Genomic DNA, 57671 nt, shown 5'->3' with positions numbered 1-57671 from the left:
TGAACTCTACTTCACCGACATATTCTGGCCAGATTTTGACGACGCCGCGCTTGATGCCGCACTCGCATCATATCGGGCGCGCGAACGTCGTTTTGGGCGCGCAAATGCGTGACAGAGGTGTGAAGTATTCAATCATGCTAGACGCCTACTTTATCGGGAGGAGATGGGTCACTCAGGCAATCTCGTGCTGTACGAAATGGCCGGTGCCATTCTGTCAGCCGCGCCGCGATCGCGGCACGCCACTGGCGTTCATTCGGCGATCATCGCAGACCGCGTCATTTACCGGGAAGGCATTGCGACCTTGTTAGCAGGGTTAAGGGGGGCAGCGACAATGTCGTTCCTGAAAGCAGCCGCCCAACAGAACGCCACTGCCGTCGACGACCCGCGCTCCTATGTTGGCTATCGATTTCCGCTTGACGTGATCAGCTACGCGGTGTGGTGGTATTACAGTTTCCCGCATCCGGTCCACCCCATTGGCCCCAGGCGACAGGTGGCACCTCGACGAAGTGGTGGCCACGATCAACGGAGAGAAGCACTGGCTTTCCCCCAAGGGGACTTCATTCGGGGCGTGGCGCGCGGTGGACCAGCATGGCGGGGTGCCCGACGTGCTGGTGCAAAGCCGACGACGCGACAGGCACGCAGCCAGGCCGCGCGGCGCGGCGCGTGTCAAGCGTGTAACGCTCACCGCTTCAAACGTCGATTCGCGCTACCGCCTGACGGTGTCTTCCGTCGCCGCGACGGGTGCGTCGTTGCCAGTGGCTCGTCGCATGTCCGCTGCGCTGTCTTCAGGACCGGCTGGCGGGAAGCGCAGATGCACCTTCAGCCCACGGCCGTTCGCGCTGCTGCCGAGCGAGAGGGTGGCGCTGTGCTGCTCCGCGATGCGCCTGACGATCGACAGACCCAGACCGCTGCCGGGCGCGGCGTGTCCATTGCCGCGATAGAAGCGTTCCCAGACGCGCTCGCGGTCTTCGTCGGGGATACCTGGGCCCGTATCGCACACGTCGAGCGTCCCACAACCGTCTTCAGTGCCGACATGAACGTCGACGCGCGCATGCACGCCCGCATAACGGATCGCGTTGTCGACCAGGTTGTTGAGCAGGATGCGCAGGCCGTCGGCGTTGCCACGTATTTTCACGATGGCGGGAGCGACGAGACCGAGGTCGATCCGGGCCGGTTCGGCGAAACGCGCACGCTCGCCGACGACCGCGCGCGCAAGCGAGGTCAGATCGACCTCGCTAAAGACCGGCGGGTTCGACTCGGGTCCGAGCCTCGCCAGCGTCAGCAACTGTTCCGCGAGATGGGCGAGGCGCGCGGTGCCTATGCCGATCTGCCGGATGATGGCATCGCGTTCGTCACGATTCGTCGCTCGTGGCAGCAGTTCGACCTGCAGGGCCAGTCCCATGATCGGTGTGCGAAGCTCGTGTGCGGCGTCGGCGACGAAGTCGCGCTGCGCGGTAAATGCGCGATCGAGCCGAAGCAGCAGATCGTTGAGCGCGTCGACGAGCGGCTTGACCTCGCCCGGCATCGCCGCGGTATCGATTTCCTGCATGTTGTGCGCATCACGCCGCTTCAGGTTCGCGGCGATATCGCGCAACGGCCTCAAGCCGTTGCCGATGCCGAACCACAGAAAGAGCGCCAGCACGGGCAGCAGCGACAGTACTGGCCAGAACAGCTGCATCGCGATCTCGGCCAACGCTTCCCAGCGCGCCCGCTTCACCTGCGCGACGCGCACGAGCATATCGCCGTTTCGCGAGACATACGTGTGCCACAACTGGCCGTCGACGGCCAGGTCGGCGACGCCCGCGCCCGTGGGGGGCGGCAACGGCGAATCGAGATCGCTGCTGAACACGCGTGTCGTACCGCGCCACACTTGCAGCAACACCGCGTGTGACTGTTCGCCCGATAGCCGGTCTTCGTTAGCGCCCTGCATGCCACGCAGCGATAGACGCCCGTCGGGCTCGACGACGACGTGTTGCGCGACGGCTTTCAGCTGATCGTCAAGCAGCTCGTCAAGCTCCGCGAGCGCGCCCCAATACGTTGCGGCGCTGGCGAGCAGACCCATCAGCAAGGTGGCCGGCAGCAGCCACATCAGCAGACGCCGGCGCAGCGATCTCACGCGATCTCTCCGATCTGGTATCCGACGCCGCGCACGGTGCGAATCGCGAGCACACCGAGCTTGCGGCGCAGGTTATGAACATGTACCTGGATCGCGTTGCTTTCGATCTCTTCGTTCCAGCCGTACAGCCGTTCCTCCAGCTGTTCGCGCGACACGATGATGGCCGGGTCGTGCATCAGTTCGAGCAGCAGTGCGAATTCGCGGCTGGTCACCGATATTTCGTTGTCGTGCAGCCATAGCCGGTGCTGCGCGGGATCGAGTCGCAACCTGCCGACCTGCAACGTCGACTTTGCACGGCCAGCCTGGCGGCGATGCACGACGCGCATGCGGGCGAGCAGCTCCTCGAGAGCGAACGGCTTGACGATGTAGTCGTCGGCACCGCCATCGAGTCCCGCGACGCGATCCGGAACGGCGTCGCGCGCGGTGATGATGATGACCGGCGTATCGACGTTGCGCGCGACGTTGCGCGCGCGCAGCTTAGCGAGCAACGCGAGGCCGTCCTGCTTCGGCAGTCCGAGGTCGAGCAGGACGAGCCCGTATGACGTGGTGTTCAGCGCGAGCGCGGCCGCGTCGCCGTCCGTGGCCCAGTCGACGGCAAAGCCTGCCCTTTGCAGGCCTTGCTGCAAGCCGTTACCGATCAGCGGATCGTCTTCCGCCAGCAATATGCGCATCCGATGGTCCCGCGAGGAGGGCGATCAGGGGTGATTGTAAAACTGTTGCATTCTGGCATTCGATGCATGGTTTCCATACTGCGACGAGCCCGCGGCCGGAGGGCCGTAGCCTGTTCCACCGTTTGCTGCACCATTTGCTGCTGCGGCATTCTGAACCCCGATGCGGGCTTCGGCCGCCTGAATGTCCGCGGGGTAGTGCAGCTTGCTGGGCTTGTAGCCGGCGTGTTCGAGTTGGACCAGTTGGGCCCTGACCTGCGCGCGCGACGTCGGATCGTTCGACGTTTGAGCGAACGATACCGCCGGTGCAGCAACGCAAACGATAAGGGCGATTGTCTTGAAGATCGTGTTCATGACGCTTACCTCTTTTTACTGCTGTGTCGAAGCCGTGTTCTGCGGGAACTGATGGCTGAACGCAACGGAAGCCGCGCATGCATGCCGTAGGTCACACATGCGCCGGAAACGCTCAGTGATGTTCATACAGTGTCGAAGTGGTGCTTCGCATGGCTCCATGTCCCCCCGACTCCGCAGTACTGCCAGTAGTCGTACCCATGCCCGATGTCGAATAGTCGTTGGCCGTGCCACGTGCAGCAACGCGTGCTTCAGCCTTCTGGATATCGGCTGGATAGCGGGCATCGTCGCGTTTTGCCGGGTTATATCCGGCGTTTTCCAGCTGGATCAGCTGTGCGTGAACTTCAGCGCGCGTTGGAGAGTGCGTCGGCTGAGCCAAACACAGAAGCGGTGCGAGGAGGATACCAACAGCGCCGATCGCGGAAAGAGTCGATTTCATGAACGCCTCCAGTTGGGGTGGTCAGTGCAATGAGAAGAACGTGAGAGAAGTCCAGGATGCAAAGCTTATCTGATGCTTAGCGAAGTCATCTTTGGGATGACTGACCAAACCAGAGCGATGCTTCGAGCCGTCGGATTTCTCATGTAATCAGCGTACTCCTGGGCAACTTAAGGCGAGGTTAACGATGCGCATATGCTCAGCAGGAATTGCGGTGTGCCACATCCTGTTGTCTGCTGTCGAGGGCGATGCGGCACGTTGGCCCCCTTGTTGATTATGGTGCCGCAACGCAAGAAAGCCATTTGTCTGGATGTCGCTGTGAGCATTGCGTTACACGAACAGCCGCTACCGTGACCTTGGTCCATGACAACGGCATCCGGCAGCACGTCGCATTTGGGGCTGACCAGCGCGCAAGCCGCGCGTCTGCAGAGCGAGCGCGGCAGGAACGAGCACAACGAGCATCGCGTCGGAGGGCCGACGCGTATCGCGGCACGGTTTTGGGCGCCCGTACTCTCGATGCTCGGGGCGGCGATCGCCCTTCAACTGATCAACGGCGAACGTGTCGAAGCGTGCATTGTCGGCGCGCTATCGGTGTTCAATGCTGCGCCCGGCCTCTTTCAGGAAGAGCAGGCAAATGGTGTCGTCGATGCATCGAGGCAGCGCAGAGTCGGCTCGGTGTCGATCCGGCTCGCGCGTTATCGTGATGATGTGGGCCGCCGGCCTTCAATGCTTCAGGCAAGTGTCGGCGTTCTTCCATGTGCAGACGTCGAGTCCGGTGTGAATGACCTTAGGTACCGACTTCCCTTCCGCGAGGTCACGCATGACCATCGCGGCGCGGTAGCCCATTTCCTCGGGCCGCTGGCCGACGAGCACATTCACCTTGTGCTCCTTGAGCGCTTGCAGTTCGGGCCCGAGCGTATCCGCCGAGACGATCACGAACTTGCCGTTCTTGATCTTGTCCATTATCGGCGCGACAACCTGCGAAAAGGCCTGCGGCGCAAAGAGAGGCCAGCCGCCCGCTAGCAGAAAGGCGTCGAGACCCGTGGGGTGAGCGGTCAGCGTGTCCTGCATCATCTGGTTCGCCTTGGCGGCGTCGTCGTTCACGTAGAGCGGACAGCCACTGATCTCATGCCAGCCGTTCTCGCCAGCGAGCTTCGTGATCCCTTTCTTCCCGGAGAGTACATCGCGCGCGCCCTGGGCCCGCTGGTTGATGTTCTCCGCTGCCGGATTGCCCATCACCAGGCAGACATTGCCGCCTTTCGGCATCAGCATCTTCAACTGCTCGCCAAGCTTGGCGCCCAGTTCGTAGTTGTCGGTGCCGACATAGCTCTTGCGCAGTGACGCATCCTTCGGCAGCAGATCGGCATCCGCGGTGATGACCGGGACCGATCCGCCGCGGCGGCGCAGCACCTCCGCCACAGCCGGCGCGTTCGCGGGCGAGATCGCCATGCTCGCGACGCCCTTGGTCAGCAGGTCGTCGATGATCTGCACTTGCGCGCTCTCGTCCGCAGCGGTCGCGGGACCGGTGTAGTAGCAGTTGTAGCCTTGCTTGTTGAGTTCCTTGTTCGCCCGTTCGCATCCTTGATGCATGAGGTCGAAGTACGGGTTGTCGAGACCCTTCACCACCAGCGCAAGGGTCTTATCGGCCGCGAAGCCAGAGGACGCCAGCATCGCGAGTCCTCCAGCCGCGGCAAGACACATCCACAGTTTCTTCATTGCTTCCTCCTGTTCGGCGCCGGCTCTACGGTGCCCATGTGGGCCTACACAGTCTTCATAACGATCCAACGTCAGGCCCGAAATCGGAACTCGGCCCTGGAGCGGATCCTCGCGGTCTTGTGAACCCATGCGTGCGGCAGTTCCGCGCCTGATCCGGCCGCACCCGCTTCCCGCGGCACCGGCCGGGAAGCGGCCGGCGCGTCCAACGACATTTCAATCTCCTTGCCGCTCGCCACCGAGCCTGTTAAAGAGCACCGCGACGACGATGAAGCTGCCGACGACCGTGCCCTGCCAGAACGCGTCGACGCCGAGCAGGATCAGGCTGTTGCGGATGACCTCGATGAGCGCCGCGCCGACGATCGTGCCGAAGGCGCTGCCGACCCCGCCGATCAGATTGGTCCCGCCGACCACGGTAGCAGCGATCACGCGCAGTTCGTCGCCCGTGCCGAGGCCTGTCGTCACCGCGCCTAGCCAGCCGACTTCGAGAATCGCCGCGACGCCCGCCATGAGGCCGCAGAGTACGTAGACGGAACAAACGATGCGGCGCACCGGTACGCCGGTGAGAGTCGCCGCATGACGGTTGCCGCCGATCGCGAACACGTAGCGGCCCCAGCGCGTCCAGCCGAACGCGAACCAGAACAACAGCCCAAGCAGGATCAGGAACCACACCGGATTGGCAACGCCGAGCGTCGAGCCGCCGCCGAGCGCGAGGAGCTTGCTCCCGTCGGGGCCGAAATCGAAAATGGTCCGGCTGCGGGAGATCACGAGTGCGAGGCTGCGGCCGACGCTCAGCATGGCGAGCGTCACGACGAAAGGCTGCATGCCGAGATACGCGATGAGCAAGCCGTTGACGAGGCCGACCAGCCCGGCGGTCAGTAGTCCCATGCCGATACCGGCCCAGATCGGGTAGCCCGCGTTCATGACGACCGAGAGCACGATACCGCTGATGCCGATCGTCGAGCCAACCGAAATGTCGATGCCGCCCGTGACGATCACCGCCATCATTCCCAGCGCCACGATGGCGACGAAGGCGAAGTTTCGCGTAACGTTGAAAAGATTCTCGGAGGTCGCGAAGGTCGAGGTCGCAAAAGACAGGGCGATACAGGCGACGATCGTTGCCAGCACGACCCAGAACACCTGGCTTGCGAACAATCCCGACCAGCGAGTGTGCGTCCTCGCGGACTGTGGATCATCGAGCAATGGCGGCACTGTAGGGGGCCTTCGCGGCGCGTCGTTCAATGTGGTGGCTCCGATGCGAGGCAGGTTCAGGCAGCGGCGATGGCGCCGGTGATCAGTCCGGTCACTTCTTCCGGGGAGGACTCTTCGGTCTTCTTGTCCGCGACCTTGCGCCCGCGCCGCATGACAACCACCCGGTGGGCGACGGCGAATACGTCAGGCATGCGGTGGCTGATGAGGATGACGGCGATACCGTGTTCGGACAGGCGTCTGATGAGATCGAGCACCTCGACGACCTGGCGCACACTGATCGAGGCGGTCGGCTCGTCCATGAGAACGAGCCTCGCTTCCGAGAGGCGCGTGCGGGCGATGGCTACCGCCTGCCGCTGCCCCCCCGACATTTGCCTGACGAGGTCGCGCGGGCGCGTCTCGGACTTCAGTGCATTGAACAGTTCACCCGCACGCCGATACATGGTCGCGTGATCGAGCACGCGGATAGGCCCGAACCCGACCCGCAGTTCGCGGCCAAGGAAAACGTTGGCGGCTGCCGTCAGGTTGTCGCAGAGCGCGAGATCCTGATAGACGACTTCGATGCCGCGCGCGCGCGCGTCGACCGGCTTGTTGAAATGCACGGGATTTCCATCGATGAGAATTTCGCCGTGCGAAGGTGGAAAGTTGCCGGCGACGACCTTCACCAAAGTCGATTTCCCGGCCCCGTTATCGCCCATGAGCCCCACGACCTGACCTGACTCCAGACTGAGCGTCACGTCGGTCAGGGCCTGAATGGCGCCGAAATGCCTGGAAACGCCTCTGAGCTCAAGAAGACTCATGGACAGTCGTGCTCGCTGGAGTGGGGGCGTCCATGGCATTGGCCGGACGGCCAGTAGACACGCGAAGGAAGTAAAATGTTTTTTAGCGCACGATAGGGTATTTAGCAAGGCACTTTGGCCACCTGCCGAACATGCCGCCGAATCGGAAGGCGCGTCCAGTGCGGCTCAGCACGAAGCGGCGAGCGGTGGCCGCTGAGGGGCGTCGAGCCACTCGCGTCCATCGGAAAATGTCATCCAGCGGGCTTCGCGCCACAGGCGCCGCTCCTGGCATGACCAGTACGATCGCCCCAATCAAGGCAGGCCTGAAAGCTTCTGGCGCGTCCGTGCGAGGGTAATCACCCATTGGTCCAAGCGGTCGTGGATGTCTTGAGAATGTGTCGTACGGACACGGGCTAAAGGGCTGGCACGCGCAGATCGTCGCTGGCGCGCCGGCCGTCGACGAATGCTCATCCCTGGCGCCGCTGCATGATCACCAATCTGGCGATTTGGCCGCTCCGCCAACCAGTGGTGTCTGTTGAACCTGAAACTGCCCCAGCGCCCAACCGAATGACTCGATTTCCCGCTTATGCAGCATCGCGAGCTTCAACAGGCACCGCTCGCCTTTTTCCGTCAGGTGGACCTGCACGAGTCGCCGGTCGGAAGCGTCGGGACGACGCTCGACGAGCCCGGCGGCTTCGCAGCGGGACACGAGCGCCGCGGTGCCGTTGGGCGCTGCCTGCAACCGTTCAGCCAGTTCGCCGATACTGGCCCAGGAGCGGTCGGGAAATCCCCTGACGTGAAGGAGCATCTGATATTGCAGAGGCGTGACTCCTTCCGCGTGAGTAATTTCTTCCGAATACCGCAGGAACCTGCGTAACTGATAACGAAATGCCGACATGGCTTCGAGATCGTGCTTGTTGGGCATGCCGACCCGGATGTGCGGTGATGTTTGCTTCACTTTGCTACCTGTCTCGTTCGGAACATGGACCAGGCGCCTGAAGCCGGATTCTCTGCAGCCTTGCTGAAATCCTGTTGCTCTATCGCAAAGCGCACCGGCAATGCGGCGTGACGGGGTGACAGCGCAAAATCGTATCAGATGGATTGCGTGCCCGCGCCGGATCTGGATGCGGTGAACGGTGGGTGTTCCGTATCGCCACGACCATCAAGGTTGGTGAACACGCGTTGATAGGACTATAGTGCATGGCACGGCATGACATGATTGCCGAGGCCTGTCTACCCGGTCGCACCGACCGATTCAGGCGGGCGGTGCGATGTTCGATCATCCCCCCAAGACCGCTCGGCTTCTTTCTGCGTGGACCTTGTATTGCGTGCATGGGACCGCTCGAGGCTCCCGCGCCGAACGATGACCCGGTGTTGTCATGCGAGGAGAGGCGGGATATGGCCCCCACGAAACTCGACGGCAAGGAAGGAGATTCGGCGCCTCCTGAAAACGCGCAAGAAGTCGCGAAGCCGCTCGACCTCTATCGCATGAGCATGCTGGGGTTCTGCCTCGGGATCGTGACCGGTTTTGGCGCGGTGGTGTTCAGGATGCTGATCGGCACTATCCATAATGCGGCGTTTCTCGGACGCCTTTCGCCGCTCTACGACGCGAGCCAGTTTACCCCGCCGTCGCCATGGGGCGCATGGGTGATTCTCGTGCCGGTAGCAGGCGGCTTCGTGGTCACGTGGCTGGTAAGCCGCTTCGCACCGGAAGCAAAAGGGCATGGCGTGCCAGAAGTGATGGACGCGATCTATTTCGGGGGCGGCGTGATCCGTCCGGTCGTGGCGGTCGTCAAGTCGCTCGCATCGGCCATCGCGATCGGCACCGGCGCGGCGGTGGGCCGGGAAGGTCCGATCATCCAGATCGGTTCGGCACTGGGCTCGACGCTGGGTCAGTGGCTGCGGATGCCCGCCAGTCAGCGGATCATTCTCGTTGCGAGCGGCGCGGGGGCCGGCATTGCCGCGACGTTCAATACGCCGATCGGCGGCGTACTGTTCGCGACCGAGCTGATGATGCCGGAAATCAGCGTGGGGACTTTTCTGCCCGTCGCACTGGCAACGGGCACCGCCACGTTCGTGGGACGGCTGTTCCTTGGCGGAGCAGCGGCTTTCCTGGTTCCCCCTCAACTCGGCGCGCTCGATAACCATCTCGCGAGCGGCTTCACGCTGCTGCTCTACGCGCTGCTCGGGGTCGTGGCCGGCGTGGCGGCCGCGTTGCTGATTCGCGGATTGCACTGGGCGGAGGACGCCTTCGATCGCGTTCCGGGGCGTTTTGCGCGCCACGCGCTCGGCATGCTGTTCGTCGGCGCAATGATGTATCTGCTGATGCGCTACGCAGGCCACTACTACGTGGAAGGCGTGGGCTACGCAACGATCCAGGCGACGCTCAATGAACAGTTGCAAGGTGGCCTGTTCCTGCTGCTGCTTGCGCTGTGCAAGATGGCCGCGACATCGGTTAGCCTCGGCTCCGGCTCGTCGGGCGGCGTGTTCTCGCCGTCGCTGTTCATCGGCGCGACGTTGGGCGCCGCGCTGGCGTCCCTGTTCCATCTGCTGGTGCCGGCCGCTCCGGTCAGCGTGCCTGCATTCGCGATGGTCGGCATGGGGGCGGTGGTCGCGGGCGGCACGGGTGCCGCAATGACGGCAGTGGCGATGATCTTCGAAATGACGCGCGATTACGACATCGTGCTGCCGATGATACTTGCGGTTGCGTTCAGCATCGGCACCCGCCGGCTCCTCTCGCGCGAGACGATCTACACGATGAAACTCGTCAGGCGCGGTCATGTCATTCCAGATGCGTTGCACGCCAATATGTTTCTCGTGCAGAACGCGGGGGCGATCATGGAGGCCGACATACTGGTGCTCGACGCGGACGTCCCGTTTCGCGATCTCCTCGATCGCATGGGCATCGCGCCGTTCCGGCACATCGTCGTCACGAAGGCAGGCATGCTGTACGGCGTGCTGCGCATCAACACCGGCCTGCGCCGCGCGGTCAGCCATGACAATCCGACGGTTACGATCGGGCAACTCGCGAATCGCAACTTCATCGTCGTGAAGCGGTCCGAAGCGGCGTTTGAAGTGATCAGCGAACTCCGGCAGCGCCGCGCGGTGATGGCGGTGGTCCTCGTCGATGCCGCTGTCGATGGCGCGTTCGACGTGTCCGGCGTGATTGCGAAGGAGCATATTGCGGACGCCGTCGCCCGCAGTATCGATATTTTCCAGCCCCGGGCTCGCGGAAGGACCGCCACGTCGACGCAATCCGTGCGCGTCAACGACGCTTCGTATGCCGTGCACGGCCGGAGTCTCAAGGTGAGCGACCGTGAAGCTGAAAACTGAGTGGCGGACGTTGCGCGAGCGGCTCAAGGCCGCGGCGCACCTTGCGGATTCCGGGAGCACACGGGAAGACCGTTCGCCCGACGCAATCCCCGACCCGCGCGAGTGGGTGATCGTCTATCGCACCGAGCGCGGGTTCTGCTGCATGTACCGGGGCGAGCCGGTCGAATTCGACGAGATGCTGGACGTGCAGATATGGTCGGAGGAAGAGGACGTGCGGCTCTGGTACTTCGGGCTTTGAACTGCTCCGCGCGTCGTGCGCCGCGCGATTAGCGGTACACCAGGTCGGCGCGGCGATTCTGCGACCACGACGCCTCGTCGTGCCCCAGCGCAACCGGTTTTTCTTTACCCAGGCTGACGGCTTCCAGTTGCGTCCCGGGCACGCCAAGCGTTTCCAGCTCACGCATGACGGCCTGCGAGCGCCGCTCGCCCAAGGCGAGATTGTATTCGGTGGTGCCGCGCTCGTCGGTGTTGCCTTGTATCAGCACATGCTGGGACGGATGCCGGCGCAGATAGTCTGCATGTGCCTGGAGTAGCGCCTGATAGTCATCCCTGACCGTATAGCTGTCGAAATCGAAATAGATGCTTCGCTTTGCAAGCGGACTGTTGGGATTGTTCAGTTCGTCGATCGTCGAGGGACCGGTACTGAGCGCCGACGCATTGGCAGCCTGGCCGTTCGATGTGACCGTTTGCGGCGTTTTCGTTTCATGACATCCGGCGAGCAGCGCGAGCATCACGAACGTGAGCCGGATCGTGCATTTTTTCATTCTGTCTCCCAGAAAAGTGACGACGTGGAGCAGGGCAGTACGTCGAGGGAAGCGACGTCTTGAAGTCTATGTGGCGTTTGCGTGGTGTGCCTCCGTATTTTCCCAGGCGATGCCGCCATCGGAGCAGCCGCCGTAATCTCGCGAAGGTCATCTGAATGAACTCCTGCCGCGTTCCCCTTCCTGGTTTTCCGAAAAAGGTGCAGGAATCGCTTGAATAAATGTCACAACGTGCTTATCCTAGGGGCTAGTGGTGTGGGGCCTGGCGTGCCGATATTGCATGTTATGGCGTATGGTCCGGCAGCAAGCCCACTCGTTTTCAGGCGACAGAAGGCGATTCCCCTCCGCCCAGCTTTACGGCTGGGCTTTTTTTCGTTGATCCATATCTGACGTTGAAACCGTCTGCCACTTTCTTCCGCATCCTGGACAGAAGAACGCTGCAACATGTTCGGCGGCTTTGGTTCCACGATGGAATCTTCTGGGTGGGCCCGTTGGTCACCGCTCTCGTCGCAGTGCTGGAAGCGCATCTGATTGACGCAGATTGTGACATATTGCGGCGTGCCGACGATCCACGTCGGCTATCGCTGATGATTAACCTGCGGCACTTCCATCCCGCGCGATTTCGGGACTATCCGCGGCGTCGATCTCGAGCACAGGCTCGCGTTCGCCGGCGCCCCCACAGGCCTGTCGGCGGCGTTCAATGCGCCGCTTGTGAACGCGGTCTTTGCCATCAAGGAATTGACCCGCAGCTTCGAGGCACGCATGAGCGGCGTGATCATTACGGCGCAATCGAAGTAGGCAATTACATGCCTGGTCTGCTCGCCGTCGCGGTGCTGCTGATCGGCGTCATCTCCGGGTTTGCAAGGCCTTCGTGATTGTCATCGCGATGATCAATAGGGAGCACCGGGTGCGGGATCCATCGGTGCGCTGCACTCGCAGATAGGGAGTAAACACAGATTTATTTGGCAGATGCCACCCGCTATCATGCAGCGACTGTGCCGTGAGGCGGCAAGTTCCGAACGTCTGAATTCTGAAGTGATACAGCGATCATTCATGAAGTCTGCGCCAGACTCATCAAAACTCCTTTGCAAGCTCACCAAGGCCGTGCTATTGGTCGCGACAGCCATTTGCGGTAGCGTGAACGCGATGACAGGTGATCGGATGCTGGACGAGTTAGTGCCGCTGGATTCCTCTGGTCCATGGGCCAGGACGAGGTCTTCGAGCAGAGGCTCGACCTCTGAGGCAGTATCCTCTCCAACGACACCAACGACACCATGGTATCCGGAGCGCGCCGATCCGTATTCCCGGTCTTCTTTGGCGGACATATCGCTGGCAGCGCACGGCGAAATCCTGGCGTTTGACGATGCATACACGCCGTCACGTAATGCGTTTGGCGCAGGAAGTTTCGCACTCAGCGCGTTGGGTTTCGGGGCTTCGAGCCTCGATTAATCATCTCAATCGCGGTAGCGAGGGCCGTGGCTGGTCTTGCCTGATTGTGGAGGGGAACTCACCCATTCGAAATCGGCCATCTCTGTAACGGACGCCGCGCACGAAACGCCGATGTGGTTCCACAATTACGCGTTCGCTTTGGCGCAATCTTTGACAACCGGATCCGTTGCGAGCGCGACCACTGCCGACGATGCTGCCAGATCTCCCAACACCCGGCGCGAGCATCGGAGTTGTTCCGGATGCCTCAATGGAGGAAGGGTTCTTCAGAGTGGAGGTTTTCCCGCGTCTCTTTCATGCGCGTCCCGGAACATTTACTGAAGCGCTTTACCCGCGCACCGCGCCGGTGCGCGTTGAATCACCGCGATAGACCGGCTGGCACTCAGACGTTTCGTTACATTCCATGGAATTATGTCATATCGTGCACTAACATTTGGTATGCGTTGGAAATCCGAAGCGTAGAAATCGGAACCAGCTTTCCCAGGAGGAGAGCGCGAGCATTGCTCGGACGTGTCCATTCTGTGGGAGACCGAAATGGGAAGACTATCGACCGCGGGCCGACGCCATCGCCGGCTCGTACTGAAGGCTGCTGCCGCAGCCGGAATTGCGCAGATCGGCGCACCCTTCATCATCAAGGCGCGCGGAGAGGTTCCAGTCAAATTCGGGCTCGACGACCCGTTGACAGGTACCTACGCTGCGCTCGGCAAGAACGAACAAATGGGTTGCGAATACGCGATCGATCAGATCAATGCGCGCGGGGGCATATTGGGTCGTCCGGTTCAGCTCATCGTGGAGGATTCCACCAGCGCGGATACTGGCGCTGCTGTACAGAAGGCGCGCAAGCTGATCGAACGTGACAAGGTGGACTTCCTGCTTGGCAATGTCAACTCGGCTATGGCGCTTGCGATCGGGCAGGTTTCAAACGAATTGAAAACACTGCATATCGTGACGGGTGGGCATACCGACGCCGTGACCGGTAAGGATTGTCACTGGAACGTCTTTCGGGTCTGCAATACGACGAGGATGGAAACCAACTCGGTATCGAAGGTCCTGTTCGACCGGTACGGAAAAAAATGGTTTTTCATCACCCCCGATTACGCATTTGGCCACACCTTGCAACTCGGCTTCGAGGCGAGCCTGAAGAAGTTCGGAGGGGTGGAGGCTGGAGCCGCGTTGGCGCCGCTTGGCACCACCGACTATTCGTCATATTTGATCAAGGCGCAGGCTGCCGATCCTGACGTCATCCTGTTTCTTACCGCAGGTCAGGATGCTGTCAATTCGCTTAAGCAGGCGGTGCAGTTCGGCCTTAACAAGCATTTCCACATCGCCGGGGCGCAGCAGGAACTGGAGGTGCTCGAGGGCTTGCCGCCGGATGCGCGAATCGGTACGTGGGTATTCGAATGGTACTGGGACCAGCCCAACGTACCCCACGTAGCGGAATACGTGGCCGGCATCCGTAAGAAGGCCGGGAGAGTGCCGACGGCCAGACACTGGTTCGGGCACGTCGCCGTCAATAGCGTTGCACTCGTCGCTAATCAGGAGAAGACGCTTGACGCGGTTAAACTGGCGCGGGCGCTCGAAGGCTTCAAGTTGCCGCCGGACGTAGGGCTGATGCCGGACACACCGTTCTATCGGGCCGGCAACCATCAGCTCATGCCGGATCTCTATGTGGGACATGCGGTAGCGCAGGGACCTAGACCTGATGATCTATTCCACGTCGATCAGTTGGTCAAGGGCATCGACGCCGCGCTGCCGGTCAGCGAAACCGGCTGCCGTCTCACATGGGCATGACCGGATCGGGGAGCCAGACAGGGGACTGAGTGCCTATTGACGTCGCGCTGCCGCAACTGCCGCGCGACCGATGAGCCGGGACATCGGTCTCGGACGTCGGCAGCACAGGTAACGGTATGACGCAACTGATCCTGTTCAACGTATTCAACGGTATCGTCATTGGCGCGTTTTACGCGCTAATGGCGCTTGGCCTGTCGCTGATCCTGAATCTGAGCGGTGTCATCAACTTCGCGCACGGCGGATTCCTGGCAATTGGCGCTTACCTCGCCTACACGATCATGCCGTATGTCGGCTTTTGGGCGGCGCTTGTTATTGCCCCCTTGCTGACGGCTGCTATCGGACTGCTGATCGAGCGGGTACTGATTCGCCCGCTGTATGGAAGAGATCCCCTATACAGTCTGCTGCTCACGTTCGGGCTCGCGTTTCTGCTGCAGGACGGTAGCCGCTATATCTGGGGGCCTCAGACATTGCCATACCAGATTCCGGACGCGCTGAACCAGCCATTGACGTCCTCGTTCTTCTTTCTAACGGGCTATCGTGTGTTCATGGTCGTTCTGGTTGTGATCGTCGTGGCGGCGCTCTTCATGTTCCTGAAGTTCACTCGATCCGGCATTCGTATCCGCGCTGGTGTCGGAGACCTCGAAACGGTCGCGACACTGGGCGTGAATGTACGGTGGCTTCGCAGCATGAATTTCGGCCTCGGCATCTTTCTCGCGGGGCTGGCTGGCGTCCTGGCAGCCGGCATGCTCGGACTGCAACCGACCATCGGTGATTCGCTCATCATGCCGAGTTTCGTTGCGATCATCGTCGGGGGACTGGGCAGCCTGCCGGGTACGCTGCTCGGCGGCATTCTCATCGGCGTCGCTTCTGGCCTGACTTCTGTCTTTTTCCCGTCCGCGACCGAAGCGGTGATTTACGTCCTGATGGGGCTAGTGCTGCTCGTACGTCCGCGCGGACTGCTGGGTGAGGAAGGGAGGGTCCAGTGAGATCGTCACTGCAACTCGCGGGGGATGCGGCGGTCTGGCTGGCGCTCGCAGCCATGCCGTACTGGATCACCTGGCTCGGCGGCTATACGGCACTTGGTACACGCGTAGTAGTAATGGCTTTGGCGGCGATGGCGCTCAATTTTCTACTCGGTTTTACAGGCGTGTTGTCGTTCGGTCACGCGGCGTATTTTGGTCTCGGCGCGTATGGCGTTGGTATGACGATCCGTTATCTGGTGCCGAATACGCCGCTTGGTATCGTCATTGGGGTCGCGGCCGGCACGCTGGCGGCGGCGCTCATCGGCGCGCTGATTGCTAGGCTTCGGGGCGTCTATTTCGCCATGGCGACGATCGCATTCGGCCAGGTGTTCTACTTCGTCGCCTTTCGCTGGAACGCCGTGACTGGCGGCGACGATGGGCTCTCCGGATGGCATCGCATGCCTCTCCACTTTGGCCAGCAGAGAATCGACATTCTTGGCAACAGCACCGTGTTTTACTATTTCGTTCTGCTTTGCTTTGCCGTGTCGGTTGGCGTCATGACTGCGCTGTTGCGCTCTCCGTTTGGCCGTACGCTTCTGGCGATACGCGAGAACGAAAAACGGGCGCGCTTCCTGGGTCTGCCGGTGGAGCAGCATATCTGGCTGTCGTTCGTGATCTCCTGCTTTTTCGTGAGTTTTGCCGGTACCCTGTACGCGCTGCTCAATAACTTCGCCGATCCGCATGATCTGCGGTGGGACCAGTCAGGCGATTTTGTGATCATGGCCGTGCTGGGGGGAATGCGCTCGTTGTGGGGACCGCTGATCGGCGCGGCCGTCTTCGTGCTGGTTCAGGATTACATCTCCACACGGACTGAGAACTGGATGTCGTTTATCGGCCTGCTGTTCATCCTCGTCGTTCTGTTCTTTCCCCGTGGCGTGCTGGGCATCCGGACGGGCGGGGTGCGTTCATGAGCCTGCTCGTAGTCGATCACGTATCTCACCGGTTCGGCAATCTTCGCGCGGTTAGCGATGTTTGCCTGACGGTGGAAGCCGGTGAGCTTCGCGCGGTAATTGGGCCTAACGGTGCAGGAAAGACGACGTTCTTCAACCTGATCAGTGGGTTCTTTCCGCCTACGTCGGGGCGTATCGTGTTCGACGGACGCGACGTGACCCGGCTTGCGCCTCATCGCCGCGTTGCCATGGGAATGGCGCGGACTTTCCAGATTACGGAAGTTTTTCCTGAGTTGTCCGTTCGCGATAATCTGCGGATTCCGGTCGAACTTCGAGCCGGGCACAGGCTCTCGCCGTGGCTATCGAGGGCGGCGCGCACGACCGTCAACCAGCGGCTGGAAGAATTGCTCGTGCTCGGCGGACTCGAGCAGCGTTCGCGCCGGTTGGTGGGTGAGCTGTCGCTTGGCGACCAGCGAGCCACGGAAATCATCATGTCGCTTGCACTCGAACCCAGGCTCCTGCTCCTCGACGAACCGACCGCGGGGATGGGAGATCAGGAAACCTACGACGTGACGCAACTGATACGACGCCTGCACCGCGATCGATCGCTGACGATGATTCTGATCGAGCACGACATGCGCGTCATCTTCCAACTGGCACAGCGCATCATGGTGCTCGCCGAAGGCAGGATTCTGGCAGAAGGAACGCCCGAAGAAATCACCGGCAATCAAGCCGTGCAAGCAGCCTATCTGGGAACAGCAAAATGAGTGCCCTGGTTGCCGAGGGACTGCAGACCTGGTACGGCAAGAGCCACATTCTGCATGGCGTATCGGTGGACGTTGACGACGGCCAGATTGTCGCCCTGGTAGGGCGCAACGGCGCCGGCAAGACGACAACCATGCGAAGCCTGATGGGATTGACCCGGCCACGCGCGGGAAGGGTGAACATTCTAGGCCGCGAAACGACCGGCTGGCCGCCAGACCGGGTCGCGGCGCTCGGTGTGGGATATGTGCCGGAGGGTAGGCGCATATTCGCGGGTCTCAGCGTGGAAGAAAATCTGCTTGTGCCCAACGGGCGCACCGGTCCCTGGACGATCGCACGGGTGTTTGAGCTTTTTCCCCGGTTACGCGAGCGTCGCAACAGCAAGGGCCGGCAACTCTCCGGAGGGGAGCAGGAAATGCTCGCGATCGCACGCGGCCTGCTGCTCAACCCACGCGTACTGCTTCTCGATGAGCCGTCTCAAGGTCTCGCACCGCTGATGGTGCAGGAAGTGTTTGACGTTATCGTCAGAATGCGCGCCGAAGGCATGTCGGTGCTTCTGGTTGAGCAGAACGTTCGAGCGGCTGTCGAGATTGCCGACGCGGCTTGCGTGCTGGACGATGGTCGGGTCGTTTTTTCCGGATCCGCGCGAGAACTTGCGCGCGACGAAGCTCGTGTGCGTACTCTGGCCGGGGCCAGTGCGAGCGATTGGCGCATGCTCGACGATGCTTGAATCGCATGAAGCCATGCCACGAATATGAAATGGCACAGTGTGAACTAACGCTCGTCGAAGCGCACAGGCATTTCCAAGCCCTTTAATTGTTGCTTCGGTTCACGGCGGGAATTTTATCGCCGTCTTTGCGGTCGAAGCGTTCAGGGTGAGCCGTTCATGTATGACGGTGCGCGGACGCGCACCGCCTCTTTCGCGCAACGCCGGTTCAAAAACCGAACTCCGGGGCAGGCGCAAGGAGACCAGAAATGAGCACGATTTCCGACCTGACGCTATCGGGCAAACTGCGTCGCGATGCTGGGATAGTGGGGTTGCTGTTCGCAAGCACCACTAGCATGATTGGTTCAGGGTGGCTGTTCGGCGCCTACCATGCATCGAGAATAGCCGGTCCGTTGAGCATAGGCAGTTGGGCGCTTGGCGCTGTCATCATCATGCTGATTGCGCTATGTTTCGCGGAGCTTGCCGCCGTTTTTCCTCGTAGTGGGGCGCTGGTTCATATGAGCCACGCGAGCCATGGCGACGGACTTGGAAGGTTGTGGTGCTGGCTGCTCTTCCTCGCCTATGTTCCGGTGCCTGCAGTCGAAGCCGAAGCAATCGTCACCTATGCAAGCAACTATCTGCCATGGCTGATCCGTCCTGGCTCCGCCGGGGTGCTGAGTTTTGCGGGCTTCTTCGTGTGCGCCGGTTTGCTCGGAATCACCGCGCTGCTGAATCTGATGGTGATCAGATGGCTGCTCAACGTCAATTCAACCATTACGTGGTGGAAAATTCTGGTGCCGATACTGACCATCGTTGGCTTGATGGCAGCGAGCACCCACTGGGATGTCGTGCGTGCGGCGCCTGACACCTACAAGCTCTCCGGCATGTTCACGGCACTTCCCGCAGCAGGTATCGTTTTCAGCTATTTGGGCTTCCGTACTGCGATCGACCTCGGCGGCGAAACGGCCAATCCACATCGCGACATTCCGCTAGCCGTGATTGGCTCGGTCGTGCTCGCTGCAGCGGTTTACATCATGTTGCAAGTGGCCTTTATCTGGGCGCTGTCGCCGGTCGATCTCGCGCACGGATGGGCACACCTCAGCTTCAAGGGGGAAATGGGACCGTTCGCTGGACTTGCCGCGACGCTCGGGCTCGGCTGGATGGCGACGCTTCTATATATCGACGCCTATATATCGCCTGGCGGCACGGGGCTGATGTATGTAACCGGCGGATCGCGCGTCCTCTTTGCTACGGGCGAAATGGAGGCCGGTCCCCGCATGCTGACAAAGCTGAACCGCAACAAGGTGCCATGGCTGGCGGTTCTCGTGATGTGGGTGGTTGGCACCATTTTCCTGCTGCCGTTTCCTGCATGGCAGAAGATGGTCGACTACATTACGTCGGTTACGGTGCTGACATATGGTCTTGGTCCGGTCGCGTTACTGGTGTTGCGCCGTAACCTTCCGGAACTGCATCGTCCATTTCGCATGTGGGCCGCGCCTGTGCTGGCGCCACTCGCATTTATCTGCAGCAACCTCGTAATATATTGGACTGGCTTTGCAACGAACACCTTTCTGTTTGCGCTGGTGGCGATCGGTTTCGTACTCTACGCGGCGTACTACCACATCGTCTTGCGCAAAGCTGCGAAAGACTTCGGCTGGAACAACATTGCGTGGCTGTTGCCATGGTTTGGGGGCATCTGGTTATTGTCTTGGCTCGGCGGCATCGGTGGCGGACTCGGTGTGATCGGATTCGGTTGGGACATTCTTCTAGTGGCGCTCTGGAGCGTGATCGTGATGAGGCTAGCAATGCGCTGCGCGTTGCGCGTCGAGCAGACGCGAGCAATGATGGAGCGAATGGACGCGACGAGTTGACTGGCAACGCCATCGTTCAGCGAGGCAGGAGTCAACGGAAGCTCTATCCGTTAGCGGGGCGCTTGAAGGGACTACCCGAGTACCCGCCTGAACTGCAAGCCAGACTTCCAACGGTGAGATCTGGTCAGGGAGTCGCGCTCATGTAATGAGCGGGGATCGAGCAAGACTTGTCTAACCGGAAAAAGCGTCAACTGTTCGAAGTTCAAGCCCTGTGAAAGTCTCGCATGCCATATGCGCCGCCGATGTGAGCGCGCAAGGCTGCATGCGACGTCTGGAACTGGACACTCGCTGAGGAGAATGAACCATGAAAAGGCATCAGGTTATCGCTGTCACGTGCGCGTTGCTCTCCGCCGCCTATTGTGGTGCGACCGTGCAGGCGGCCGAGTCCCCGCGGGGCGTCGCGTCGGACATGGGCAAAGTCTCGGGGAAAGGAAACGAGGCCTTCCAGCAGATCGAACTTGCGCGACTCGCAATCTTCAACGGTAACGGTTCGGAGGCCGCCACGCTTGTAAAAGCCGCCCAGAAATCACTGCAGGAAGCGCAGGCTGACAATACTGCTTTTACCAAGGCCGAAAAAGACTTGAAACTTCCACCCACGGCTTCCAGCGCGCCGCATGTCCAAGCGGACGTCGCTCGCGCTTCGCAGGAACTGACGTGGCTTCCAGTTGGCGCTGACGTAACTATCACCGACCATCTCGCCCAGTCTTCCGAGAAATCCAAAGCGGTGGCATCCGCGAATGAGCACATCAAGCAAGGTCAGCGGGATCAGGCGCTCAACGCCCTGAAGGTCGCGAATATCAACGTTGCCTACACCATGGAACTCGTTCCGCTAAAACTGGTGATCGCGGACGTCAATGACGCTGCGAGGCTGATCTCTCAGCACCAGTACTATCAAGCAAATGACGCCCTCCGGCAGGCGGTGGCGAGCGTACGGTATGACTGGGTCGACCTGGACGCCATTCCTCAGCACGCACAAACCGCACAAATGGCTTCGAAGCCTGCCGGGCATCCCGCCTCGTCCGCGAGCGCACGATGAATCTGTCCGCGATGCCAAAGCGTCCCTGGCGGTACAGAGGGACAATTTAGCGTTAGCTTATTCTGAAGGGTCATCACGCCCCCAAAGAGCAGTCGATCACGGCATTTATTGCCTCCGCTTATGCCACAACACAACGAACGTCGTGCGCAGCTAATGAGCGCTGCCCGCGAGTTAGATTCATGTCGACCTGCCAGCGCGCCGGTAAGGTATGGTCCGCGCATCTGATCTTTATATAGCACAATGTGATACATTGGCCTACACTTTGGATATCGAGGTTAGCGCAAGCCTCGTTGCTGGTTATAAGCGTCGATTGCATCAGGCGGCCGTCGCAACGGCGCAGTTGTCCTTCGCGGAGAGGTCTGTATGCTTGTTACGTTCAAGTGCCGTTCAACTCCGGACGTCGTCATGCTGCGGAACCTCGCGGAATATCTCCTCGCAGCCATTGGTAAGCAAGTCGCCACTCGTGGCGTGATCAGCCACGACGAACTGGGTACGGTGATAACGCGACTTGAACGCGCTATCGAAGATCAGGCACGCACTGAATTAGCCCTCAACGTCCTCCATCACGTGCCGAACGACCATAGTTCAAACAGTGCGGCCGCGACCGTCGAACATCGCGCCTGGCCATTGCTCGACATGATGCGCGAGGCCCATCGCCATGGCGACGATATTCTCTGGGGTATTTAGACCGTTGGAGCGCTGAGCTGCCGGCGCATGTCTTCGTTATCGCGAGACAGCGCCGCTGCCGTTGTCAGCGCAAGGGCGTTCCAGGGGATAGATGCGATAAGTCTGCAGATGCGACCTGACGTTCAAAGGATCATCGTCGCCACGCGCATCGAACCCGGCGCCGACGCATCATTTATTAGCGACCTGCCGCATCGGACCAATAATTCTCGACATGTCGCGAAGCTAAATGATTGCGATCCGACGTAATCTGCGCGAGCGGTAAATCGCGCGTGCCCTTCGTCGTGCGGCCGTAGGACGAGAGGTCTGGCCGCATCCGAACCGCTTCCGGGAGCGGGAGCCCTCGCGGCGCTCAGGGTTGCAATGACCGTCTGGGGATCGTTGAAGGCCGCATAAAAGAGCACGCCGGCCCAGATCACCAAGGTCTCAAGCAGCACGCCGGCGGGCTCACGGGCCGGGTTTTAAGTTTCGTTTAAGTTTTCGCGTCTAAATTCCCGGAAATGTCATGTCGTGCCATAATATTGCACCAGGCTTTCAGCGGGTGCGGCGCGCAATCGCGTGACTTCGACGTGTCCTCAGCTTGCCGGTCAAGCACGTCCGACTGCAGCATCGGCAGCTATCTTCACCCAGCGACTGCTGGGTTTTTTTTTACACGATATGAGCGCAACTTCCACATCGGCCACTTCCCGCTCGCGCATGAGTGCGCTCGAGCTGCGAGCGACGCTGTCGCTCGCAGCGATCTTTGCACTGCGCATGCTCGGTCTCTTCATGATCATGCCGGTGTTTTCGGTGTATGCGAAAACCATTCCCGGCGGCGACAATCTCCTGCTGGTCGGCATCGCGCTGGGGGCGTACGGCGTCACTCAATCGCTTTTCTATATCTTCTACGGCTGGGTTTCCGACAAGGTTGGCCGCAAGCCAGTTATCGCGACGGGTCTCGTGATATTTGCGATCGGCAGCTTCGTCGCCGCGGGGGCGCACGATATTGTGTGGATAATCGTCGGTCGCGTGATCCAGGGAATGGGCGCCGTTTCCTCCGCGGTGCTCGCTTTTATTGCCGACCTCACTGCCGAGCAGCACCGCACAAAAGCAATGGCGATGGTGGGGGCCTCGATCGGCATTTCTTTTGCGGTGGCGATCGTGGGTGCGCCTCTGGTGTTCCACTGGCTCGGGATGAGCGGCCTGTTCTCGCTGGTCGGCGCGCTCTCGATTCTCGCGGTGGGCGTGGTGATCTGGGTCGTGCCGGATTCGCCGAACCGGCCCGTCCACTTGCGGGCGCCATTTGCCGAAGTGCTCCACAACGTCGAGCTGCTGCGCCTGAACTTCGGCGTGCTCGTACTGCACGCCACGCAAACGGCGCTGTTCCTTGTGGTGCCTCGCCTGCTCGTCGACGCAGGGCTGCCGGTCTCGTTGCACTGGAAGGTCTATCTGCCGGTCATGGGCATTGCGTTCGTCATGATGGTGCCGGCCATCATTGCCGCGGAGAAGCGGGGGAAAATGAAGGCCGTGGTCGTCTCTGCAATCGGTCTGATCCTCATTGGCCTGCTATTGCTTGGCTCGCTCGAACATACACTCGTTATCGTGGCCGCCGTCCTGTTCGTGTATTTCCTCGGCTTTAACATCCTCGAAGCGTCGCAGCCCTCGCTCGTCTCGAAGCTCGCGCCGGGTGATCGGAAGGGTGCGGCCACGGGCGTATACAACACCACGCAGTCGATCGGCCTTGCCCTCGGCGGCGTGGTTGGCGGCTGGCTTCTAAAACACGATGGCGCGAACGCGGTGTTTTACGCGTGCTCCGGGCTCGTATTGTGCTGGCTCGCAATCGCGTTCAATATGAAGGTTCCGTCACCGCGGAAGGCCTGAATCGCGCTTCTGGCGCGAAATGCAGCCGGTGGGGGCGTCGCCGGAAAAAACCCAGAAGAAAAACAGGGGAACAGATCGTGCGCATTCTCGCGCTGATGGACCGTCGAAAGCTGCAGCGCATCAACCGGTTATGGCTCCACTATGGCGTATTCTGGCTGGGGGCGATCGCCGTAGGCCTGGTCGCGGTGCTTTACGCGAAGCTGATCGATTTCGGCTACGCTGTGTTCCTTCGCTATGCGGCTGACCGGTTCTGGCTGCCTCTGATTGTGGCGCCCGCAACAGGCGCCGTTACGGTGTGGCTTACACGGCGCTTCTTTGACGGTTCCGAGGGCAGCGGTATCCCCCAGGTGATCGCCATGCTGCACGGGCCGAACGAACTCGGGCCAAGGCTGCTTACGCTGCGTATTCTCGTTGGAAAGATTCTGGTCTCGTTCCTGGCCCTGCTCGGTGGCTTTACCATCGGCCGCGAAGGTCCGACCATTCATGTTGGCGCCGCCCTGATGTTCAGCCTGAGGCGCTTTTACCCGAGGCGTTTTCTGGCGATCCGGCCGGGCGTGCTGGAGCGCAGGCTCGCGCTCGCGGGTGCGGCCGCCGGTTTGTCGGCGGCATTCAATGCTCCGCTCGCAGGCGTGGTGTTCGCCATTGAGGAACTCATGCGCAGCTTCGAGGAGCGCGCGAGCGGCGTGCTGATCACGGCAATCATCTTCGCTGGCGTCGTTTCACTTGGGCTTCAGGGAAACTATGTGTATTTCGGCACGATCGATATCGGGTCGGGATTGCCCCGATGGATCAGCCTCGCCGTAGTGCTGATCGGTGTCCTTGCGGGCGCGCTAGGGGGATGCTTCTGCTGGCTGTTGCTCAACACGAAGCGCTGGATGCCCGAAGTTCTGCTCGAACTGCGCGTGAAGCGGCCTGTGCTGTTCGGCGCGCTATGCGGCCTGGTCATTGCGGTCGTCGGCGTGAGCGCAAATGGCCATACATTTGGCAGCGGCTATGCCGAAGCGCGGAGCATGCTGGAAGGCAGCGCGCATGTCAGCGCGGCATACCCGCTCTTGAAGATGGTCTCGATGGTGGGATCGTATCTGCCAGGCGCGCCCGGAGGCCTGTTCGCCCCGTCGCTTGCGATCGGGGCTGGCATCGGCAACACGGTTCACATGGCGTTCTCGCAGATCCAGCTTCCGATGCTCATCGCGCTCGGCATGGTCGGCTATCTGGCGGCGGTCACCCAGAGCCCAATCACGGCGTTCGTGATCGTCATCGAGATGATCAACGGGCACGCGCTCGTTATCTCGCTGATGGCCACGGCGCTCATCGCGAGTCGCGTCTCGCGCTTTTTTGCGCCACCGCTGTACGAGGCGCTCTCGGAGCGTTATCTGCGCAAGCCGTAAGGCAAAGGCGACGGTTAGGTCGAACAGACATCGACGGAGTTCATATGGGGATCGCAGACAGAGTCGAAAAGCGTCTATTGGGCATGGCGCGCGTGCTATGTCTCATCGCGCTAGTTGGCGCCATCCTGGCGATGATCGCATTAATGTTTGCGCTTGGCGTTCCGAGGACGGCAGCTGTTATCACAAATCCGCCCGTCAGCGCGAGCGAGGTACTCTCTTCGATAGCGAGTTCGGAGGCGGCCAATGACGGTCTGAAGATCGGCAGCGCGAACGGCAACGCCATGGCGGATGTCGCTGGCGCCGCGGGATTAATTATCCCCGCTCCGCTTAATGCCCTGTTGAACCAGAATAATGCAAGCCAACCGCTGCTCAAGGCGTGGCTCGAGCGTATTCCCCAAGCCGACCGACAGCAGTTCCTGGATGAGCTGTCCGACGTCGTTGCGGCTGCCGGGCAGCACGCTGCTACGTGGGAATGGGACAACCGCGAGCGGTATGTTGCAGCCGCCATGGATCAGTATGCCCGTGTCAAGATCGGGCGGATTGATGCGGCCCAAAGCGCCGTTCAGGCGGCAGAGGGCAAAAACGCTCAGTTCGGTTCGTCGCTGGGAATTCTTCTCGCGTTGACAGGTTTCCTGACTTTGCTGCTACTGCTCACAGCGATCGAGCGCAATACGCGTAACAGCGCGCTGAAAAGACAGGAATGAGTTGGCGCGACTCGAGATGGGATGCCGATGTAAGGTGTTTTCTGTTGCACCAGCTGTTCTGAACCGGCGCGACCTCTCGTCACTCGCACAGCGCGGGCCGGAGACGCACGCCGGATTAAAGTCGAGACAGGTGGCGCAGTCGCTCCTCTGACGGCAGAGTCGATCGCTCGACCTGCTGGTTTGATCTGTCGGAGCGTTTCGGAGGCCGCGCCAACGCGAGGCCAAACTCACTTCTTTCGATTCTGACCGATGACCCGGGCAACGTGACGAGCGGGAGACCACCGCGAACAGGAGCCTATCGACAGAGCAGTCCCTGGGTAGATAACGGTCCAGGTCCGCATCGCGAAGCTCGCACAACTTACAGCTTTGCAGCCGTTAGCTTCGGGCGGCGACGCTGGCATGTGCGTCGCAGCACCGCAAATGGGCACGTCGTGCGACGCAGGGTTCAGAGAAGGTCGGTTTCACAGAAACGATTGTGGAAAAACCCGATGGGCAATTGCGGAGGCTATCTGATTGACGTTACGTGGTCAGAGCGCTGTCATCGTCGCTATTCTCCGATCGTCTTTTTCGCGCCCCGGCGAAATATTGTCCAAGCTGCTTAGGATCGGCGCGTTTTCCATGCGTTAAGCCTACATCGGTCGACGTTACAAGTGTTCACGACAAACGGTCCACGACAAACGACGTGCTTAAGGATGCATCGCGACCGTTCGGTTGACGTGCAATCTCGCCTGGTCATCAGGAGACCCGTAACCCGGCGTCTGCCCGAATCGAGCCGTTGTTCATCAGCCAATCTTGCAGAGCCGGAACGGCAGTTGCTCTTCTGTGCGCTATCAGTGCAAAGCCTTTCAAGACCAACGATGACTTACGGTACTTTTCCAGCCTGGCTCCATAGTCTGTCAATCGCCTGGATTGTGTTAGGCGTGGTGTGTGCCGTCATCATTGTGACTGACGAGGTAAGACATCCGCAGAAGATGTGGATCATGAGCCTGGTTTGGCCGCTGACCACGCTATTCGGCACAGTTCTCTGGCTTGCTGCCTATTATGCATGGGGACGCAACGTGCTCGCCGCCGAGGCTGGCGATAAAACGCAACCGTTCACAGTGATCGTGATGAAAGGCACTAGTCATTGCGGCGCTGGTTGCACACTCGGCGACATTGTTGTCGAATGGTCAGCGTTTGCGTTTCCAGGGTTGGCGGTGTGGTTCGGATGGCACAGCGTATTCAACGAGAAAACTTTTGCCGTCTGGATCCCAGACTTCATGATCGCCTTTCTGCTAGGAATCGGTTTTCAGTACTTCACCATCAAGCCGATGCGCGACCTGTCAATTGGACAGGGCGTGATCGCTGCAGTCAAAGCGGATATTGCGTCGATAACCGCGTGGCAGATTGGCATGTATGGAGCAATGGCGATCATTCAGTTCCTATGGTTCAAGCCGGTTTTTGGCGGCATCGCGAACGTTACCAGTTCGGAGTTCTGGTTCGCCATGCAGATCGCCATGCTCGCGGGCTTCGTAACGAGCTACCCTGTGAACTGGTGGCTGATTCGTTCCGGTGTGAAGGAGAAGATGTAGACCAAACCCTCAGCGAAAAGGGCACCGATAGCGAGAAGCAAAATCGCAACTGACGTGAAGGCGGTCCCACAGCCTCACCCCCGTTCCGCGTCCAGAAAATACCCATTGACCGCATGAAATCCGCCGCGCTTGGGAGCGGGTTGATCGCCACTGCTCTGTTCGCTGCGCGTGCAGGTCCGCCGGCGCGAACCGAAGCTTGCCGGCGGAATGTCACAGCAGACCGATCGTAGCTAGCGCGGCTACGTAGCGGCGCTGCATTAAGACCTCAGCTCGTGGTTGTACCTTAAAAGTCGTCGTTGTGGTCAGAGAAGCTCGAACCCTGGTTCAGGGTTGATCGCGTTGAAAAAGGCCGTGACCCGACTGTATCGCTGACGGTATCAACCTCTCAGTGGTCCGGCGTAAGCGTTGGCGTAGGTTTGTACGAGAAGGCTCGCCCGCGTCACCATTTCGACGAGAACGAGTAGACCGGCTCGATAAGCGGGTTGGCGGCGGCTTGCGGTGCTTGCCACCAGGCCAGCACCTTCAGCGCCGCTTGAGCCGCCCGCGGCTCATGACTGAGAACCTAGAACACGCCGAAATCGTCATTGCTGTCGGGAATCGCGGCGAGCAGGTTGGCAAGCGCGCGCCAGCCCGTGAAGCTCGATAGCCTTATCGCCATGCGCAGCCAGCGCGCGGCGCGTGAGCTCGGGTGCGTTGACGGTGTTGACGCTACGCACTGCATCCGTCGCATTGCGTTCTTCGTTGATCTGGCGTCGATCGATGCGCGAAGCAACGGGCAGGTCTGCATGCTGTCTTTCCAGTGTTGAACGCCTTCGACGCTGTTCGCACCGCGCCACGCCGTCCGCTTGCCCTACATCCACGCGGATCACCGCGCCTGCGCTGCGGTACCGGCCGCGCCCGATAGCAGCGCCCTCAACACCTGTCGCAACGTGGTGGCGCCGAAGCGTCGCTCGCTGATATTCGCCTCGACGTCGATGCGTCCAGCGTTGTGCGCGTCGTACAGATCGACGATCAGTTGGGCGTGCCGCTCGCCGAGCCCGGCGCCGCGCAGCACGGCACTCCATTCGTCGCGGGGCACCCGGTGGGCGATAACCGGCCGCCCGGACAGTTCCGCCAAGCTACGCGCGACGTCGAGCGCGCTTACCCGCTCTTTCCCTTCGATACTGACCACCCGTGGCGTCGCGCGCGAAGGCCCTTCATCGAGCAGCAACTGCGCGGCAAGCTCGCCGACGTCCTGCGCCGCGACTGTCGGAAACAGCTTGTCGAGCGGATCATGCAGACTCGGCAGCGCGCCCCGGCCGAGCGCGACCGGCAGCATGCGTGCCCAGTTCTGCATGTGCTCGGCGGCGCGCAACAAGATCAGCGACGACGCGACGGTGCGCAACTGCGTTTCGAGGTAGTGGAACAGCGTCGTGATGCCGGTGCCATCCGCGTGCTCGGCGCCGTAGTCGGACAGCGCGAGGAGCCGCGGTGGCGCGCTCATGCGCAACGCCGCGACGCCCGCGTCGATGATGCGCCGCATCGCGGCCGCGGGATCGTCATGCGCTCCCGGCACCGGACAGAGCCATTGCACTGCCTGCGCGCCGTCGATCGCGCGCGCGACCAGCCGTGGGTCGTTCAGGTCGGCGATCGCGATCTCGCAGCCGATTGCCGCGAGCGCTTCGGCTTGCGTGGCGTCGCGTACCACCGCGCGTACCTGGTGGCCCGCGCGACGCAATGCGGTTGCGCTCGCGTGTCCCACGTGACCGGTCGCTCCGAAAATGACGAACACGTTGTGCTCCTTTTGAGGATCGCTATGACGTGATGGTAGGGACGCGGTGCTCGCGAGGCGCTCAGATCTGGATGACTTTGCGCAGATCCGGATGATTTTTACGCCGATGCCGCGCAGGTCGCGTGAATCGCGTTGGCTGATCGCGAGCTACGAAATTCCGTCACGCCGGCGAACCTGCCAAAAACGCCGCACAATGCAGGCATCTCGCCGTCATTCAGCTCACTCAGGAGACAAGCGATGAACGCCGTCACCCCGATTCCCGCGCCTGCGCCGCACAGCGGCTCGCGCATCGCCGTGCGCACGAGCAGGGCGCTTGGCTGGCAAGGCTTCGGTGCGGAACTGGTCAACGTGTCGGCCGGTTTGCATCGGATGCCCGCGTTTCGCCATCATCGCGTGGGCGTGCACGTTGGTGCGCCGGTGACTGCGCGCTGTCTGTGCGATGCGCGCCGCCACACGCGGATTCAGGCGCACGGCGACGCCGACGTGATCCCCGCGGGGCTCGAAGGTCAGTGGAACGATGACGCCGCCTGCACGATTTTCAGCGTCTGGTTTGCCGAGGACTTCGCGCGGCGGACCGTCGAGCAGCTCGCGTTGAACTCGGCCGACTCGCAGCTGCGCCCGCGCTTCCAGATGCGCGATCCGCGCTTTCAGCATCTCGCCTGGGCGCTGCGCGCGGAGCTCGAAGCGGACGATGCGTCCGCTCCGCTCTACGCCGAAAGTCTGTGTACGGCGATGCTGGTGCGTCTGATCGGCGTCGAACCCATGCCGGGCAACCGGCGGCGTACGCTCGCGCCGCGCACGGCCGCACGTGTGATCGAGTTTATCGACGCGCATCTCGATCAGCGTCTGACGCTCGACGAGCTCGCCGCGCAGGCGCAACTGAGCGTGCCGCATTTCAAGGCGCTGTTTCGCGACACGCTCGGTGTGCCCGTGCATCAGTACGTGGTACAGCGCAGGGTCGAGCGCGCGCGAACGCTGCTGCTGCAAGGACGCCTCAGCGCAAGCCAGATCGCGCTCGAAACGGGCTTTGCGCATCAGAGCCATATGGCGCACTGGGTGTCGCGTTTGCTCGGTGCAACGCCGCGTGAACTGCGCGGCGCCGCGCGCGATGACGCGGCCATGTCGGGGCAGGAGAACCCACGACGTTGATGCGCGAACCGCGCGGCGCGGAACCCATCCGCTTCAACCGGGCGCGGCCCCCGTCAACTGCGCATAGACATCATGCGCTAGCTGCAGCAGCTCCTTGCGATCGATCCCACCCGACACCGCATAGCCAAAATCGCCGTCGACCCAATAGAACACGTTGACGGGCCCCGCCTGATACAGCTTGAACGCGGTCGTATTCGCGTTCTCGCGACGACGCGAGATGCACAGCGTGACGCGCTCGCCGTTCGGTCCGCGATACATGAACTGCGCGGTCGGACCGTCGTCGCCGGGCAGCAGGCGGCCGCCCGACAGCATGAATCCGCTCTTCGACAGCATTGGCGGATGGACCTCGGTGCCGAGCCGGTTCGCGAGCCATTGCACGAAGTCCTGCTCGCGATCGGCGCTCATGTCGCCCGGCCGGTCGATCGCCGGCATGTAGACGACGTGCGCGAGCGCCGCCTGGCGCGCGAAGCCCTCGGCGCTGTCCGCGCTGACCGGACGATTTCCGGCTTGCGTTTCGGCCCCTGGGTCGGTTCGATCGATCGCAACCGGTGCAATCAGATCGTTCCTGTGCATGCCGATGCCCACGCCGAGCACGAGCGCCGCGGCCATGCCCGCGAACTGCGCGGCAAAACGCGGCCAGTTCGCGGCTGCTCGCGCGCGGCGCGGCGCACCGGTCTGCAGGTGCTTCGGCACGGGCTCGCTGAGCACGCGGTCGTAGCGCTCGTGAAGCAGACCATTGAGCGAAAAGTAATCGCTGACGCGCGCGGCCAGCTCCGGATTCTGTTCGAGCGCGCGCTCCACCTCATCGCGCCGCTCGCCGGACAGCGTGCCGTCCACGTACGCGTGCAAGTCTTCTTCGCCGATCGGCATTTGCGGCTCGCTCATCGCACCACCTGTAATTTCGCACCGGGCTGGGCGCCCGCCATCAAAGCCCGCAGCCGTTCGCGTCCGCGCGAGAGCCGCGACATCACCGTGCCGATCGGAACGTTCAGCGCGAGCGCGACATCGGCGTAGCTCATCTCCTCGAGACCGACCAGCAGCACCACCTCGCGCTGTTCGACCGGCAGCCGCTGCAACGCGTAGTCGAGGTCGCGCATTTCGAGCGAACGCGTCTGGCCCGACGGCACCGCGAGCTCGCTTTCGGCGATGCTGTCGTCGTCGACCGCGACGTGGACCGCGCGCGCCGACGCCTTGCGCGCCTGATTCGCGAAGACGTTGTGCATGATCGTGAACAGCCACGCGCGCAGATCGGTGCCCGGCTGGAACAGACGGGTGCGGCCGAGCGCGCGCTCGAGCGTGTCCTGCACGAGGTCGTCGGCGAGCTCACGATTGTTGATCAGCGCCCGCGCATAGCGCCGCAGACGCGGCACGTGCTCGATCAGTTCGTCACGGACATCCATGGTTGATCCCGGTCAAGCGGCGTGGGGGTGGCATCGGCTTCATTCGCGTCGGTATCGATACGCGCCGGGCCGGTCGCGGAGGCTTCCGTCGCACGATGCGTTCGAACTGCAAACACCTGTCAGCGCATTTTATTCCGCGAGGGCCGCGCGCACCGGCGTCAGCGCGCGCTCATCACGTCGGCGGCGCGCATCAGGCCGTGGGTGCGCGCATTGCCCGCGATGACGAAACGCTGCCGCTGCGCGGTCCACGTCAACAGCCGCAGCTCGCCGATGCGGCGCGCGGCCCACTGCGGCTCTTCCCGCGCAAACGGCGCCGCGGCCGACAGCACGACCACCGGTTGCTGATCGCCGTTCAGATAGACGAGTTCGTCCGCGCGCTGCAATGGCCCGAGCCGCAGCACGCGTTGCTCGACGAGGCGCAGGCCGATCGCGCCGAGATCCGGCGCGGCTGGATCGACGCGCGTCGGCGATGCGGAGGAAAAGGGCCGTGCGGTGGCTTCGGCGAGCGCCATCACGGCGGCATTATCGAGCGCTCGTGCCGACACTTGAGTCGCCATGAGCCAACCGCTGATGGCGCTCAGCATCAGCGCGAGCGCGACGAGCGCGACAAGCGTTCGGCGTGCGCGACCACCCGGTTGCGGGCGCATGCGCAGCGGGCGCGATCCGCCGAGGCGCCCGGGCGCGGGCTCCCCGGCGGTCTGAAACGTGGCCTGGATCTGTGCGTTCAAGCGGTCGTAAAAGGCGACACGCCGTGCTTCCGCCGGATGCTTGCCGAGATAGTCGCGCAGCGACGCGGCGCGCTCGGGCGTCAGCGTGCCGTCCGCATAGGCCTGGATGTCGTCTTCGGAGGGCGGAGCGCCGGAGGGGCGGTAAGTCGAGGTCATGATGATGCGCGGTCTTGATTGCTGCTATCGGACGGCAAACACGGCGGCGGGGACATTTATTCCCCGCGCCGGCGATGTTTTTTTCACGCCGCGAATACAGGAATAAACGCTGCCCACCCGTGGTTCTCCCTGGTGCGAACCCGCACAACTCTCCAAGGAGTCGATCATGAAAAAGCTTTCGTTCGTTGCTTTGTCGCTCGTCGTTCTCGCCGCTTCGTCGAGCGCTTTTGCGCAGGGCAAGACACGTGCTCAGGTGTACCAGGAACTGATCGAGGCGCAGCAGAATGGTCTCGACTACATCACCGACGCGTCGTATCCCGATGTCAGTCCCGTGTTCGCACGTCAGGTCGAGCAGCGCAAGCAGGCGCTCGCCGCGCAAGCGGCGCTCGCCGCGAGCCACGTCGCGAACTCGGGAGCGCCGGCTGTTGGCACCCATTGAAGCAGCATCGGCCACTGGCGCGCGAGTGGGTTTGAATGTGCGCGCCAGGGCCGGATGGAATAGGCCGTAGCGAGGCGTGTTCGCCCGTACGTTGGTCGATGAGTCGATCGACCCATCGATCGAATCATCGATCCATCCGGCAAGGAGTTTCCGTGACACCACCCTTCGCACCCAAACCCAACCCCGCCGGCTCCGACCCGCGGCCGATCTGCGTGCCATGCCGGCTCGCCGCGATCGGCGCGGTCGCGCTCGCGGGCGGCTTCGCCTACACCGCGGGGTGGCTGACGCCCGCGCGTCTGACCGCCCCGCGCATCATCGATACGTTCGAGGCGGTCGCGGGCCCGCATCCCGGCTATCGACGCAATCACGCCAAGGGCCTGTGCGTCGACGGCTATTTCGACAGCAACGGCAATGGCGCGGCGCTGTCGCACGCGGTAGTGTTCGCGCCGGGCCGCACGCTGGTGTCGGGTCGCTTCGCGGTGCCCGGCGGCAATCCGTCCGCGCCCGATACGAGCTCGCCGGTGCGCAGTCTCGCGCTGCAGTTCCGGCTTCGCGATGGCGAACAGTGGCGTACCGGCATGAACTCGACGCCGGTGTTCGCGGTGCATACGCCAGCGCAGTTCTATCAGCAATTGCTGGCCACGAAGCCCGACCCTGCGACCGGCAAACCGGACCCCGCGAAGCTGAAAGCGTTCTACGCGGCCAATCCCGAGACGCAGCCGTTCCAGCGCTGGGTCAAGTCGCACGCGCCGTCGTCGAGCCTCGCGAACGCCGCATACTACGGCATCGACGCGTTTCTGTTTAGCGATGCCCACGGCACGACGCGCGCCGTGCGCTGGGCCGTCGTGCCCGACACGCCTTACGCGGCGATCACCGCGGCGCAGCAGGCCGAAAAGAACTTCCTCGCCGCCGACCTCGGCGAGCGTCTGCAACACGGACCGTTGCGCTGGCATCTGCTGTTGACCGTCGCGCAACCGGGCGACCCGACCGGCGACGCGACGCTGCAGTGGCCCGACGACCGCCAGCGCGTCGACGCGGGGACGCTCGTGATCGAACGCACCACGTCGCAAGAAGACGGCGCCTGCCGCGACATCAACTTCGATCCGACGATCGTGCCCGCCGGCATCGCGCCATCGGACGATCCGCTGCTCGCCGCGCGCTCTGCGGCCTACGCACAGTCGTTCCAACGCCGCACGCGCGAGGAGGCGCTGCATCCCGAGATCCATCGAACCCAGCCAAACGGATAGCCTTCATGACGCGCACCCGCACTCACTTCAGTCCGCTCGCGCGGCTGCTGCACTGGACGATGGCGCCGCTGATCGTCGCGATGCTGTTTATCGGCGTGGGCATGGTGGCGACGGTATCGCGCGCCCATGATGCGCTGGTCGCGCTGCATCGGCCGCTCGGCATCGCGTTGCTGCTGCTCGTGCTGGTGCGGCTCGCGGTGCGCGTGATGCGCGGCAGTCCGCCATTGCCCGCGCGCATGTCGAAGCCGCAACGAATCGCGGCGCATGCGTCGCACCTCGTGCTGTACGGGTTGATGCTCGCGATGCCGCTGATCGGCTGGGCCATGCTATCGGCGGCCGGCTATCCGGTCACGCTGTTCGGTCCGCTGCATCTGCCGCCGATCGCACCGCACGACGTCGCGCTGTTCGCGCTGCTGCGCGCGCTGCATACGTGGCTCGCGTTCGCGTTGTTCGCGACGGTGCTGCTGCATCTGGCGGCGGCGTTGTTGCATGGGCTGATCCTGCGCGACGGGGTGTGGGGCAGCATGGCCCGCGGCCAACGCTAATATGGGTCGAACCGCGGCTTGACCGGGTTGCTCCCGAACTGTCCAGATCGCCCGCCCTGGCGATTTTCGTCCAACGCGTAAAATGGCCGGTTATCACTGGCAAATCGCAACTGGACAGAATCGGCCGGGCGTCGCGCGGCGCCCCGTCATGGTCCACGCGCGCTTGCCTTCGCCGGTTTGAACAGGAAGGCACGCGGATGTCATCAGTTTTCTTCGATCGGGAAAGGATTGCGGAATGGCTCGGTGAGCGCACCGTCGCCAAGGCGCGCTCGGTGGGCGCGGTCAGCAACGTCAAATGGCAGGGGGACACGCTGTCGGGCGACGTGCAGGGCTCGCAGCCGGGGCCGTACCTGACGCGGGTTCGCTTTCGCACCGATGGCGGGTCGCCGTCGGCCGAAGGCAAATGCACGTGCCCGGTCGGCCGCAATTGCAAGCACGTCGCGGCGCTGCTGCTCGCGGAACTCGACTACCACGACGAGATGGATCACATCACGCAGGTCGAGGACGATAGTGACCCGGCGACGTCGGCGGTGTTCATCGCGCGACGGATTACGGTGCCGGGCGCGCCGCCGGCGCCATCACCGTCTCCATCTCCATCTTCATCTCAAGGTGTGCGACCCGAACTGGTCAGCTGGCTCGAGCGTTTTCGCGCGCGCGCCCGCGCGGCCGACGCCGCCGGAAAAGACGCCGCCCGGAAGCTCGACGCCACGCGCAAAGAAACGCTCGCCTATCGGCTCAACTGGTCGCGTTTTCATATGCGCCACGAAGTCGTGCTGCATCGCGCGCGTTGCGACGCGGACGGCATGATCGTCGAAGTCGGCGACAGTTGGGGCGACGTCGAAGGCGCGCTGCTCAGGCAGCCGCGCTTCGTGTCCGACGAAGACCTGTCGATCCTCCGCGGCCTATGGCTCGGTCGCTCGCGCGAGGACCTGGGCCAGTTCGTGCTGCGTGGCACGAGTGGCGCGGAAACGCTGCAGAAGCTGATCGCGACCGGGCGCCTGTTCTTCGACTTCGGGATCGCGCCGGGCCAGGCCGGACCGACGCCGCTCGCGCGCGCCGCCGACCGCCTCGGGCGCATCGAATGGGAGCCGCTCGCCGACGAGCGCCTGCGTCCGGTACTGCGCACCGAACCGCGCGCGAGCATGGTGCTCCCGACCGAGCCGGTCTGGTACGTGGACGGCGTCGCCAACGAGGCGGGCGTCGTGCCACTGTCGCTGCCGTTCCAGCAACTGCCCGACTACCTCGCGATGCCGCCGATCTCGCTCGCCGAGGCGCCGCTCGTCGCGTCGGTGCTGCGCGAGATCGCGCCCGAGCTGCCGCTGCCGCCGACCCACGACGCGCCCGCGATCCGGGTGATCGACGTCGAACCGGTGCCGGTGCTGACGCTGAACAGCCATGCGCTGCCCGGCGCGGGGAAGGGCATCAAAACGGCGAAAACCGCGAAGGCCGCGAAGGCCGCGGAGCGCAAGTCCGCCGCGGTAGAACTGGCGGCCGCGAGCTTCGACTACGACGGTGTCAGCATCAACGCCGACAGCAGCGTGACGCTGGTGCCGCTGCCGCGCGGCGACGTGATTCACATCCGCCGGCGCTACGACGCCGAGAAAAAGCGTCTGCTGGAATTGCGCAGGACCGGTCTGCAAAAGGTGCCGACGCGCAACCTGCATGCGTCGCGTCTGTTGCCCGACACGATGCTCGGTCTGCCCGACACCGATGCGTGGTCCGAGTTCGTCAACGACGCGGTGCCGGATCTGGTCGCGAAGGGCTGGCGCGTGACGATGGCGCCCGAGTTCCGCTACAACGTGATCGAGATCGACGCGATCGACGGCACCGCGCAGCAGGCCGGCGACGGCTGGTTCGATCTGGAGATGGGCATCCGCGTCGGCGAGCGCAACGTGCGGCTCGAACCGCTGCTGGCCGATCTGTTCCGGCGCGACCGGCGCTGGCTCTCTGGCGCGCTGGAGCGTATTCGAGACGACGAGCCGATCGAGCTGAAGACCGAGGAGAACAAGCGCCTGCGGTTGCGCGCCGATCGTCTGAAGCCGGTGGTGCGCGTGCTGGTCGATCTGTTCGATTCGCTCGGCGGCGCGCTTGCCGAAGGCGCGCCGCTGCGCGTGCCCGCGGTCGATGCGGGTCGCCTCGATGCGCTGCACGACACCGGCCGCTGGCAGTTCAGCGGCGACGATTCGATCCGCGAGCTCGCACGCCGTCTGCAAGCCGGTCCGGGCCTGCGCGAAGTGCCGGTGCCGCGCGGGCTGAAGGCCGAGCTGCGCGGGTACCAGCACCAGGGCCTGAACTGGATGCAGTTCCTGCGCGAACAGGATCTGGCCGGCGTGCTCGCCGACGACATGGGCCTCGGCAAAACCGTGCAGACGCTCGCGCACGTTCTCGCCGAGAAGGAAGCGGGGCGGCTCACGCATCCCGCGCTGATCGTCGTGCCGACCACGCTCGTGCACAACTGGCGCGAGGAAGCGCGCCGCTTTGCGCCGGAGCTGAAAGTGCTGGTGCTGAACGGGCCGCAGAGAAAGGAGCGTTTCGAGCAGATCGGCGAAGCCGAGCTGATCCTGACCACTTATGCGCTGTTGTGGCGCGATCAGAAGGTGCTCGCCGAGCACGACTATCATCTGCTGATTCTCGATGAGGCGCAGTACGTGAAGAACGCGACCACCAAAGCCGCCCAGGCGATTCGCGGCTTGCGGGCGCGGCATCGGCTGTGCCTGACGGGCACGCCGCTCGAGAATCATCTCGGCGAGCTGTGGTCGCAATTCGATTTTCTGCTGCCGGGCTTTCTCGGCAGCCAGAAGGACTTCACGCGACGCTGGCGCAATCCGATCGAAAAGAACGGCGACGACGTGCGCCGCGCGTTGCTCGCGCGCCGCATCCGGCCGTTCATGCTGCGCCGTCGCAAGGACGAGGTCGCGAAGGAGCTGCCGCCGAAGACGACGATCGTGTGTCCGGTCGATCTCGAAGGCGCGCAGCGCGACCTGTACGAAACCGTGCGCACCGCGATGCAGCACAAGGTGCGCGCGGCGGTCAGCGCGCAGGGGCTCGCGCGCAGCCACATCATCGTGCTCGATGCGTTGCTGAAGCTGCGCCAGGTGTGCTGCGATCCGCGGCTCGTGCGCACCGCCAGCGGTATCGCGGACGGCGCTGCCACGGGCGGCGGCGAGCGCACGATGCGCTCGGCCAAGCTCGAACTGCTGCTGTCGATGCTGCCCGAACTGATCGAGGAGGGACGCCGCGTGCTGCTGTTCTCGCAGTTCACCGGCATGCTCGCGTTGATCGCCGAGGCGCTCGACGAAGCCGCGATCCCGTACGTCATGCTGACGGGCGACACGGCCGATCGCGTGAGCCCGGTCGAGCGGTTCCAGCAGGGCGAGGTGCCGCTGTTCCTGATCAGCCTGAAGGCCGGCGGCGTGGGGCTGAACCTGACCGCCGCCGACACGGTGATCCACTACGACCCGTGGTGGAACCCGGCCGCCGAGAACCAGGCGACCGACCGCGCGCATCGGCTGGGACAGGACAAGCCGGTATTCGTGTACAAGTTGATCGCGGCCGGCAGCATCGAGGAAAAGATCGTCGCGTTGCAGGAGCACAAGGCCGTGCTCGCCGACAGCATTCTCGCGGAAGATGCGGCCGGGGCCGCAAAGTTCTCGGACGACGATCTCGACGCGCTGTTCGCGCCTATGCCGGACATCGAAGGCGCGCGTTGAACGCGTGGGCAAGCGACCGAACGAGGCAACGCAGACGGGCCACGCAGACACGCAAGGGGGGAAATCTGACGCGCCGCGGCAACGCCAATGGGGGCCACACTGTAACAAAGCGTCTGTGTATGTAAATTACCGTCGATGGGGACTTCAACTCATACCAATTTCGAACTCGCGCTGTGTAAGACTTGCGCGTCGCGCGCGCTGGTGCGGCGCGTAATAACTACTTCGCCAACGGTTACAAAGGAAGTTCTTTCATCTTGAGCATGGCTTTTTCCCGGGCTAACTTGACGTTACTCGTGCGGTTAGACCCCGGCGAGCGTGTGTAGTGTTTGTTGGCGGCGTTGCTTCGACAGGGGCAGCGCCGCATTTTTTTGCCGGCGGCCCTAACGCTGCGCATCACCCGCTGACGGTCCGTCTCGCGGCGCGTCATCGCGTCGGCCAACAATGTGAAGCAGTCGAATGCCTTATGCAAAACGAGGGCTTTGAGTCGCTCTCCCGACCACGCCGACTGCCTCGAATGACAACTCGACCGGGACAAATCTAACAATGTTTAAACGATTTCTTTTGAGATTATTCTTATACTGAACACGCAATTGTTAAATAAGAGTACCTGAAAGGAATCTTAAAGCCGATAAGCGAGCGTGGTCAAACAGCCGCTCCAGCAAGGATCTTCCGTCCGCAGTGCCACTTCCTTCCGGCGCCGGCTAGTGGTGGCAGACCAGAAAAACCTGAAAAGCGCGTCAGCCGTTTCTGATTAGGGTTTTTCGCGACGGATTGCCGGTACACGGCAAACGGGAAGATAGAAGGTTTTCGATTATCATGATCTGCCCTGCATAATCGCTATGGAAATTACATTTATGCGCTGATTTCCGCTTCATGAAAGCAGCGTCATCGCGGGGTACGGCGAGGGACCATTAATCAGAAAGTAACAGCCGGAATTTTTTGCGAAGCCGGATCGGCGGTGCTGCACCGTCATCCCGGCCGTCAGCCATGAAGGCGCTGTTGCGTTGTGGGGTGTTATGAGAATTGCAGTCCTCGATGATGATTCGGCTCAGGCCGACCTTGTATGTCAAACGCTGTCCGCCGCTGGACACGTCTGTCACGCGTATGGCGCAGGGGCCGAACTCGTGCGCCAGTTGCGTCGTCAGACGTTCGATCTGCTCGTGCTCGACTGGAACGTTCCCGACATGTCCGGCGAAGAAGTGCTTCGCTGGGTGCGCGAAAGCCTGTCCGAGCGCCTGCCGGTGCTGTTCATGACGAGCCGCGGCCGCGAAACCGACATCACTTCGATTCTGAATACCGGTGCCGACGACTATCTCGTCAAGCCCGTGTCGGGCGCCGTGCTGCTCGCGCGGGTTGGTTCCCTGCTGCGGCGCGCGTATTACCTGAAGCCGCCGGCAACGAGGGAAGTATTCGGCGACTTCGAGTTCGACCTGAGCGTCAAGCACGTCGTGGTCCGCGGCACCCCGGTCTCCGTCACGCAGAAAGAGTTCGAACTCGCGCTGCTGCTGTTCCAGCATATGAGCCGGCCGTTGTCGCGCGCACACATTCTCGACGTGATCTGGAAGCAGGCCACGGACATCCCGTCGCGCACGATGGACACTCATGTGTCGATGTTGCGCAGCAAGCTCGGTCTGCGCCCCGAGCACGGTTATCGGCTCACGCCGATCTACGGCTATGGCTACCGCCTCGAGCAGATCGAAACCGGCACACCACCGGCCGCCGACGACGAACCCACTGAAGAAGCGGGGGAAGCGTGACGGTCTGCGTGGATGGGGCGGCATCGGGCAGCGCCGCCATGCCCGGCCGCCGCGCCGCCGCGTGGCTTGCCGCGGCCTGTCTGATGGCAACGGGCGCGACCGGCTGGAGCGCGCTCGCGCACGCGCAGCCCGCGCGCGGCAAGACCGGAGCGAAGGCGTCGCCGGTCTACGCTTCGTACACGACGCACGAGGGCGACACGCTGTATGACATCGCCGCCCGCTACATGGCCGATCCGACCGACTGGGCGCTGTTGAGCAGCCTCAATCACGTGCCCGCGCCGCGCCGCATGGCGGCCGGCATCGTGCTGCGTTTGCCGTCCCGAAGGCTGCGCCAGGATCGGGACACGGCTCGCGTGATCGCGACCAGCGGTCCGGTCGAGCACGCGTTCGACTCGAGCCCCTATCTGCCGCTGAAAACCGGTGAAACGCTTGCCGAGGGCGATCGCTTGCGTACCGGCGCGAACGGGTTCGCGACGCTCGAGCTGCCCGGCGGCTCATACGTGACGGTCGCGCAGAACGGCGAACTCAATATCGAGAGACTGCGGCACGTCACGCTGACCGGCGTCGTCGATCGCATCTTTGAGCTGCGCGCCGGCGAGGTCGAGAGCCAGGTCACGCATGCGAAGCGACCCGATGATCGCTTCCAGATCCGTTCGCCTTCGGTGGTCGCCGGAGTGCGCGGCACGCGTTTCCGCGTCGATTACGACGGCGATACGCAAACCACCGCGGTGGCGGTGCTCGACGGCGCGGTCGGCGTCGATCCGGCCACGCAGCATGGCCAGAGCGCCGCGCCGGCGCCAGGCAGGCCGTTGCAGGCGTCCGAGCAGCTGGTCGAGGCAAGCTTCGGCAACGTCACGCACTCGGGCGGCGCGGTCGGCAGTCCGGTCCAGCTGTTGCCCGCACCCGCGCTCGCGCGGCCGGCGCGCGTGCAGGACGGCAAGAGCGTCGCGTTCGACATCAACCCGGCCGAGCACGCGGTCGGCTATCGGCTGCAGATTTCGCACGACGCCGATCAACTGGACCTGGTGCGAGATCTGCGGGTGAGCGCGCCGCATGCCGACTTCGGCGATCTGCCCGACGGCACGTACTTCGTGCGCGTCGCGTCGATCGATAGCAACGGTCTCGACGGCCTGCCGAACGTGTACGCGTTCGAGCGCCGCCAGCTGGGGCTGGACGCTTCGGCCGCGCAGCGCGCGGGTAGCCGCGACTACGAGTTCCGCTGGTTCGTCAGCCACAGCGACGTGCCGACCCGTTTCCGCTTCCTGCTCGCGAAAACGGCCGAACTGAGCCATCCGATAATCGATCGCCCCGATCTGCCGAGCGGCGAACTCGTGATCAGCGATCTGCCTCCGGGCGTCTACTACTGGACGATCGTCGCCGAGCAGTTCGACAACGGCCGCTTCTACGAAAAGAGCAGTCCGGTCCACTCCTTTACGCTTGCGCGCTGACGCTGGTAGATTCTCGGGGCCGGCCTGCTGGCCGGTCCGTCCTCCCGTTCCCGACTACATCGTCCCTTGCCCGCCACTTCTACGCGATTGAGCCTCGATCCGCGCGCCCGTCTCGGCCGGCGCGCCGGCCGGCGCTTTCTGATCGAGTGGGTCAGCGTTGGCTGTCTCGGCTTCGTGGTGATCTTGCTGACGTCGTTCGGGCGCGTCGGCGCCGGCATCGATCTGCTGGTGTACGACCAGTTTCTGAAGCTGCGCGAGCAGCCGCTGCTGTCCGACATCGTCGTCGTCGAGATCGACAACGCGAGCATCGACGCACTCGGCCGCTGGCCGTGGCCGCGCAGCGTGCACGCGCGGCTGCTCGAGCAGATCGCCGCGGCCAAACCTGCCGCGGTGATCTACGACGTACTGTTCACCGAACCCAATGTCGACGACGCCCAGCTCGCCCGCGCAATTGCGCTGAGCCCGACCTATCTGCCCGTGCTGCTGACGCCGCCCGAGGCGAGCGGCAAGCGCACCGTCGATGAACCCGTCGCGCCGCTCGCGCAGGCTGCTGCCGGGCTTGGTCACATCAATTTCGAAGTGGACCGCGACGGCATCGTGCGCAGCGTCGCGCGCTTCCAGGGCGACGAGCGCTCGCGCTGGCCGCAACTGATGGTGCTCGTCGCCGACGCGGTCGAACACGGCAAGCTGCATCTGCGCGGCGGCCTGCCGCCGCGCTCCTCGAACGAGCCCGCACGCGGCAGCGACGACGGCGGCGAAGAGCGCTTCCTGATTCCGTTCGGCCCGAACGCCGCGAACTACCCAAAGCTCAGTTTCGCCGACGTGCTCGCCGGCAAGGTGCCGGCCGATCAGTTGCGCGGGCGCATCGTCGTGATCGGCGTGACGGCGTCGGGTCTGTACGACCGCTTCGCGACACCGGTATCGGGCGAGCTCGGACCGCTGCCCGGCGTCTACATCCACACGAACGTGCTCGACACGCTGCTGAGCGGCCGCGAGATCCAGCCGGTCGCGCTGTGGGTCGTGTTCGCGGCGGCGCTCGGGCCGCTCGCCGCGCTGCTCGCCGGCTTCCTCGTGCTGTCGCCGCGCCGCTCGTTGTTGCTGACCGGCGCGCTGGTGCTGTTCGCCGCGACCGGCAGCGCGCTGCTGCTGTACGGCGGCAGGCTGTGGATCTCGCCGGTGCCGGCGATCCTCGGCGTCGTGATCGTCTATCCGATCTGGAACTGGCGACGCCTCGAAATGACGATGGCGTATCTGCGCGGCGAACTGCAGCGTCTCGCCGACGAGCCGCATCTGCTGCCCGAGACGCCGAAGCGCCGCCGCGAGTTCGGCGGCGACGTGCTCGCGCAGCACATGGCGCTGATGGCTCAGGCCGCGCAACGGGTGCAGGACATGAAGCGCTTCGTGTGGGACAGCCTCGATAGCGTGCCGGAGCCGATTCTCGTCAGCGACGTGGCCGGCGTCGTGCTGATCGCGAATCACGCGGCGAAAGCGCATTTCGCTCGGCTAGGCGCGCCGATGCCCGAAGGCCAGCCGATGCAGAGCGTGCTCGGCGGTCTCACGCTCGTGAAGACGATCGACACCGGCGCGGCCACGGACAACGAGCGCAATCTGTCCGCGCGCGCGCACTGGCCGGCGCTCCTCGATCCGACGCGCGGCGAGTTCGCGGCGCTGATGGCGCAGGGCGTCGAGGTGCGCGACGCAAACGAGCGCGACCATCTGCTGCGCTATGCGACCTGCACCAACGCGCGGGGCGAGACGACCGGCTGGATCGCCGGTCTCGTCGACGTGTCGGCGCTCCATGCGGCCGAGCGTCAGCGCGAAGACGCGCTGCGGCTGCTGTCGCACGACATGCGCTCGCCGCAGGCGTCGATCATTGCGCTGGTCGAGATCGAGCGCGCGCGGACCGAGCCTGCGCTCGCGCGCAGCGTGCTGGAGCGCATCGAACGCTACGCGCAACGCGCGCTCACGCTTGCCGACGACTTCGTGCAACTGGCGCGCGCCGAATCGCAGGCCTATGTGCTCGAGCCGCTGAGTCTGACCGAACTCGTCATCGATGCGAGCGACGAGGTCTGGCCGCAGGCGCATGCGAAGCGCATCGCGCTGCATACGGAATCCGGCGAGGACGCCGACGACGATCCCTGGATCTGCGCCGACCGCTCGCTGATGACACGCGCGCTCGTCAATATCCTGAACAATGCGGTCAAGTACAGTCCGCCCGACACGCGCATCGTGTGCAGCTTCGCTGGCCAGCCGGCGGCAAAGCGCGCGGGCAGCGAGGCGCCGCGCGTGTCGTGCACGATTCGCGACCAGGGCTATGGCATTCCTGAGGAGCAGCAAGCGGGATTGTTCGAGCGCTTTCGCCGTTTTCACGAGGCGGAGCGGCCGGAAGTGGGCGGCGCGGGACTCGGCATGGCGTTCGTCAAAACCGTCGTCACGCGCCACGGTGGCAGCGTCGAAGTCGTCAGCGCGCCCGGCGAGGGGACGGCCTTCACGATCTGGCTGCCCGCGCTCGACGACGCACCCCTCGACGAATCGATCGCACCGCGCGTCTGATGCGCCTTTGATGTATTCGATGTACTAGAGAGAAAACAAACAATGGCAAAGATCGCTCACCTCTGTGCCGCGCTGGCCGCGTCGAGCCTCACCGCTTGCGCGGGCCTGAGCGCCGACGTGCACACCGTCTCCGCTAACGGCGCCGACCGCGCCGTTGCGCTGCAAGGCGAGCAGACCTATTCGCTCGCGCGCACGCAGCCGCAGGACGACAGCGCCGATCATCCGCAAGTCGAAAAGCTGTTGCGCGGCGAGTTGGCGAAACACGGGTTCGTCGATACGGCGGGCAAGCCCGCGCATTATCTGCTGTCGATGGCGTATAGCACGCGGCCGGCGTCGATCGGCATCGGCGGTGAGGATTGCGCGCCCGCCGATTGCGGCGCGGGCAGCGACGGTCCAGGCGCGCTGTTGTTTGGGCGCAAGTATCAGCACGCGCTGACGCTGCGCTTTTTCGACTACGCGAGCGGCACCGAGCGCTACAAGGTTGGCGCGGTGTTCATGGATCGCGACGCGGACCCGCTGCATGCACTGCCGTTGCTCGTGAAAACCGCGCTCGCGAAGCTGCCGTTCGATGCACCGGCCGACTGGCGTGTGAAGCTCAGCATCGACAAGACGAGCGGTGGGGCGAACGTCGACTCGATGGAGCCGTTGCAGCGTTAAAACGCAGCCTCGGGTCGCCGGGGCCGCGAGTATCAGTTATTCCTGCGCCGGCTCGTCTCGCGGCCAGCGGTTTTCGAACACGCAATCGGCGAGCGGCAGGCGGCTCGCCCAGCGCTGCGTTTCGAGCATCGGCTCGGTATAGAACGCAGCGACGTGGCCGAGGCACAGAATCGCGACCGGCCGCGCGCCTTCCGGCATCGCCAGTAGCTGGTGCACCGCGCCGACATCGAATAGCGACACCCAACCAAGCCCGAGTCCTTCCGCGCGCGCGGCGAGCCACATGTTCTGGATCGCGCACGCGACCGACGCGAGATCCATCTCCGGCAGCGTGCGGCGGCCGAAGACGTGTCGCTCGCGCCCGTCCATCAACGCGATCACCAGCAGCTCCGCGCATTCGCGCATGCCTTCCACCTTCAGCTTCATGAACTCGTCGCGACGCTTGCCGAGTGCATCGGCGGTGGCGAGCCGTTCGCGCTCGACGATGTCGCGCAAGCCCGTGCGCAGCGCCGCGTCGGTGATGCGCACGATGCGCCACGGCTGCATGTAGCCGACGCTCGGCGCGTGATGCGCCGCGTCGAGCAGACGCCGCAGCACCGCCGGATCGACCGGATCGGGCACGAAGTGGCGCATGTCGCGGCGTTCGTAAATCGCGCGGTAGACCGCATCGCGCTCGGAGTCGTCAAAAGGCTTCGCCATGAAAGAGGGCGGCCGTGAAAGCCGGGTTGGAGGGCCAGTAAGCGTGCATATAGGTTGCCACAATCGGGCCCACGCGGAACACCGCTTCGCCGGGCGTGTCGCTGTGCGCGCGCGTGGCGAAGCGCTGCGGCGCGAGCGGCGTCGCGAGCTTCGAGTAGTGAAACGTGTGACCGGTCAGCGTGCCGTGGACGCCATCGATCTGCTGCATGCCGAGCGACGTGAAGCGCGTTTGCATCGTCGCGTGACCGGGCAGCAGGCCCAGCATCGCCTTGCTAGTGCCTTGCGCGTCGGTCAGCGTGTCGAGCAGATAGAGCATGCCGCCGCACTCGGCGACCACCGGGTTGTCCGCCTCGACGTGCGCGCGGATCGATGCCGCGCTGGTCGCGTTGCCCGCGAGCGTCGCCAGATGCAGCTCGGGATAGCCGCCCGGCAGATAGAGCGCGTGCGTGCCGGCGGGCAACGCTTCGTCGGCAAGCGGGGAGAAATAGCTGAGCCGCGCGCCGAGCGCTTCGAGCAGCGCGACGTTGGCCGGATAGATGAACGAGAACGCGGCGTCGCGCGCGATCGCGATGTGCTTGCCTTCGAGCAGACGCGGCAGCACTTCGGGCGAGGGCACGCCGAAATCGACCGGCGCCGGCAGTTCGGCGAGCGCGGTCGACGCGAGCGTATCCGCCGCGCGTTCGAGGCGCGCTTCGAGATCGTCGATTTCATCGGCCTGGTGTAGGCCGAGGTGGCGGTCGGGCAGCGCGATCTCGTCGCTCGCGGCGAGGTGGCCGCACGAGCGCAACTCGGGCGGCAGTGCTTCCTGCAGCATCTGCGCGTGCCGAGCGGAGCCGACGCGATTCGCGAACACGCCGTGGAACGGCAGTTGCGGTCTGAAGCGCGCAAGGCCGAACGCGACCGCGCCGAAGGTCTGCGCCATCGCCTGCGCGGAAATCACCGCGAGCACCGGCACGCCGAACGTGGTCGCCAGATCGGCGCTGCTCGGCGTGCCGTCGAACAGGCCCATCACCCCTTCGATCAGGATCAGATCGGCTTCTTGCGCCGCCCGCGCGAGCAGGTTGCGGCATGCGCTTTCGCCGACCATCCACAGATCGAGCGACAGCACCGGCGCTCCGCTCGCGCGCGCGAGGATCATCGGATCGAGAAAATCCGGCCCGGTCTTGAACACGCGCACGCGACGTCCGAGCCGCCGGTGATAGCGCGCGAGACCGGCGGTGATCGTGGTTTTGCCTTGTCCCGACGCGGGCGCGCTGATGAACAGCGCGGGGCACGCCCCGAAGGAAGTCCCCTGGGGGGACGCCCCGAAGGAAGTCCGCTTGGGGGGCGCCCCGGACCAAGCCCCGTTGCGGGTTGCCGACATCGCTCAGAACTCCACGCCGCGCTGCGCCTTCACACCTTGCTCGCGATACGGATGCTTGATCGCGCGCATTTCGGTGACGAGGTCGGCGGCTTCGATCAGCGCGTCCGGCGCATGGCGTCCGGTCACGACGACGTGCAACATCGGCGCACGCGCGTTGATCACCGCGAGCACTTCGTCGAGCGGCAGGTATTCGTACTTCAGCACGGTGTTCAGCTCGTCGAGGATCACCATCTGGTAGTCGCCGCTTTCGATCATCCGCCGCGCTTCGTTCCAGCCTTTGCGCGCAGTCGCCATGTCGGCCTCGCGGTTCTGCGTGTTCCACGTGTAGCCGTCGCCCATCGTGACGAAATCGCATTGCGCGATCGCGCCGAGGAAATCGCGCTCCGACGTATGCAGCGCGCCCTTGATGAACTGCACGACGCCGAGCCGCATGCCGTGGCCGAGCACCCGCACGGCCATGCCGAACGCGGCCGTGCTCTTGCCCTTGCCGGTGCCGGTGTTGACGATCAGCAGGCCTTTTTCGACGGTCGCGCCGGCCTGCTTCTTTTCGTGGCCTTCGCGGCGGCGTTCGGTCATGCGTTGATGCGATTCCGGATCGGTTTTCATCGAGGGTCCTGGTTTTGAGGGGCGGGATGGGATGGGGGCGCGTCGCTAAGGGCAGCATTGTTCGCCGCTGCGATTGCCACCGTGATGCCAGCGTGCGCGGTCTTGCGTACGATCAGACGCGCGTTTTGCGCGGTTGTGGTGGAGTCCGGCGCCGTTGCCGCCAGCAGCGCGCACGGCTCGCACACACCATCGACGCCGAGCTGCGCGTGTGCCGCCGCCGACGGCGACGCGACCGGTACCGCGGCGATCTGCTCGCGGCTGAACAGTTGCAGCGGCAGCTGATGACGTGAGCAGAATTCGAGCAGACCGGCTTCGTTGGCTTTGGTGTCGATCGTCGCGATCGCGCGGATCTGCTCGAAGGTATTCGATCCGAGCGCTGTGCGGACGGCGGCTTCGATCTCAGCGGCTTCGCTGTGCAAGCGGCAACCGATGCCGACGCTCAGCGTTTTGATCGCGCGTCCGAGTCCGTGTCGTGTCGCGCTCGCTGCCAGTTCGTGAGCAACGCCGGCGTCGCGTTTGGCCGCATCACGCGCCAGTGCGAGCGACGCCACACCGCCGATCACGACGATCGCCGGCGAGCCGAGCCCCGCGCGCGCCACCGCCTCGGCGAACTCGCGAAGCGGCGCGAGCACATGACGCTGCTCAGGCCGCGTCGCCGACTCGATCGCCGCGCACGGCGTGTCGGCGGACATGCCGGCCGCGAGCAATGCGCGGGCGATCTCGCCGAGCCGGTGCATGCCCATGTAGATCACCAGCGTCATGCGCGTCGCGGCGAGCGCGGCCCAGTCCGGCTCGCCACTGCCGGCGCCGTGGCCGGTGACGAACACGACGCCCTGCGCGTGATCACGATGCGTGACCGCGATACCGAGCGCCGCGGGCGCCGCGATGCCGGCCGTGATGCCGTTGATCACGTCGACTTCGATACCCGCGGCCTGCAGCGCCTGCAACTCTTCGCCGCCGCGGCCGAACACGAACGGATCGCCGCCCTTGAGCCGCGCGACGCTGCGCCCCGCGCGCAGATGCCCGAGCATTTGCGCGACGATGTCGGCTTGCGGCGTCGACGGATGGCCGCCGCGCTTGCCGACGTACACGACTTGCGCGTCGGTGCGCGCGAACTGCAGCACGTCGGGATTCACCAGATCGTCGACGAGCACGACATCGGCCTGCGCGAGCGCACGGGTGGCCTTCAGCGTGATCAGTTCGACGTCGCCGGGACCGGCGCCGATCAGCCAGGCGCGCGTCATCGCGGCGTGCATGGCGCGCGCCATGCGGTGATGGAAGAACAGAAGCGGCGTGCGACAGCGCGCGCGGCGATGAATATAGAGGTCATGCGGAACTGCGAATCCGGGCACGCGCGATGCCGCGCTGCTACGCCTTCACATCCGTTCCCCGCGGATTCCGGCGGCCGGCGGCGCCACGTGATGCACGGATGCAATGCGGCACCGCCTCCGCGTCTGGCCGGTATCCGGGCTGGCGGCCTCATGCGCTTCGCCTTCCCGTCCCGGTTTGTGGATTCGCGGGACAGTGGCATCAAAAAACGCATGCGCGGCACGTCGGAATCGAAGGCGAATCGAATCGCGCGCCGCAGGTCGCTTACCGTTGCGGGGACAGCACAGGTTGAACGCGCGAGGCGCTGCCTGTTTCCCGTTTAACTGCACACGCGAGCGCATGTGCGGGCACCAAACGCGCGCATACGATAGCACATGGCGCCTTGCCGGATAAGCCTCGGCGGCGCTTTCCGGCTCGCTGCGTTGCTTGACTGCGCAAGGCCGCGGGCCTACACTCGCACGCACTTTGGGTGCCCGCGTGCGCGCTCGTGCGCATGCAGTTAAACGGGAAACAGGGAGCCACCTGCTCTGGAGCGGCTAACCTGTGCTGTCCCCGCAACGGTAAGCGAAAAGCGGTTCCGGCTTGATAGCCGGGCACCGCAGTGCCGGCTTCGATGTCCTCGCGCAAGCTCGCGTGGACATTTCACCACTGGACGAGAAACCACTCGGCCGGGAAGGGGAAGCGGCGCTTTCGCCAGCCCGGATACCGGCCCAACGAAACAGAACGACCGCCGCGGGGAGGCGGCGGCGCGTTCATGACCTCAGTTCCGCTTTCTGTATTTCCGTTGTCGCGGCCATGCCGTCGTTCGTCCCCGTGTCTGGTGATCGCTGGTACTGCTGCGCGTGCTTCATTCGCTCCATTCGCCAGCCGACGCGGACCCACGCGCGGACTTTCCGGCATACCGATCAACACCAAGGGATGGACCTCACGATGCAAACTCAATTGCGCAAGATCCCCGTCACGATCGTCACGGGCTTTCTCGGCAGCGGCAAAACCACGCTGCTGCGGCACATTCTTCAGCATGCGGGCGGCAAGCGCATCGCGGTGATCGTCAACGAGTTCGGCGAGCTCGGCATCGACGGCGAAATCCTCAAGGGCTGCGGCATCGGTTGCGATGAAAGCGGCGTCGAGACCGAAGGGCAATTGTATGAACTCGCGAACGGTTGTTTGTGCTGCACCGTGCAGGAAGAATTTTTCCCGGTGATGGAAAAGCTCGCGGAGCGCCGCGATGAACTCGATCACGTGCTGATCGAAACGTCGGGGCTCGCGTTGCCGAAGCCGCTCGTGCAGGCGTTCAACTGGCCGCAGATCCGCAATGGCTTCACGGTCGACGCGGTGGTGACGGTGGTGGACGGCCCGGCCGCCGCGAGCGGCCAGTTCGCCGATAACCCGCTCGCCGTCGATGCGCAGCGCAAGGCCGATCCGAATCTCGATCACGAGTCGCCGCTGCATGAGCTGTTCGAAGACCAGTTGTCGGCGGCCGATCTGGTGATTCTGAACAAGACCGATCTGATCGACGACGCGCGGCAGCATGAGGTCGAAGCCGCGATCCGCGCGGAGATTCCGCCGCAGGTGAAGATCGTGCGCGCGCAGCAGGGGCGGCTCGACCTGCATACGCTGCTGGGCCTCGAAGCGGCGTCGGAAGAGACGATCCACCTGCGTCATGACCACCACGGTTCCGCCGACGACCCCGATCATCACCACGATGAATTCGATTCGGTCGTCGTGCAGGCCTCGGTACCGTCGCGCGACGCGGCGCTCGCCGCCTTGCAGGCGCTCGTCGAAACCCACACGATTTACCGTGTCAAAGGCTTCGCGGCACTGCAGGGCGCGGCGATGCGTCTCGTGATCCAGGGCGTGGGCCGGCGCTTCGACAGCTACTTCGACCGGCGCTGGCAAGCGGGTGAAAATGGCGACGGCGCGTTGAGCCGTTTCGTGCTGATCGGCGCAGACCTCGACCAGCACGCGCTGCAACAGGCGTTCGACGCGGCGCTCGGCGCGACGTCGAACGCGACGGCATAAACGGGCGCACCAGCATGCATCTGCTGCGCACGACGCCGGGCGGCTTCGTCGACGATACGCAGGGCGTGATCCGCATCGATCAGCAGCCCGCCGAGATCGTCGTGCTCAGTTCCGCCGACACCACGCTGTCGCTGCTCGCGAGCGTGGTGCCGCGTCTCGGCGACGGCTTTCCGAGCGTGCGGCTCGCGAACGTCACGTATCTGCGTCAGCCTGCCTCGGTCGATTTCTATCTGGACGACGTGTTGCAGCAAGCGCGCGTGGTCGTCGTCGATCATCTCGGCGGCGAAACGTATTGGCCGTACGGCATCGAGCAGGTGGTCGCGCTCGCGCAGCGCAAACAGCAAACACTCGCGATGTTTTCCGGCGATCTGCAGGAAGACCCGAACCTGCTCGCGCGCAGCACCGCGAGCGCCGAGTTGTGTCAGCAGCTGTGGCGCTATCTGCGCGAGGGCGGTCCGCAGAACGCCGAGGCGTTTTTGCGCTGCGTCGCGTATCGCGCGCTCGACTGGGGGCGCGAACCCGATCCGCCGCGCGCGTTGCCGGCCGCGTCGCTGTATCACCCCGAGCGCGATACCCCCATCGTCGCCGACTGGCAGGCGCGTTGGCGGCAAGACGCGCCGGTCGTCGCGATTCTGTTCTACAAGGCGCATCTGCAGGCCGCCAATACCGCGGTGTTCGATGCGCTGATCGACGCGCTCGAAGCGCAAGGGCTCAATCCGCTGCCGCTCGCGATCACGTCGCTGAAGGATGCGGTGAGCCGCGATGTCGTGCAGTCGCTGTGCGCGCAACATGGCGTCGCGCTCGTGCTGAACACGACCGCGTTCGCCGCTTCCGCGATCGACGACCCCGAACCGCTCGCGCTCGCCGGCGACGCGCCGGTGTTCCAGGTAATCCTGAGCGGCGGCAATCGCGAAGACTGGCTGAAGGACAACCACGGCCTCAATTCGCGCGACATCGCGATGCATATCGCGCTGCCCGAAGTGGACGGGCGCATCATCACGCGCGCGATCAGCTTCAAGGGGCTCGCGTATCGCTGTGCGCATACGCAGGTCGACGTGGTCCGCTATCAGCCCGACCTCGAACGGGTGCGCTTTCTCGCCGAGCTGAGCCGGCGCTGGTGCCGTTTGCGTTCGCTCGATAACGCCGACAAGAAAGTCGCGTTGATTCTCGCCAACTATCCGATCAGCGAAGGGCGCATCGGCAATGGCGTCGGGCTCGATACGCCGGCGTCGGTGGTCGGCATTCTGTCGATGCTGCGCGATGAAGATTATCGGGTCGGCGAACTACCCGAAAACGGCGACGCGTTGTTGAACAGGCTGACCGAAGGCGTGACCAACGATCCGGTCGTACGCGATCTGCGTCCGGCCCTGCAAAGCCTCGCACTCGACGACTATCTCGCGCATTTCAACGCGTTGCCGGCGAGCGTGCGCGACGCGTTGAACGCTCGCTGGGGCATGCCCGAGCAGGACCCCACGCTACGGCGCGGCCGCTTCATGATCGCCGGCTGGCGCTGCGGCCAGGTGTTCGTCGGCATTCAGCCTGCGCGTTCGCGCGAGCACGGCGACTACGCGAGCTATCACGATGCCGAACTCGTACCGCCGCACGCATACCTCGCGTTCTATTTCTGGCTGCGCCATCAGTTCGGCATCGACGCGCTCGTGCACGTCGGCAAGCACGGCAACCTGGAATGGCTGCCGGGCAAAAGCGTCGCCTTGAGCGACGCGTGCTGGCCCGATCTGATTCTCGGACCGATGCCGCATCTGTATCCGTTCATCGTCAACGATCCGGGCGAGGGCAGCCAGGCGAAGCGGCGCGCGCAGGCGGTGATCATCGATCATCTGATGCCGCCGCTTACACGCGCCGAAAACTATGGGCCGCTGCAGGACCTCGAACGCCAGGTCGACGAATACTACGAAGCATTGATGGTCGATTCGCGTCGCGCGAAGCTCTTGCGTCGCACGATTCTGACGACGATCGTCGAGCATCGGTTGCACGAAGAGCTGAGTCTCGCGGCGCCAAACCGACAGGACGATGAAGACGCGCTGCTCACACGCGTCGATGCGTGGCTGTGCGAGCTGAAGGAAGCGCAGATTCGCGATGGCCTGCATACGTTCGGGCAGTCGCCGCGCGGCGTGCAGCGGCGCGACACGCTGCTCGCGCTCGGGCGCTTTCCGGTCGGCGATGGGCAGGGCGGCAAGGCGGGGCTCGTCGACGCGCTGGCGCGCGATCTGCGCATCGATCATCGGTTCGACCCGTTGACGGTGGATTGGGCCGCCGCATGGGACGGCCCGCGACCCGATGTATTGCAGCGGGTCAGCGATGCGCCGTGGCGACATTACGGCGATACGCGCGAGCGGTTGGAATTGCTGGCGGGCGAGCTGTTGCGCGGCGTCTGCGGTGTCGATTGCGATGACGCGGATCGTTCGCAGGCCGTCCCCGTAGCCGACGAAAGTCTGCCGCAAGCGGCACAGGTGATCGGACGTCTGCGCGACGACGTGCTGCCGCGTCTCGACGCCTGCGGCCCGCAGGAAATGACGCAGCTAAAGCGCGGCCTCGAAGGACGTTTCGTGCCGCCAGGTCCAAGCGGTTCGCCGTCGCGCGGTCGGCCCGACGTGCTGCCCACCGGCCGCAACTTCTATTCGGTCGACACGCGCGCGGTGCCGACGCAAGCCGCGTGGGCACTCGGCCTGAAATCGGCGCAGCAACTGATCGAGCGGCATCTGCAGGAGCACGGCGATTATCCCCGCGCGATCGGCCTGTCGGTCTGGGGCACCGCGACGATGCGCACCGGCGGCGACGATATCGCGCAGGCGCTCGCGCTGCTCGGCGTGCGGCCGAAATGGGCGCCGGGCAGCCACCGTGTGACGGACTTCGAGATCATGCCGATCGACGCGTTCGATCGGCCGCGTATCGACGTCACGTTGCGCGTATCCGGTTTCTTTCGCGATGCGTTCGCGAACGTGATGCATCTGTTCGATGCGGCCGTGCAAGCGGTGGCCGAACTCGACGAGCCCGCGGAGCTGAATCCGATTCGCGCGCGCGTGCAGCGCGAACGCGATGCGTTGATCGCGCGCGGCATGGACCCGGTCGAAGCGCGCAAGCGCGCCGGCTGGCGCGTGTTCAGCGCGCGGCCGGGCACGTACGGCGCGGGTCTGCAGCAGATGATCGACTCGCGCCAATGGCAGACCGACGCCGATCTCGCGAATGCGTATCAGGCATGGGGCGGATATGCGTACGCGCAGAAGAGCGCGGGCGAGCAAGCGCATCAAGCGTTTGGCACGCGCCTCGCAGCGATGGACCTCGTGCTGCAGAACCAGGACAACCGCGAGCACGACGTGCTCGATTCGAACGACTACTACCAGTTTCAGGGCGGCATGGTCGCGGCGGTGCGGCATCTGGCAGGTCGGCAGCCGCGCGTCTATCACGCGGATCACAGCAATCCGGCCGCGCCGCGCGTGCGGACGTTGCAGGAGGAGATCGCGCGCGTGATCCGCTCGCGCGTGGTCAATCCGAAATGGCTCGACGGCGTGAAGCGCCACGGCTACAAGGGCGCGGCCGAGATCGCCGCGACCGTCGATTATCTGTATGGCTACGACGCGACCGCGCGCGTGATCGCGGATCATCAATACGCGCTCGTCGCCGATGCTTATCTGAATGACGCCGATACGCGCGCGTTCATGCAACGGCACAATCCGCATGCGCTGCATTCGATCTGCGAGCGTTTGCTCGAGGCGATGCAGCGGGGGCTGTGGCAGCAGCCGGGTGACTATCGCGCGCAGGTGGAAACGCATCTGCTTGCGAGCGAACAGCAGATCGAAGGAAGACAAACATGAATGGAGCGATGCGAGGAGCGGACGACGCAGGTAGCTCCGCCTGTGTATCGGGTATGGCGGCGCGGCCCGTTTTTCCGTTTGCGGCGCTGATCGGCCAGGCCTCGTTGCAGCAGGCGCTGGTGCTCGCGGCGATCGACCCGGGTTTGGGCGGCGTATTGATCAGCGGACCGCGTGGCACTGCGAAGTCGACTGCCGCGCGCGCGCTCGCCGAACTGCTGCCGGAGGGAGAGCTCGTGAATCTGCCGCTTGGCGCGAGCGAGGATCGTCTGATCGGCACGCTCGATATCGAAAGCGTGTTGCGCGACGGCTCGGTGCGCTTCTCGCCGGGGCTGCTCGCGAAGGCGCATCGCGGCGTGCTGTACGTCGACGAAGTCAATCTGCTGCCCGATGCGCTCGTCGATGCGTTGCTCGATGCGGCGGCGAGCGGCGTGAATACCGTCGAACGCGATGGCGTGTCGCATAGTCATGACGCGAGCTTCGTGCTGATCGGCACGATGAATCCCGAAGAGGGCGAGTTGCGGCCGCAATTGATCGACCGCTTCGGTCTGATGGTGGAGTTGCAGAACGCGTTCGAGCCGCAGGTGCGGCAGGCGATCGTCAAAGCGCGGTTCGCGTTCGATCTCGATCCCGCTGGGTTTCGTACCGTTTACGCGGAGCAGCAGGCTTCATACGCGCAGCGAATTCGCTCGGCGCGCGCGGCGCTGCCGCTGCTGTCGTTCGATGACGCCGTCCATGCGCGCGTGAGCGCGCTATGCATCGACGCGGCCGTCGACGGTTTGCGCGCCGACCTCGTGATGCTGCGCGCGGCGCGCGCGCTGGCCGCATTCGAACGGGCAGGTGCGGTGACGGTGCGGCATGTGGAGCGCGTTGCCGATCCGGTGCTGCTTCATCGGCGGCGTCAGCATGATTCGCAACATGCGAATCAGCACCGGCCAGAACGCGAGGCGCCGGCACGGGACGTCGCTGAGGGTGCGTCTGGCGATCCGGCTGCATCCACGACACCTTCCGCCGACTCCGACTGGGGCTACCTGCCGCCCGAGCCGGCGGCGGCTTTGCCTGTCAAAGGCGTCATTGCGCTCGACGCAAAAAAACGCTGAGCCATCGGAAAGGCGCCGCCGCTGACTCGCGCAGCGGTTTTCGATGGCGACGAGGCGTGGGGGCGGATTCGCGCGAGACGTCGCGCGGCGAACCGGGCAGGCGCATTGCATGGCCACCGACGCTCGCCGCGATGCGCGAGCACACGCTGCGTCGTGAGCATCTGCGCTTCGTACGGGAAGTGCCGCGTGGCGGTGTGCTGCATTGTTTCGTGCTCGATTGCTCCGGGTCGATGCTGGCGGGCCAACGCCTCGCGTTGGCGAAGGGTCTACTGACTGCCTTGTTCGACCGTGCGAGTGCGATGCGCGCCGAGGCTGCGCTGATCTGCTTCGGCGGTACGGGAGCGGATGTGCGCTTCGGCCCCGCCGTGCCGCGCTGGTGGAACGAGCGATGGCTCGCGCCCGTGGGCGGAGGCGGCGGTTCGCCGCTCGCGTCGGGCGTGCGCAGCGCCGCGCAACTGCTCGAACGCTGCGCGCGGCGACGGCCGGCCCAGCAGCGCTGGTTATGGATTCTGACCGACGGCCGCACGAGCGACGAACCCGCGCGGCCGGCCGACGTCGATGAAGTCGTGTTCGTCGATTTCGAGCGTGGTGCGATACGGCTTGGTCGTTGCGAGGTGCTCGCCAATGCCTGGGGAGCGCGGCGGTTGACGCCGGAAGAGTTGCTCGGCTGATCGATGTGTGCGCAGCGAGGTCGACGCTGCTGTGTCCGCACGCGCGTTGCTTTTGTGGCCGTACCGCTTATTTCAGTCCGTTGGACCAGTGCTGCACGTCCTCCTGACGATCGAACACGAACACCTTCATCGCCATCTGTTGAACGGAATCGAGTTGATCCAGTTCGAGCCCATGCATGGACGGCTCGCCAGGCGCTTTGCCCTTCTGAACGTTGCGGATCACCGCCGTCGTCTCGATCTGTGAATCGTATTCGGCCGACTTCAGCCGGAACGCGATGCGCAGCCGCTCGCCGACTTCGCCCAGTGTCCATGACGCACTCAACGACATGCCGAGCGCGCTGATGCCCTTGGCGAGTCCAAGGCCTTCGTAAGTGTCACCGCTCCCGCCGATGCCAAACCGCACGGGCAGGTGCGCATGGACGCGGATCGATTTGCGTTCACGGAGCCGGCGGACCACGCCGGGCCTCGACAACACGGCATAGTCGAACGGCACGCGGCAGACCGCTTCGACCGTGCAGACGAAACGGAACACGGCCTGACTCGCGATCGCGACGACCTCGACGTTCTCGCCGGGCGTGAGCGGCAGCGGTTGGCCCTGCTGCATCGGCGGCGTGACGAACAGCGCATGATTCGGCGCGAAACCGATGATGCGGCAAGGTTGCATCGGCGCGCCGCTGCCGAGTTGCGAACGCATGCCGATCAATGCGCCGATCTCGAGGTGCATGTCCTTCAGCGTCAACTCACCGGCGTGGTCAGGCTGGGCGGTTGGCGCCGGCGGTTGTTGTGCGCCGAGGTCGAACAGGTCGCCGCGTTGCGGGCGGAAGTGTTGAAACAGAAAGGCGCGCTCGTCGGTGGTCGCGAGCGTCGTCGCGCGTGCGAAGAGCAGCGTGCCGTCGGAATCGACGATCGGCCATGGGAGCGGCGTGCCTACCGGCACCGTATCAGGCTCGAGCATCGGGGATGCCGCGGCGGGCTGGGTGTCCTCGACGTGTGCGTCGACGGGATTGTCCATAGTCGGCAGCTAATTTAAGTGGCGGGATGATCTGATTGACGGCGGGGAAGGGTAGAACTTTAATTTGGGGAGCGGTGGTGAGTTCGAGCCGTGCTCGGACTACTTTGTTTTGTCGGTATTAGGACTTCGGCGGGGTTGAATCGGATGGCTAACTATTTTCGCTGATTTTTTGGTCTGGACAGAGTTGACTCTTTTGAGGGCTGGCGGCAATGCGATGGAGATGGCAGTCTTTGCTCCCAAAAGAAATTCGCAGAAGGGTATTGACGTGTTGTCGACCGCTCTCCATAATCTCGCTTCTCTGCTGCAGACGCAGCGACGCAAACGAAGCAGTGCCGGGTAGTGGTGGTTCAGGCGCGGCGGGTTTGGCGGACCGATCTTTAAAAAC

The 57671-nt window shown here is 63.8% G+C and carries 48 protein-coding genes, 3 pseudogenes and 2 riboswitches (1 of these 53 running past the window's edge); of the genes and pseudogenes, 31 read left to right on the top strand and 20 right to left on the bottom strand.

Features of this window, described 5'->3' with window-relative positions; translation table 11 throughout:
• Together uppS and HDG37_RS38805 are read left to right on the top strand one after the other, a co-directional pair.
• On the top strand, positions 1-112 hold the 3' portion of the coding sequence (gene uppS / locus HDG37_RS17760) for a polyprenyl diphosphate synthase (protein ID WP_184049870.1). The gene continues 629 nt to the left of window position 1, outside the view; only the last 112 of its 741 coding nucleotides appear in the window; its start codon lies beyond the left edge, outside the window; the stop codon is at positions 110-112.
• 219 nt (positions 113-331) lie between these two features.
• A pseudogene (locus tag HDG37_RS38805) lies at positions 332-647 on the top strand (DDE-type integrase/transposase/recombinase); the annotation flags it as partial.
• A 59-nt stretch (positions 648-706) separates the two neighbouring features.
• Here HDG37_RS38805 and HDG37_RS17755 read toward each other — a convergent pair.
• The 4 genes from HDG37_RS17755 to HDG37_RS17740 all read right to left on the bottom strand — a co-directional run bounded on the left by HDG37_RS17755 (position 707) and on the right by HDG37_RS17740 (position 3574).
• On the bottom strand, positions 707-2116 hold the full coding sequence (locus HDG37_RS17755; RefSeq protein WP_184049868.1) for an ATP-binding protein: 1410 nt from the start codon (positions 2114-2116) through the stop codon (positions 707-709).
• Entirely contained in the window at positions 2113-2787 is a 675-nt protein-coding gene (locus tag HDG37_RS17750) for a response regulator (RefSeq protein ID WP_184049866.1), read from the bottom strand. The genes HDG37_RS17755 and HDG37_RS17750 overlap by 4 nt, the downstream gene beginning before the upstream one ends.
• Positions 2788-2811: 24 nt before the next feature.
• Complete coding sequence (locus HDG37_RS17745) at positions 2812-3138, bottom strand: DUF4148 domain-containing protein (protein ID WP_184049864.1); 327 nt, start codon at positions 3136-3138, stop codon at positions 2812-2814.
• A gap of 112 nt (positions 3139-3250) precedes the next feature.
• Complete coding sequence (locus HDG37_RS17740) at positions 3251-3574, bottom strand: DUF4148 domain-containing protein (protein ID WP_184049862.1); 324 nt, start codon at positions 3572-3574, stop codon at positions 3251-3253.
• Positions 3575-3934: 360 nt separating this feature from the next.
• Between HDG37_RS17740 and HDG37_RS40375 the strand changes: the two are divergent.
• Positions 3935-4096: pseudogene (locus tag HDG37_RS40375) on the top strand (cation-transporting P-type ATPase); the annotation flags it as partial.
• A 198-nt stretch (positions 4097-4294) separates the two neighbouring features.
• Here the strand turns inward: HDG37_RS40375 and HDG37_RS17735 are convergent.
• The 4 genes from HDG37_RS17735 to HDG37_RS17720 all read right to left on the bottom strand — a co-directional run bounded on the left by HDG37_RS17735 (position 4295) and on the right by HDG37_RS17720 (position 8197).
• The gene (locus HDG37_RS17735; protein WP_184049860.1) at positions 4295-5287 is read right to left on the bottom strand and encodes a sugar-binding protein; all 993 of its coding nucleotides are present in this window, start codon (positions 5285-5287) and stop codon (positions 4295-4297) included.
• A gap of 213 nt (positions 5288-5500) precedes the next feature.
• Positions 5501-6439 carry an ABC transporter permease gene (locus tag HDG37_RS17730; RefSeq protein ID WP_221312056.1) on the bottom strand — a complete coding sequence of 313 codons (939 nt, stop codon included), beginning with the start codon at positions 6437-6439 and terminating at the stop codon, positions 5501-5503.
• A gap of 113 nt (positions 6440-6552) precedes the next feature.
• Complete coding sequence (locus HDG37_RS17725) at positions 6553-7293, bottom strand: ATP-binding cassette domain-containing protein (protein WP_184049856.1); 741 nt, start codon at positions 7291-7293, stop codon at positions 6553-6555.
• Positions 7294-7762: 469 nt separating this feature from the next.
• The gene (locus HDG37_RS17720) at positions 7763-8197 is read right to left on the bottom strand and encodes a MarR family winged helix-turn-helix transcriptional regulator (protein ID WP_184050102.1); all 435 of its coding nucleotides are present in this window, start codon (positions 8195-8197) and stop codon (positions 7763-7765) included.
• Positions 8198-8670: 473 nt separating this feature from the next.
• Between HDG37_RS17720 and HDG37_RS17715 the strand changes: the two genes are divergently transcribed.
• Together HDG37_RS17715 and HDG37_RS17710 are read left to right on the top strand one after the other, a co-directional pair.
• Entirely contained in the window at positions 8671-10605 is a 1935-nt protein-coding gene (locus HDG37_RS17715) for a chloride channel protein (RefSeq protein WP_184049854.1), read from the top strand.
• Positions 10589-10843 (top strand): hypothetical protein, encoded by a 255-nt coding sequence (locus tag HDG37_RS17710; RefSeq protein WP_184049852.1) that lies wholly within the window; start codon positions 10589-10591, stop codon positions 10841-10843. Before HDG37_RS17715 ends, HDG37_RS17710 begins: the two co-directional genes overlap by 17 nt.
• Positions 10844-10871: 28 nt before the next feature.
• Here HDG37_RS17710 and pal read toward each other — a convergent pair whose 3' ends face one another.
• Positions 10872-11369 (bottom strand): peptidoglycan-associated lipoprotein Pal, encoded by a 498-nt coding sequence (pal, locus tag HDG37_RS17705; protein WP_184049850.1) that lies wholly within the window; start codon positions 11367-11369, stop codon positions 10872-10874.
• A gap of 708 nt (positions 11370-12077) precedes the next feature.
• On the opposite strand from pal, the gene HDG37_RS39350 reads away from it, so the two are divergent.
• From HDG37_RS39350 to HDG37_RS17640, 13 genes are all read left to right on the top strand, one after another.
• Complete coding sequence (locus HDG37_RS39350) at positions 12078-12164, top strand: hypothetical protein (protein WP_311541500.1); 87 nt, start codon at positions 12078-12080, stop codon at positions 12162-12164.
• 1182 nt (positions 12165-13346) lie between these two features.
• A complete protein-coding gene (locus tag HDG37_RS17695) occupies positions 13347-14603 on the top strand; it encodes an ABC transporter substrate-binding protein (RefSeq protein WP_184049848.1) in 1257 nt (418 codons plus the stop codon).
• Between the two features lie 116 nt (positions 14604-14719).
• The gene (locus HDG37_RS17690; RefSeq protein WP_184033934.1) at positions 14720-15589 is read left to right on the top strand and encodes a branched-chain amino acid ABC transporter permease; all 870 of its coding nucleotides are present in this window, start codon (positions 14720-14722) and stop codon (positions 15587-15589) included.
• Positions 15590-15642: 53 nt separating this feature from the next.
• Positions 15643-16536 carry a branched-chain amino acid ABC transporter permease gene (locus HDG37_RS17685; RefSeq protein ID WP_260334916.1) on the top strand — a complete coding sequence of 298 codons (894 nt, stop codon included), beginning with the start codon at positions 15643-15645 and terminating at the stop codon, positions 16534-16536.
• Positions 16533-17282 carry an ABC transporter ATP-binding protein gene (locus HDG37_RS17680; protein ID WP_184049844.1) on the top strand — a complete coding sequence of 250 codons (750 nt, stop codon included), beginning with the start codon at positions 16533-16535 and terminating at the stop codon, positions 17280-17282. The genes HDG37_RS17685 and HDG37_RS17680 overlap by 4 nt, the downstream gene beginning before the upstream one ends.
• Positions 17279-18007, top strand: coding sequence for an ABC transporter ATP-binding protein (locus HDG37_RS17675; protein ID WP_184049842.1), 729 nt, complete (start codon positions 17279-17281; stop codon positions 18005-18007). Before HDG37_RS17680 ends, HDG37_RS17675 begins: the two co-directional genes overlap by 4 nt.
• A 245-nt stretch (positions 18008-18252) precedes the next feature.
• Positions 18253-19854, top strand: a complete 1602-nt coding sequence (locus HDG37_RS17670) for an APC family permease (RefSeq protein ID WP_184049840.1) — start codon at positions 18253-18255, stop codon at positions 19852-19854.
• 304 nt (positions 19855-20158) lie between these two features.
• On the top strand, positions 20159-20890 hold the full coding sequence (locus tag HDG37_RS17665) for a YfdX family protein (protein ID WP_184049838.1): 732 nt from the start codon (positions 20159-20161) through the stop codon (positions 20888-20890).
• A gap of 363 nt (positions 20891-21253) precedes the next feature.
• Positions 21254-21577, top strand: a complete 324-nt coding sequence (locus HDG37_RS17660) for a DUF1840 domain-containing protein (protein ID WP_090805945.1) — start codon at positions 21254-21256, stop codon at positions 21575-21577.
• A gap of 693 nt (positions 21578-22270) precedes the next feature.
• Complete coding sequence (locus tag HDG37_RS17655; protein ID WP_184049836.1) at positions 22271-23434, top strand: MFS transporter; 1164 nt, start codon at positions 22271-22273, stop codon at positions 23432-23434.
• Between the two features lie 95 nt (positions 23435-23529).
• Positions 23530-24822 carry a chloride channel protein gene (locus HDG37_RS17650; RefSeq protein WP_184050100.1) on the top strand — a complete coding sequence of 431 codons (1293 nt, stop codon included), beginning with the start codon at positions 23530-23532 and terminating at the stop codon, positions 24820-24822.
• A gap of 44 nt (positions 24823-24866) precedes the next feature.
• Positions 24867-25526, top strand: a complete 660-nt coding sequence (locus HDG37_RS17645; RefSeq protein WP_184049834.1) for a hypothetical protein — start codon at positions 24867-24869, stop codon at positions 25524-25526.
• An 857-nt stretch (positions 25527-26383) separates the two neighbouring features.
• Complete coding sequence (locus HDG37_RS17640; RefSeq protein WP_090805938.1) at positions 26384-27097, top strand: DUF4396 domain-containing protein; 714 nt, start codon at positions 26384-26386, stop codon at positions 27095-27097.
• Positions 27098-27962: 865 nt separating this feature from the next.
• On the opposite strand, the gene HDG37_RS17635 is transcribed toward HDG37_RS17640, so the two are convergent.
• Positions 27963-28868 carry an NAD(P)H-binding protein gene (locus HDG37_RS17635; RefSeq protein ID WP_184049832.1) on the bottom strand — a complete coding sequence of 302 codons (906 nt, stop codon included), beginning with the start codon at positions 28866-28868 and terminating at the stop codon, positions 27963-27965.
• Between the two features lie 237 nt (positions 28869-29105).
• On the opposite strand from HDG37_RS17635, the gene HDG37_RS17630 reads away from it, so the two are divergent.
• On the top strand, positions 29106-30017 hold the full coding sequence (locus HDG37_RS17630) for an AraC family transcriptional regulator (RefSeq protein WP_184049831.1): 912 nt from the start codon (positions 29106-29108) through the stop codon (positions 30015-30017).
• Between the two features lie 33 nt (positions 30018-30050).
• On the opposite strand, the gene HDG37_RS17625 is transcribed toward HDG37_RS17630, so the two are convergent.
• The 3 genes from HDG37_RS17625 to HDG37_RS17615 all read right to left on the bottom strand — a co-directional run bounded on the left by HDG37_RS17625 (position 30051) and on the right by HDG37_RS17615 (position 32301).
• Positions 30051-30902, bottom strand: a complete 852-nt coding sequence (locus HDG37_RS17625) for an anti-sigma factor (protein WP_184049829.1) — start codon at positions 30900-30902, stop codon at positions 30051-30053.
• On the bottom strand, positions 30899-31417 hold the full coding sequence (locus tag HDG37_RS17620; protein ID WP_018421072.1) for a sigma-70 family RNA polymerase sigma factor: 519 nt from the start codon (positions 31415-31417) through the stop codon (positions 30899-30901). Before HDG37_RS17620 ends, HDG37_RS17625 begins: the two co-directional genes overlap by 4 nt.
• A gap of 158 nt (positions 31418-31575) precedes the next feature.
• Positions 31576-32301, bottom strand: a complete 726-nt coding sequence (locus tag HDG37_RS17615; protein ID WP_184049827.1) for an anti-sigma factor — start codon at positions 32299-32301, stop codon at positions 31576-31578.
• Between the two features lie 166 nt (positions 32302-32467).
• Between HDG37_RS17615 and HDG37_RS17610 the strand changes: the two genes are divergently transcribed.
• The 8 genes from HDG37_RS17610 (at position 32468) to HDG37_RS17575 (ending at position 44657) form a co-directional block, all read left to right on the top strand.
• Positions 32468-32740, top strand: coding sequence for a DUF4148 domain-containing protein (locus HDG37_RS17610; protein WP_184049825.1), 273 nt, complete (start codon positions 32468-32470; stop codon positions 32738-32740).
• A 152-nt stretch (positions 32741-32892) separates the two neighbouring features.
• Complete coding sequence (locus HDG37_RS17605; RefSeq protein WP_311541495.1) at positions 32893-33987, top strand: catalase family peroxidase; 1095 nt, start codon at positions 32893-32895, stop codon at positions 33985-33987.
• A 5-nt stretch (positions 33988-33992) separates the two neighbouring features.
• Positions 33993-34532, top strand: a complete 540-nt coding sequence (locus tag HDG37_RS17600) for a cytochrome b (protein ID WP_184049823.1) — start codon at positions 33993-33995, stop codon at positions 34530-34532.
• 197 nt (positions 34533-34729) lie between these two features.
• Positions 34730-38242 carry a DEAD/DEAH box helicase gene (locus HDG37_RS17595; protein WP_184049821.1) on the top strand — a complete coding sequence of 1171 codons (3513 nt, stop codon included), beginning with the start codon at positions 34730-34732 and terminating at the stop codon, positions 38240-38242.
• A 1016-nt stretch (positions 38243-39258) separates the two neighbouring features.
• Positions 39259-39999: a response regulator transcription factor gene (locus HDG37_RS17590; protein WP_184049819.1), complete on the top strand. Its 741-nt coding sequence runs from the start codon at positions 39259-39261 to the stop codon at positions 39997-39999.
• Positions 39996-41447 carry a FecR domain-containing protein gene (locus HDG37_RS17585; RefSeq protein ID WP_184049818.1) on the top strand — a complete coding sequence of 484 codons (1452 nt, stop codon included), beginning with the start codon at positions 39996-39998 and terminating at the stop codon, positions 41445-41447. Before HDG37_RS17590 ends, HDG37_RS17585 begins: the two co-directional genes overlap by 4 nt.
• Positions 41448-41513: 66 nt before the next feature.
• A complete protein-coding gene (locus tag HDG37_RS17580) occupies positions 41514-44000 on the top strand; it encodes a CHASE2 domain-containing protein (RefSeq protein WP_184049816.1) in 2487 nt (828 codons plus the stop codon).
• 42 nt (positions 44001-44042) lie between these two features.
• The gene (locus HDG37_RS17575) at positions 44043-44657 is read left to right on the top strand and encodes a DUF4136 domain-containing protein (RefSeq protein ID WP_184049814.1); all 615 of its coding nucleotides are present in this window, start codon (positions 44043-44045) and stop codon (positions 44655-44657) included.
• 36 nt (positions 44658-44693) lie between these two features.
• On the opposite strand, the gene bluB is transcribed toward HDG37_RS17575, so the two are convergent.
• The 5 genes and pseudogenes from bluB to cobA all read right to left on the bottom strand — a co-directional run.
• Entirely contained in the window at positions 44694-45353 is a 660-nt protein-coding gene (gene bluB, locus HDG37_RS17570; RefSeq protein WP_184049812.1) for a 5,6-dimethylbenzimidazole synthase, read from the bottom strand.
• Positions 45337-46716: a cobyrinate a,c-diamide synthase gene (locus tag HDG37_RS17565; RefSeq protein ID WP_260334910.1), complete on the bottom strand. Its 1380-nt coding sequence runs from the start codon at positions 46714-46716 to the stop codon at positions 45337-45339. Before HDG37_RS17565 ends, bluB begins: the two co-directional genes overlap by 17 nt.
• A 3-nt stretch (positions 46717-46719) precedes the next feature.
• Complete coding sequence (gene cobO, locus HDG37_RS17560; protein WP_090805916.1) at positions 46720-47322, bottom strand: cob(I)yrinic acid a,c-diamide adenosyltransferase; 603 nt, start codon at positions 47320-47322, stop codon at positions 46720-46722.
• The gene (locus HDG37_RS40045) at positions 47319-47753 is read right to left on the bottom strand and encodes a cobalamin biosynthesis protein (RefSeq protein ID WP_311541499.1); all 435 of its coding nucleotides are present in this window, start codon (positions 47751-47753) and stop codon (positions 47319-47321) included. The genes cobO and HDG37_RS40045 overlap by 4 nt, the downstream gene beginning before the upstream one ends.
• A gap of 75 nt (positions 47754-47828) precedes the next feature.
• A pseudogene (cobA, locus tag HDG37_RS40040) lies at positions 47829-48566 on the bottom strand (uroporphyrinogen-III C-methyltransferase); the annotation flags it as partial.
• Positions 48567-48760: 194 nt separating this feature from the next.
• Positions 48761-49021, bottom strand: a riboswitch (cobalamin riboswitch).
• Between the two features lie 80 nt (positions 49022-49101).
• A riboswitch (cobalamin riboswitch) is annotated at positions 49102-49380 on the top strand.
• A 201-nt stretch (positions 49381-49581) separates the two neighbouring features.
• On the opposite strand from cobA, the gene cobW reads away from it, so the two are divergent.
• From cobW to HDG37_RS17535, 4 genes are read left to right on the top strand one after another with little or no spacing between them, the layout of a single operon-like run.
• Positions 49582-50673 (top strand): cobalamin biosynthesis protein CobW, encoded by a 1092-nt coding sequence (gene cobW / locus HDG37_RS17550; RefSeq protein ID WP_311541494.1) that lies wholly within the window; start codon positions 49582-49584, stop codon positions 50671-50673.
• Between the two features lie 14 nt (positions 50674-50687).
• Positions 50688-54506 carry a cobaltochelatase subunit CobN gene (gene cobN, locus HDG37_RS17545; RefSeq protein WP_184049806.1) on the top strand — a complete coding sequence of 1273 codons (3819 nt, stop codon included), beginning with the start codon at positions 50688-50690 and terminating at the stop codon, positions 54504-54506.
• Complete coding sequence (locus HDG37_RS17540; RefSeq protein WP_184049804.1) at positions 54503-55603, top strand: ATP-binding protein; 1101 nt, start codon at positions 54503-54505, stop codon at positions 55601-55603. Before cobN ends, HDG37_RS17540 begins: the two co-directional genes overlap by 4 nt.
• A gap of 56 nt (positions 55604-55659) precedes the next feature.
• Positions 55660-56274: a VWA domain-containing protein gene (locus HDG37_RS17535; protein WP_184049802.1), complete on the top strand. Its 615-nt coding sequence runs from the start codon at positions 55660-55662 to the stop codon at positions 56272-56274.
• A 67-nt stretch (positions 56275-56341) separates the two neighbouring features.
• Here the strand turns inward: HDG37_RS17535 and HDG37_RS17530 are convergent, their stop codons facing one another.
• The gene (locus HDG37_RS17530; RefSeq protein ID WP_184049800.1) at positions 56342-57286 is read right to left on the bottom strand and encodes a flagellar brake protein; all 945 of its coding nucleotides are present in this window, start codon (positions 57284-57286) and stop codon (positions 56342-56344) included.
• A gap of 148 nt (positions 57287-57434) precedes the next feature.
• The coding region (locus tag HDG37_RS38800) for a hypothetical protein (protein ID WP_221312055.1) at positions 57435-57671 on the bottom strand (237 nt) is incomplete at its 5' end.

It is taken from the genome of Paraburkholderia sp. MM5384-R2 (genome assembly GCF_014201025.1).
Classification (GTDB): Bacteria; Pseudomonadota; Gammaproteobacteria; order Burkholderiales; family Burkholderiaceae; genus Paraburkholderia; species Paraburkholderia tuberum.
Note: the sequence above shows the minus strand (reverse complement) of the source record. Positions and strands in the feature narration are given on the sequence as shown.

Excerpts from the sequence above, each read along its gene's own strand:
- cobW (WP_311541494.1), top strand. The coding sequence starts at position 49,582 with ATGCAAACTCAATTGCGCAAGATCCCCGTCACGATCGTCACGGGCTTT.
- HDG37_RS17610 (WP_184049825.1), top strand. The coding sequence starts at position 32,468 with ATGAAAAAGCTTTCGTTCGTTGCTTTGTCGCTCGTCGTTCTCGCCGCT.
- HDG37_RS17650 (WP_184050100.1), top strand. The coding sequence starts at position 23,530 with ATGGACCGTCGAAAGCTGCAGCGCATCAACCGGTTATGGCTCCACTAT.
- HDG37_RS17750 (WP_184049866.1), bottom strand. The coding sequence starts at position 2,787 with ATGCGCATATTGCTGGCGGAAGACGATCCGCTGATCGGTAACGGCTTG.
- HDG37_RS17640 (WP_090805938.1), top strand. The coding sequence starts at position 26,384 with ATGACTTACGGTACTTTTCCAGCCTGGCTCCATAGTCTGTCAATCGCC.
- HDG37_RS17655 (WP_184049836.1), top strand. The coding sequence starts at position 22,271 with ATGAGTGCGCTCGAGCTGCGAGCGACGCTGTCGCTCGCAGCGATCTTT.
- pal (WP_184049850.1), bottom strand. The coding sequence starts at position 11,369 with ATGAAAAAATGCACGATCCGGCTCACGTTCGTGATGCTCGCGCTGCTC.
- HDG37_RS17630 (WP_184049831.1), top strand. The coding sequence starts at position 29,106 with ATGAACGCCGTCACCCCGATTCCCGCGCCTGCGCCGCACAGCGGCTCG.
- HDG37_RS17735 (WP_184049860.1), bottom strand. The coding sequence starts at position 5,287 with ATGAAGAAACTGTGGATGTGTCTTGCCGCGGCTGGAGGACTCGCGATG.
- HDG37_RS17615 (WP_184049827.1), bottom strand. The coding sequence starts at position 32,301 with ATGACCTCGACTTACCGCCCCTCCGGCGCTCCGCCCTCCGAAGACGAC.
- HDG37_RS17670 (WP_184049840.1), top strand. The coding sequence starts at position 18,253 with ATGAGCACGATTTCCGACCTGACGCTATCGGGCAAACTGCGTCGCGAT.
- HDG37_RS17620 (WP_018421072.1), bottom strand. The coding sequence starts at position 31,417 with ATGGATGTCCGTGACGAACTGATCGAGCACGTGCCGCGTCTGCGGCGC.
- HDG37_RS17530 (WP_184049800.1), bottom strand. The coding sequence starts at position 57,286 with ATGGACAATCCCGTCGACGCACACGTCGAGGACACCCAGCCCGCCGCG.
- bluB (WP_184049812.1), bottom strand. The coding sequence starts at position 45,353 with ATGGCGAAGCCTTTTGACGACTCCGAGCGCGATGCGGTCTACCGCGCG.
- HDG37_RS17740 (WP_184049862.1), bottom strand. The coding sequence starts at position 3,574 with ATGAAATCGACTCTTTCCGCGATCGGCGCTGTTGGTATCCTCCTCGCA.
- HDG37_RS17725 (WP_184049856.1), bottom strand. The coding sequence starts at position 7,293 with ATGAGTCTTCTTGAGCTCAGAGGCGTTTCCAGGCATTTCGGCGCCATT.
- HDG37_RS17565 (WP_260334910.1), bottom strand. The coding sequence starts at position 46,716 with ATGTCGGCAACCCGCAACGGGGCTTGGTCCGGGGCGCCCCCCAAGCGG.
- HDG37_RS17625 (WP_184049829.1), bottom strand. The coding sequence starts at position 30,902 with ATGAGCGAGCCGCAAATGCCGATCGGCGAAGAAGACTTGCACGCGTAC.
- HDG37_RS17660 (WP_090805945.1), top strand. The coding sequence starts at position 21,254 with ATGCTTGTTACGTTCAAGTGCCGTTCAACTCCGGACGTCGTCATGCTG.
- HDG37_RS17595 (WP_184049821.1), top strand. The coding sequence starts at position 34,730 with ATGTCATCAGTTTTCTTCGATCGGGAAAGGATTGCGGAATGGCTCGGT.
- cobN (WP_184049806.1), top strand. The coding sequence starts at position 50,688 with ATGCATCTGCTGCGCACGACGCCGGGCGGCTTCGTCGACGATACGCAG.
- HDG37_RS17685 (WP_260334916.1), top strand. The coding sequence starts at position 15,643 with ATGCCGTACTGGATCACCTGGCTCGGCGGCTATACGGCACTTGGTACA.
- HDG37_RS17665 (WP_184049838.1), top strand. The coding sequence starts at position 20,159 with ATGAAAAGGCATCAGGTTATCGCTGTCACGTGCGCGTTGCTCTCCGCC.
- HDG37_RS17600 (WP_184049823.1), top strand. The coding sequence starts at position 33,993 with ATGACGCGCACCCGCACTCACTTCAGTCCGCTCGCGCGGCTGCTGCAC.
- HDG37_RS17675 (WP_184049842.1), top strand. The coding sequence starts at position 17,279 with ATGAGTGCCCTGGTTGCCGAGGGACTGCAGACCTGGTACGGCAAGAGC.
- HDG37_RS17690 (WP_184033934.1), top strand. The coding sequence starts at position 14,720 with ATGACGCAACTGATCCTGTTCAACGTATTCAACGGTATCGTCATTGGC.
- HDG37_RS17575 (WP_184049814.1), top strand. The coding sequence starts at position 44,043 with ATGGCAAAGATCGCTCACCTCTGTGCCGCGCTGGCCGCGTCGAGCCTC.
- HDG37_RS17645 (WP_184049834.1), top strand. The coding sequence starts at position 24,867 with ATGGGGATCGCAGACAGAGTCGAAAAGCGTCTATTGGGCATGGCGCGC.
- HDG37_RS17540 (WP_184049804.1), top strand. The coding sequence starts at position 54,503 with ATGAATGGAGCGATGCGAGGAGCGGACGACGCAGGTAGCTCCGCCTGT.
- HDG37_RS17680 (WP_184049844.1), top strand. The coding sequence starts at position 16,533 with ATGAGCCTGCTCGTAGTCGATCACGTATCTCACCGGTTCGGCAATCTT.
- cobO (WP_090805916.1), bottom strand. The coding sequence starts at position 47,322 with ATGAAAACCGATCCGGAATCGCATCAACGCATGACCGAACGCCGCCGC.
- HDG37_RS17720 (WP_184050102.1), bottom strand. The coding sequence starts at position 8,197 with ATGCCCAACAAGCACGATCTCGAAGCCATGTCGGCATTTCGTTATCAG.
- HDG37_RS17695 (WP_184049848.1), top strand. The coding sequence starts at position 13,347 with ATGGGAAGACTATCGACCGCGGGCCGACGCCATCGCCGGCTCGTACTG.
- HDG37_RS17590 (WP_184049819.1), top strand. The coding sequence starts at position 39,259 with ATGAGAATTGCAGTCCTCGATGATGATTCGGCTCAGGCCGACCTTGTA.
- HDG37_RS17745 (WP_184049864.1), bottom strand. The coding sequence starts at position 3,138 with ATGAACACGATCTTCAAGACAATCGCCCTTATCGTTTGCGTTGCTGCA.
- HDG37_RS17715 (WP_184049854.1), top strand. The coding sequence starts at position 8,671 with ATGGCCCCCACGAAACTCGACGGCAAGGAAGGAGATTCGGCGCCTCCT.